Consider the following 56,764-nt stretch of genomic DNA (forward strand, 5'->3'; position numbering starts at 1 on the left):
TCAGGCGAAAGCATCAGAAGCGTGGTCGTCTACTGATGAGCGGCATCGCATATGAGGTCGACGTAAGTTCGCTCGACGAGCTGTCGCCGCGCGACCTCTATGCGATGCTGAAAATGCGGCTCGACGTCTTTGTCGTCGAGCAGAAATGCGCCTTCCCCGAAATGGACGGCAAGGATCCCGAGGCGCTGCACCTCAGGCTGCTTGCCGGCAAGGAATTGCTGGCAAGCACGCGCATCATTGCCCCGTCAGGCGAAGACGATCCGGCCTATATCGGCCGGGTCGTGGTCTCGCCGGATCATCGCGGCAAGCGGCTCGGCGACAAGCTGATGGCGGAGTCGATCGCCGCTTGCGAGCGGCTGTTCCCGGGCCGGCCGATCGCGCTGTCGGCGCAGAGCCATCTCGAGAAATTCTATGCGGCATTCGGCTTCGACACGGTGTCGGAGGAATATCTGGAAGACGATATCCCGCATATCGACATGCTCAGGCCTGTCTCACGCGTTAGCGCCTGACGGCGGGGCTCACTCCAACCAGGTCGTTTCGAAGGCGCCGGCGACATGCAGGTCGGTCGTCTCCAGCCGTCCCGGCCCGAGATTGGCGAATTTGTGCGGCGTGTTCGCCGGCGCGACCAGGATCTGCCCGGCCTCCGCTTCGATCGTCTCGTCCCCAACGGTGAACAGCGCCCGGCCGACACGAACGATGAAGACTTCCGGATAGGGATGGGTGTGGAGCTTGGGGCCGCCGCCGACCTTGTCACTGCTGAAGAACACGACAGAGACGTCCGCTCCGTAGGCAGCGCCCTGGAATTCACCGTGCCAGACGTCGGGCTTTTCGGCCCATTGTTCGCGATTGATCAGATGTGCCATGGTCTGCCTCCGTTCGACGTGCCAGACCATAGCCAAAGATATGCTTCCCGGAACAGTGCCTGAAATGACCGAAAACGCCCCCATCATCTATGTCGATGCCGATGCCTGCCCGGTGAAAGACGAGGTGGTGAAGGTCGCCGAACGGCTGGACCTCGTCGTCACCTTCGTATCCAATGGCGGCCTACGCCCATCACGCGATCCGATGATCCGCAACATCGTCGTATCAAAGGGCGCAGATGCCGCCGACGACTGGATCGTCGAGAATGCGCGCGCCAACGACATCGTCATCACCGCAGACATTCCACTCGCCGCGCGCACCGTGGCCCTCGGCGCTCATGTGCTCGGCCCGACAGGCAAGCCGTTCACGCCGGAGACCATTGGCATGGCGGTCGCCATGCGCGATCTCAAGCAGCATTTGCGCGAGACCGGAGAGAGCAAGGGCTACAATGCGTCCTTTGCACCGCAAGATCGCTCGCGCTTCCTCGGCGCGCTCGACCAGATGGCGCGGCGAGCCCTGAGGGCGGTGCAGCCGTCATGAAGCCGTTCGGGCGCCATTTCATCTTCCTGGCAAGCGCCGGTATCGGAGTGGTGGCGCTCGCCGTGGCAATGCTGCTCCAGCACCCGCTCAGCTACAGCATCGCCGCCAATGCATTCTTCGCCACCTACATCCTGCTGGTTCTGCGCGAGATGCCGAGATTGACGGCGGACTTCCTCAGCCGGCGTGCCCAGCAGGCCGACGAGCCGATCTGGATCATCTTCCTGGTGACCATCGGCATCGTCGTGGTGGCCGTCGGCTCGCTGTTCGTCCTGATGAACGCCAAGCAGGTGCCGCATCCCTCCTGGCTGGCGTTTTCGCTGCTGTCGCTGCCGCTCGGCTGGCTGACCATTCACGCCATGGCGGCCCTGCACTATGCCCGTCTCTACTGGAAAGGCGACAGCAAGGCCGATGCCACTTCGACGCGCAGCCGCAAGCCCGTCGGCGGCCTGATCTTTCCCGGCACGGAGCGTCCCTGCGGTTGGGATTTTCTCTACTTCGCCGTGGTCATCGGCATGACGGCGCAGACGGCCGACACCAACATTTCGTCGACGCACATGCGCCAGGCAGCATTGGTCCATTCGATCCTGTCGTTCTTCTTCAACACCATCATCGTCGCCGCCGCCGTCAACCTGGTGGTCTCGCTCGCGAGCTGAAGCGGCTCACGCGAATATCATCGCGGCAGCGAAACAATTCCCGGCGCCCAAGCGTAATCCTCTGCAAAGGGGCGTAGAATGGCGCGCCCCGCGATGGCGGAGATCACGCGTTATGGAAAGCCACGCACGCATGCTGCAGCAGGCCAATGACGGGCCCGCGCCGAGCACTCATGGCGAGTTCGTCTACCGCCAAACACGCTGGACGCGCCTCACCCATTGGGTCTGGGCGCTGTCGCTGTTCTTCCTGCTGTTGAGCGGCCTGCAGATCTTCAACGCCCACCCAGCGCTCTACATTGGCAAACAGTCCGGCTTCGGCTTCAGCAACGACGTCCTGGTCATTGGTGCCGAAAATAGCGCAACGGGACCAGTCGGTTACACGACAGTCCTCGGGAACAGATTCAACACGACGGGCGTGCTCGGGCTGTCGGGTTCGGCCGCTAATCCAAGTGCGCGTGCGTTCCCGGCATGGGCAACGATCCCCTCCGGCCAGGATCTCGCCACCGGCCGCGTCGTGCATTTCTTCTTTGCCTGGGTGCTGTCAGGAACGCTGCTCGTCTGGGTCGTCGCCAGCCTGTTCAACGGTCATCTGCGCCGCGACCTGGCACCCCGTATGGAAGATCTGCGCCGGCTGCCGAAGGACGTCGCCGACCACGCCAGGCTGAGGTTCCACCACAGCCGCGACTACAACACGCTGCAGAAACTGGCCTATGGCGGGGTGCTGTTCGTGCTTCTGCCACTGATGATCATCACCGGCCTTGCCATGTCGCCAAGCATGAATGCCGCCGTGCCATTCCTCGCCGACCTGCTTGGCGGACGCCAGACCGCGCGCACCATCCATTTCGTCACCATGGCGCTGCTCGTCGGCTTCTTCGTCATCCACATGCTGATGATCCTTGCGGCAGGCCCCATCAACGAACTGCGCTCGATCGTCACCGGCTGGTATCGCATCGATCCGCCGCAGCGCGACCGTCGCGAAGGGAGCGCCTGAGATGCCAAAATTCCAGCTCAACCGTCGCCGCTTCCTCACCGCTGCCACTCTCGGGGCGTCGACAGTCGCGCTCTCCGGCTGCGACGCATTCGACTTCCTCGCCGATCGCGACAACGGCGTGCGCAACGTCCTGGAAGGCTCCAATGGCCTCACCTATCGCGTCCAGCGGATGCTCGCCGGCCGCGACTCGCTCGCCCAGGAGTTCACCGAGGCCGACATTCGCCAGCCGCAACGCCCCAACGGCATCACCGCGCCCGATGACAGCGTCTATAAATCCCTTCATTCGGGCGACTTCGCCGATTGGCGGCTGGAGGTGACGGGCCTTGTCGAAAAGCCATTGTCGCTTACGCGCCAGCAGCTGATGAACATGCCCTCGCGCACCCAGATCACTAGGCATGACTGTGTCGAGGGCTGGAGCTGCATTGCCAAATGGACCGGCGTGCCGATGGCGCTGGTGCTCGACGCCGCCGTGGTCAAGCCCAATGCCGGCTACGTCGTCTTCCACTGCCTCGACACCATCGAGCGAAGTCTCTCAGGCGAAGTCAAATATTACGGCTCGATCGACCTGGTCGACGCGCGCCACCCGCAGACGATCCTCGCCTATGGCATGAACGGCATGCCGCTGCCGGTCGAGAACGGCGCGCCTCTCAGGGTGCGCGTCGAGCGCCAGCTCGGCTACAAGATGCCGAAATACATCCACAAGATCGAACTCGTCGACGGCTTCGGCGCCATGGGCCTTGGCAAGGGCGGTTATTGGGAAGACCGCGGCTACGACTGGTATGGCGGCATCTGACCGAAAGCCGTCAGTGCCATTTATGTCTACGTATTTTCAATAACTTGGCCGATTTTCCGGATCTAGCGGTTGCGCATTCGGGCTCGCTGGCCGATGCTCGCATCCCTGCCGCCAAACAGTTCGCGGCCCAAATCCAATACACGACAGGAGGCCCTTCTGGTGTCCGACACCACGAATATCTATGAACAGACCCCCGACCTCGACACCATTGGCGGACGCCTGTCGCGGGCCCGCGAAGCGAGCGGCTTGAGCGCTTCCGAACTTGCCTGGCGCCTTGGGGTCAAGACCGCCACAATCAATGCCTGGGAGCGCGACCGTTCCGAGCCCGGCGCACATCGCATAGCGAAGCTGGCAGGCCTGCTCGCTACCAGCATTTCCTGGATCCTGCACGGCGTCGGTCCCGCTCCGCGCGAAGACGACCTGTCCGCAGCCTCGGTCTCGCTGCAGATGGAACGGCTTAGACGGCTGCATCGCCAGACTGGCAACCTGATTGGCCAGCTCGAGCGCGACCTGCGCAAGCTGGAAAGTGCCGGTACCTGAGACGGACCACCCGGAAGTATTGGTTGGGACTATCCATCCGGTGAATAAGAACTGCGCTTCTAGGTGACAAAGCGTCGTCGGTGGGATATTGACGACTCGTCTGGGGCCTTTGCGGGCTCCACCTGTTTGCGGGAGAGAGCAGCGAAAGCTGACGCCGAAGGGGAAATCGCCCGAAATCTCTCAGGCAAAAGAACCGTAAACGGGAAGGACACTCTGGAAAGTCGGGACTTTGATCCCGCGCCGAAGGTGTAAGCGCTGCCGACAGAGTTCCGGAGCGCGAGTCTCTCAGGCTTCAGACAGAGGGGCACGGAATGGCCGCCACAGCGGCTGGACACGTGCGACTCTGGAGAAGACATGACGGGCGACCATACAAACCAACTACCCCTTGCAGACCTGCATACAACAGCTGGTGCGCGCTTTGGCGCATTCGCCGGCTGGAACATGCCGCTGACCTATCCCGCCGGCGTGATGAAGGAGCACCTTCACACCCGCGAGCATGTCGGCCTGTTCGACATTTCCCACATGAAGCTGTTCCTGGTCACCGGCCCCGGTGCAGCGGACCTCATCAACCGCGCCTGCCCGCTCGATGCGCGCGCGCTCGATACCAGGCAGTCGAAATACACCTTCTTCCTGACCGAGACCGCCGGCATCATCGATGACCTGATCATCACCCGCCTCGGCGACGAGCGCTTCATGGTGGTGGCCAACGCCGGCAACGCCGCGACCGACGAAGCGCATCTGCGCGCGCTCGCCAAGGATTTCGATGCGACGATCGAGCCGCTCGACCGCGTCTTCATCGCGATCCAGGGTCCTGAAGCTCCTGCTGTGCTGGCAAAGGCCGGCATCGCCACCGACGAGCTGTTCTTCATGCAGGGTTTTGAGCCCCGCGCCAACTGGTTCATGAGCCGCTCGGGCTATACCGGCGAGGACGGTTTCGAGATCGGCCTGCCGGAAGCCGATGCCCGCGAACTGCTGGGCAAGATTCTGGCCGACGAGCGCGCCATGTGGATCGGCCTTGCCGCCCGCGACAGCCTGCGCCTCGAGGCCGGCCTGTGCCTGCATGGCAACGACATCACGCCTGCCAACGACCCGGCAAGTGCCGGCCTGATGTGGGCGATCCCCAAGGACTTGCGCGCTGACGGCGCCTTCATCGGTCGCGCGGCGCTTGCAACGATCCTCGCCGACGGCGCCACCGAAAAGCGCGTCGGGCTCAAGCCGGAAGGCCGCCAGCCGGTGCGCTCCGGCGCCGAGCTGTTCGACGCCGACGGCAATCTGATTGGCCGCGTCACCTCTGGCGGCTTCGGCCCGTCGGCCGGTTTCCCCGTTGCCATGGGCTACGTCTCCGCTTCGCTGGCCAAAGCCGGCACCCGCGTCTTCGCCGACGTCCGCGGCACCAAGGTGCCTGTCGACGTCCATTCCCTTCCCTTCACGCAGCATCGCTACCGCAAAGGATAATTTCCATGACCAAGACCTATTTCACCGAAGACCACGAATGGATCCGCGTTGAAGGCGACATCGCAACCGTCGGCATTACCGACTACGCCCAGGAACAGCTCGGCGACCTGGTCTTCGTCGACCTGCCGGAAGCCGGCCGCAAGCTCGCCAAGGGCGACGTCGCCGTTGTCGTCGAGTCGGTCAAAGCCGCTTCGGACGTTTACGCGCCGATCGACGGCGACATCACCGAAAGCAACGCAACGCTCTCTTCCGACCCGGCGCTCGTCAATTCGGCTGCCACCGGCGACGGCTGGCTGTGGAAGATGAAGATCGCCAATGCGGGCCAGCTCGACGGCCTGATGGATGAAGCGGGCTACAAAGCCCATATCGGTTGACAGGATCGCCTGAGATGACCACCGCACCCTATCCCTTTTCGGCCCGCCACATCGGGCCCGGTCCCAAACAAACCCGCGCCATGCTGGCCGCCATCGGCGTAACCTCCGTGGAAACGCTGATTTCGCAGGCGGTACCGAGGTCGATCCGGCTCGACCGCGCGCTCAACCTGCCGGCACCTGCCAGCGAACATGAAGCGCTTGCCGAGCTCGGCGAGAAGATGGGCCGCAACAAGGTGCTGAAGAGCTTCATTGGCGCCGGCTATCACGGCGTCAACGTGCCTCCGGTCATCCAGCGCAACCTGTTCGAGAACCCGGCCTGGTACACCGCTTACACGCCTTACCAGGCCGAAATCAGCCAGGGCCGGCTCGAGCTGCTGTTCCACTTCCAGACGCTGGTCGCCGAACTGACCGGCCTGCCCGTCGCCTCCGCCTCGCTGCTCGACGAAGCAACCGCAGTCGCTGAAGCTGTCGGCATCGCGCTGCGCCATCACCGCGACAAGCGCAGCCGCGTCGCTCTTGCCGGTGCAGCGCATCCGCAGGTTCTCGATGTCGTGCGCACCCGCGCTGAGCCTCTTGGCACCGAGATCGACGGCGAGACCATCGACGACAACACCGCAGCGCTGATCGTTTCCTGGCCCGACACCAACGGCGTCTATGGCGACCACAAGGCAGCGATCGAGAAGGCCAAGGCCGTCGGCGCCATCGTCATCTTCGTCTCGGATCCGCTCAGCCTGACCGTCACCGACACGCCTGCCAGCCTTGGCGCCGACATCGCCACCGGGTCGATGCAGCGCTTTGGCGTGCCGATGGGCTTTGGCGGCCCGCACGCTGCTTATTGTGCCGTCTCCGACAAGCTGACCCGCCTGATGCCGGGCCGCCTCGTCGGCCAGTCGGTCGACAGCAAGGGCCGTCCCGGCTATCGCCTGGCGCTCCAGACTCGCGAGCAGCACATTCGCCGCGACAAGGCGACGTCGAACATCTGCACCGCGCAGGCCCTGCTCGCCAACATGGCTGCGTCCTACGCCATCTGGCACGGCTCGGTCGGCCTGCAGGCGATCGCCGAGCGTGTCCATGCGCTGGCGAGCCGTCTTGCCGAGAGCCTGAAGGCCGCCGGCCTGTCGGTGCTTGGCGACAAGCGTTTCGACACCGTCACCATCGAGGCCAAGGGCAAGGCCGAGGCCTTTGCCGCCGAGGCCGAGAAGACCGGCCGCCTGCTGCGTGTCATCGACGCCGACCATGTCTCGGTCGCCTTCGACGAGACCTCGACCGCTGCCGATCTCGAAGCGATCGCAACCCTCTTTGGCGCCAAGGTCATAGCCGAGGCCAAGCGCTCGCTGCCGGGCCAGCCGCGTGGCAAGGAGTTCCTGACCCAGCCGGTGTTCCACCAGAACCGTTCGGAAACCGACATGATGCGCTTCCTGCGCAGGCTGGCTGACAAGGACCTGGCACTCGACCGCGCCATGATCCCGCTCGGCTCCTGCACCATGAAGCTCAATGCGGCCGCCGAAATGATGCCGGTCAGCTGGCCTTCGGTCGCCAACCTGCATCCGTTCGCGCCGACCAGCCATTCGCTCGGCTATCGCGCGATGACCGATGACCTCGAAGCATGGCTGTGTGAAATCACCGGCTTCGACGCAGTCAGCCTGCAGCCGAACGCCGGCAGCCAAGGTGAATATGCCGGCCTGCTGGCCATCCGCCGCTATCACCATTCGCGTGGCGAGACGCAGCGCAACATCTGCCTCATCCCGTCCTCGGCGCATGGCACCAACCCGGCAAGTGCTGCGATGGCCGGCATGGACGTGGTTGTCGTGCACTGCCTCGAAGATGGCGACATCGACGTCACCGACCTCAAGGTGAAGGCCGAGCAGCACGCCGACAAGCTCGCGGCGCTGATGTTCACCTACCCCTCGACGCATGGCGTGTTCGAGGAAGGTGCGCGCGACATCTGCGAGATCGTCCATGCCCATGGTGGCCAGGTCTATTTCGACGGTGCCAACCTGAACGCGATGGTCGCACTTTCGCGGCCCGCCGACATCGGTGCCGACGTGTGCCATATGAACCTGCACAAGACGTTCTGCATTCCGCATGGCGGCGGCGGCCCCGGCATCGGCCCGATCGGCGTCAAGTCGCACCTGGCACCGTTCCTGCCAGGCCATGTCGAAATCGGCAGCGCGCATGCGGTCTCGGCGGCTCCCTTCGGCAGCGCCTCGATCCTGCCGATCACCTGGATGTACATCCGGATGATGGGCGCTTCGGGCCTTAAGCACGCGACGGAAACGGCGATCCTCAACGCCAACTACATCGTCAGCAAGCTCGAGGCGCACTATCCCGTGCTGTTCAAGGGCCGCAACGGCCGTGTGGCGCATGAGTGCATCCTCGACACCCGCGTGCTCAAGGAGCGCGCTGGCATCTCGGTCGAGGACATCGCCAAGCGCCTGATCGACTACGGCTTCCATGCGCCCACCATGTCGTGGCCGGTTGCCGGAACGCTGATGGTCGAGCCGACCGAGTCCGAGCCGAAGCACGAGATCGACCGTTTCTGCGAAGCGATGATCGCCATCGCCAACGAAGCGGCAAAGGTCGAAAAGGGCGAGTGGCCGAAGGATGACAATCCGCTGGTCAACGCGCCGCACACAGCGACCGAGACGCTGGCAGGCGAGTGGAAGCACCCCTACTCGCGCCTCGAAGCGGCCTATCCCGGCGGCGATCCCGACACTGTCGCCAAGTACTGGCCGCCGGTGTCGCGCATCGACAACGTCGCCGGCGACCGCAACCTGGTCTGCGCCTGCCCGCCGCTGAGCGAGTATCTCGGCGCCGCCGAGTAAGCTGACCCGGCGAACACATCAATCGGCGGCGCACCTCACGGGCGCCGCCGATTTGACTCATAGCCTGTCGGCTTAGGCTGCAGCGTACGCCGAAATAGCCCTTCGTCAGAGATCGGACGGGTGGCCCAACGGGGTCGGGCTACGCAACTTTGATGCAGTGTTCAGTTCGGGAAACTCGTTCAGTATCGGTACGACAGTCTCGACAAAAATGTTTCCCATGGCAATTCCCACCGCCGTCCTCAACTCAACAAAGTCTTTGTCGGAGATCTTGCCTTGGCATTCCAAAAGAAGGTCGTTGAGCAGAACTCTACTTTCTACCGCTATATCAAGAAGGCGTTCGAATGCCTCTCGCCTCTCCATCGCACTCTCCGACTCTTGGCTTTACCTTGTAAATCAAGCTCTCGCATCGCGACATCAAAGGCAACCATCTCCCGTGTGCCTGTGCAGCCCCGGAGTGAGCCCTGCATCTGAAAGTCAGAATGTCGTCGGGTTCGCCGATGCTATCAGGCAAACAGCAGTTCCGGCTCGCGATAAGCCCCGCTGCCCGCGCCTTCGGCAGTAGCAACCCGGTTGCGGCCGGCGCGCTTGGCGGCGTAGAGCGCCGCATCGGCGCCAAGCAGCATCTGTTCGACCGTGCGCGGTTCATCGTCGCCGAAGCACACGCCGACACTGACCGTGCTCCTGAGCGGGCCGAGTTTCGTGCCGACGACTTCGGAGCCGAAGGATGCACCGATCTTGCGCAAGACGTCATAGACCTCCAGCGTGCTCATTCCCGAAATGACGATGGCAAATTCCTCGCCGCCGAGCCGGAACACCTCGACGCCGTCGCGCGCTTGTCTTCTGACGACATCGGCGAAACGCTGGAGCACCCGGTCGCCCACGGCATGGCCGAAGACATCGTTGGTCCGCTTGAAGTGGTCGAGATCGGCCATGGCGAGCGCCCGGCGCTCACCGAACTGCGTGTCGCCATGCAGCGAGGTGAGCGCCCGGCGGTTCATCAGCCCCGTCAGCGGATCGGTCAGCGTTTCCTCGGTCAGCCGGCTCTGGGTGCGCAGATGGTGGAACGAGATGGTGAGCGCGCCAAGTGCGGTCATGCAGGCAACGACCACGACAGTATTGACGTCCTCGGCCCAGTTCCTGGGCACGCTGCCGAGCACCCACTGCTTCTGCTGCACGATGACGAAGGCGCATAGCGCGAAGGATATGGCGCTGCTGCCGGTGAGCAACGAGACCGGGGCCAGCACGCGGCGGTCGACTTCCTTGCTCGTCCAGAACGCGGTCGCGGTCATGACGAGGATGGCTGTCACCGCCGAATAGGCGATGACGAAGCCGATGCCGTCGAAGCCGGCGGCAGTGACCACGACCGTCAACGCGATGATAGCTGCGATCGGCATGGCGGCCGGTTTCGACCAGCCACGTTCGATGTACTGGTCGGCGGAGGTGAAGACCACGAAGAAGCCGGCGACCAGAAGCGCCAGCATGCCCTGCCCCAGCCACGGCGAGGCATGGCGGCCATATAGCCAAAAGGCGATGACATGGGTGACGAGAAGTAGTATCCCCACCGCCATCGTGAGCACGAAACGGGACTGACGCGCCGTCAGCCAGATCGCGACGAGCGTTCCGCTCAGACACGCACCGGACAGGGCTGTGGCGAGCAACAAGGAACCGAAGTCAAGCACGGGGGCGCGGCCTTCCTGATGTCCGAATGTTCGGGCAGCAGTTATTGGACATTCCGGGTTAGCCGCAACCTTACACAGCCGCCGCCATCACCAGTTGAGTGCTGCGATTTCGGTTAGCGTTTACGAAAGGTTGCGCCGACCCTGCCAATTCGGGCATATCGAACAGGCCGTGTACGAACAGATCAGGAACTGTTGCGGGCTCGGCAAAACTGGCAAACTCGACAAGTGATTCGCAGCTCGGAAAAACCGTATTGAGCATGGACGACAGCAACGACCTTTTCGGCAACCTCGGCAATCAGCCCGCGCGTCCCGTATCCCGTCCGGTCGATCCGCTGGTCGCGGCGGCGGCTGCGGCAGCGGCCACGAAGCGCCCTGCTCCGGCTAAGGACGCCAGCGACAGCTACAACGCGTCCGACATCGAGGTTCTCGAGGGCCTGGAGCCCGTCCGTCGTCGTCCCGGCATGTATATCGGCGGCACCGACGAAAAGGCGCTGCACCATCTCTTCGCCGAAGTCATCGACAACTCGATGGACGAGGCGGTGGCTGGCCATGCGACCTTCATCGAGGTCGAGCTCGACGCCGAAGGCTTCTTGACCGTCACCGACAACGGCCGCGGCATTCCTGTCGATCCGCATCCCAAGTTCAAGAACAAGTCGGCGCTCGAGGTCATCATGACCACGCTGCATGCCGGCGGCAAGTTCGACTCCAAGGTCTACGAGACCTCGGGCGGCTTGCACGGCGTCGGCGTCTCCGTCGTCAACGCACTGTCCGACCAGCTCGAAGTCGAGGTGGCGCGCAACCGCAAACTGTTCCGCCAGCGTTTTTCGCGCGGCGTCCCGCAGGGCGGGCTGGAAAGTCTCGGCGACGTCCAAAACAGGCGCGGCACCAAGGTGCGCTTCCACCCCGACCCCGACATCTTCGGCAAGGGCGCGCATTTCCTGCCGGCCCGCATCTACAAGATGGCGCGCTCCAAGGCCTATCTCTTCGGCGGCGTCGAAATCCGCTGGAGCTGCGATCCGGCCCTTATCAAGGAAAAGGACGAGACGCCTGCAAAGGCCGTGTTCCATTTCCCCGGCGGTCTCGGCGACTATCTCAAGGCCTCGCTCGGCAACGAGATGCAGGTCACCCGCGAAATCTTCTCGGGCAAGAGCGAGAAGCAGAGCGGCCACGGCTCGGTCGAATGGGCCGTCACCTGGTTCGGCGGCGACGGCTTCATCAATTCCTACTGCAACACCATCCCGACCGGCGACGGCGGCACCCACGAGATGGGCTTCCGCAACATCCTGACGCGCGGCCTGCGCGCCTATGCCGATCTCGTCGGCAACAAGCGCGCCTCGATCGTCACCAGCGAAGACGTGATGATCTCGGCTGCCGGCATGCTGTCGGTGTTCATCCGCGAGCCCGAATTCGTCGGCCAGACCAAGGACAAGCTGGCGACCGTCGAGGCGATGCGCATCGTCGAGACCGCGATCCGCGATCCGTTCGACCATTGGCTCGCCGACAATCCGCAGGAAGCCTCGAAGCTGCTCGACTGGGTGATCGCGCGCGCCGACGAGCGTGTGCGCCGCCGCCAGGAAAAGGAAGTGTCGCGCAAGAGCGCGGTGCGCAAGCTGCGCCTGCCGGGCAAGCTGGCCGACTGCACGCAGAACGCGGCAGCAGGTGCCGAACTGTTCATCGTCGAGGGTGACTCGGCCGGCGGCTCGGCCAAGCAGGCGCGCGACCGCTCGATGCAGGCGATCCTGCCGCTGCGCGGCAAGATCCTCAACGTCGCCAGCGCCGGCAACGACAAGCTGGCGTCGAACCAGCTGATCGGCGACCTGATCCAGGCGCTCGGCTGCGGTACGCGCTCGAAGTACCGCGAAGAAGACCTTCGCTACGACCGCGTCATCATCATGACCGACGCCGACGTCGACGGCGCCCACATCGCCTCGCTGCTGATCACCTTCTTCTACCAGGAGATGCCCGAGCTCGTCCGTGGCGGGCACCTCTATATGGCGGTGCCGCCGCTCTATTCGATCCGCCAGGGCGGCAAGGTGGCTTACGCCCGCGATGACGCCCACAAGGACGAGCTTATGCGCACCGAGTTCACCGGGCGCGGCAAGATCGAGATCGGCCGCTTCAAGGGCCTTGGCGAGATGATGGCCTCGCAGCTCAAGGAAACGACGATGGACCCGAAGAAGCGCACGCTGCTGCGCGTCGAGGTCAATGAGAGCGAAGACGACACCAAGAGTGCCGTCGACGCGCTGATGGGCACCAAGCCGGAGCTGCGTTTCCGCTTCATCCAGGAGCGCGCCGAGTTCGCCACCGCGGACGCGCTCGACATCTGATCCGAGTTCTTGATTGAGAGCGGCCCGCCGTCAGGCGGCCGCTATCGCCAGGGCATGGCCACGGGCGTTTTCACGCAGGGCCTCGAGATGGATCGACTTCACCAAGGAGGCCATCTCGCCTTCGGCAGCCTGGCCGCCCAGTTCCTTGAGCATCAGCCAGCTGACTTCCTGGGCGCCGGCGACACGGCGGCCATTTGCCACCTCGCGCCAGATCTTCAGCGCCCGCAGGATGATCGCGTGCGTCGCGTCGGCAAGGCCGGCGGAGCGGAACAGCGCGGTCAGCGCGACATCCTGGCCGGCAGACAGCAGCGCCCTCACCCGTGGCTCATCGCGACCGGTCAGAACGACCAGGGCCGCGCCGAAGAAATCGACCTTGCCATGAGCAAGGATGCGGATGATGAAGCTCGCGGTCAGGTCGCCGCGCAGCCTGAGATGCTCGACCAGCGCCATATGTTCGTTGGCGCGCGTGCCTTCGATCAGCGTCAGCGAAGACTTGACGCAGGCGTCGCGCGTCACCTTTTCGGCGCGCGCGGCACCCATCAGTGCCAGGACGAAGGGTGAGGCCTTCAAGGCTTCGCCGAGCTTGACCAGCAGCAGGTGCCGGCAATCGGACGGCAGGCGCGGATCGGCGACCAGCGCCTCGCGCACACGCGCATCATGACCAAAACGCTCGGCCATGCGGCGGAAGCTCAACGAGGCGATGTTTGCCCCGTAGTTCTGTAGCAGGACGACGCAGGCCTGGGCTTCGCCGACTTCGGCGATCGCGGCCGAAAGCGACATCGAGACGACAGGCCGGTCGGCAACAAGTTTCTGGATGGCGATCGACCCCGATGCGACGCGGTCGATGAGATCGGCATCGGTCAGCAAGGGCGAGCGCGCGAGCACCACGCCAGCGACGTCGGGCTGGTCGGCGGCAAGTGCGGCGATGATCTGGAGCGGCGCATGGATGCTCATCGAAAGCGCCTCGGCCAGCGCCTGGCGCACCTTCGACGACGGGTCGTCGAGCAGCAGAGTCAATGCCGCTTCGGCGGCACAACGATCCTCGAACGGCATCTCGCGATTGACATAGGCGCCCGCCAGAGCAGCAGCCGCGGCGGCCCGTTCGCCGACCTTGGCTGTGTCCATCCATTTCAGAAAATGCGAAACGACCATCCGCTCTTCTTCGCCCCTGGCAGCAAGCGCCCAAACCCAATGACGACCGTAGGAAGAAAAGGTTTACGAACGGTTCACCATATCCGTTAACCCGCTTGCCGGGCAGCGAGGCAGCGCCTATCAAATCCGCACAACAGGAGGAGTTGCCGATGGCTGGACTGTATCTTGAGGAATTCGTCGTCGGCCAGGTGATCCGGCATCAGCTTACCAAGACCGTCACCGAGAGCGACAACATGTTCTTCTCGACGATGACGCTCAACCCGCAGCCGCTGCACATCGACTTCGACTTCGCCGCCAAGAGCGAATGGGGCAAGCCTTTGGTCAATTCGCTGTTCACGCTTGGCCTGATGATCGGCATTTCGGTGCACGACACGACGCTCGGCACCACCATCGGCAATCTCGGCATGACCGAGACCACCTTCCCGCACCCGGTCTTCCACGGCGATACGATTCGCGTCGAGACGGAGGTGCTGTCGGTGCGCGAATCGAAATCGAAAACCGATCGCGGCATCGTCGAGTTCCTGCATTGCGCCTATAATCAGGACGGCGCGCTCGTTGCCAAATGCCAGCGCCAGGCGATGATGAAGAAAAAGGCGGCCTGATGCGCTCGCTGCTGTTCGTTCCAGGCGATTCCGAAAAGAAGCTCGAACGCGGGTTTTCCTCCGGCGCCGACGTGGTCATCGTCGATCTCGAGGATTCGGTTTCACCCGACAACAAGGCGCATGCGCGCGGCGTCGCCGCCAATTTCATCGCCAGCAAGCGCAACGAGACCCGCGCGTCGATCTATGTTCGGGTCAATGACCTTTCGACCGGGCTCACCGACGACGACCTCAGGGCGATCGTGCCGATCGCGCCCGACGGCATCATGCTGCCGAAGTCGAACTCCGGCGCCGACGTCCAGCATCTCTCAACCAAGCTGCGAGTGCACGAGGCGGAAAACGGCCTGCCGGACGGCGCCATCAGGATCATCCCGATCATCACGGAGACCGCAGCCGGCGTGCTGGCGACCGCAAGCTACGTCGGCGCAAGCGCCCGCGTTGCCGGGCTGACCTGGGGCGCGGAAGACCTTTCGGCGGCTATCGCTGCACGTGCGGCGCGCGACAGCGGCGGCCGCTACACCGACGTGTTCCGGCTTGCCCGGACGATGACTGTCCTGGGAGCGGCAGCAGCCGACGTTGCCGCAATCGACACCGTCTTCGTCAACTTCAGGGATAGCGAAGGCCTGCGCGCCGAGTGCCTCGAGGCCGAACGCGACGGCTTCACCGCCAAGATGGCGATCCACCCGGACCAGGTCGCCATCATCAACGAAGCGTTCACGCCGACCGCCGAGGCGGTGGCCCACGCGGCTTCCGTCATTGCCGCCTTCGAAGAGGCGGGCAATCCGGGCGTCGTCGGCATAAACGGCAAGATGTACGACCGGCCGCATCTGAGGCTCGCACAGCGCCTGCTGGCTCGGGCACGCGCCGCCGGTGTCGTTGGCTGAGGTTCAGTCTTCCCAGCGCGGCCGGCGCATCGAGAATATGGCGTCGATTGAAGAGTAATCCATGTAGCCGAGGCGCGAGACATTGCCGGCCTTGACGACATCGAACAGCCCGTCGGTCAGATAGGCCTCGTCGATGTGGATACCGACAACTTCGCCGATGACGACGATGGCGCCGGTCTCCTTGCCGTCCAGGCCCTTGGGCCGGAAGATCTCGGTGACCTTGCATTCCAGCGCCGCGGGCGCTTCGGCAACGCGCGGCGGCCCGACAAGCCGCGATGGCACCGGCGTCAGGCCGGCATAGTCGAACTCGTTGACACCGCGCGGCGCGTTGACCGAGCTCTTGTTCATCTTCTCGGCAAGGTTGCGCCCGACGAGATTGGCGACGAACTCCCTTGTTTCGCCTGCAAAGGTAGCACTGTCCTTCTGGCCCTCGGAGGAAAACCACACCATTGGTGGCTTGCCGGACAGCGCGTTGAAGAATGAATAGGGCGCGAGATTGACCGCCCCATTCTCGCCTATCGTCGAGATCCAGCCGATCGGCCGCGGCGACACCAACGCCTTGAACGGATCATGCGGCAGGCCGTGGCCATTCGACGGCTCGTAGAACACGTACCTAGCCCTCCCATGGCCCGGCGTAGTCGGAATAAAGTTTTGCCACGTCAGGGCGTGGGCGCTCCTGTCCAGCACCATCATAGGAGCCGATGTGAACGAAGCCAACGACACGCTCATGCGGTGCCAAGCCCAGCAGCGCCCGGCCCTCTTCGCAATCCGAATACCAGTTGGTGATCATGTTGGTACCATAGCCCAAAGCGTTGGCTGCGGTGATCAGGTTCATCGCCGCCATGCCGCCCGACAGGAACATTTCCCATTCGGGAATCTTGGGGTGCTCCTTGGGGCTCGACACCACGCCGATGACCAGCGGCGCGCGCGAAAAACGGGCGAGCTCCTGGTTGCGTCGGCCTTCCGGCAGCGGCCCTTCCCGGCGCTCGGCAAGCTCCGCCAGCTTCTGGCCGATCCCGATGCGCGCATCGCCACGGTAGAGGATGAAGCGCCAGGGCTCCAGCCGGCCGTGATCGGGCACGCGGCTTGCCGCCGCCAGAATGGTCGCGATCTCAGCGTCGGACGGTGCCGGCGCGCGCAGTTCGGGGATCGGCGCGGAATTGCGGGTAAGCAGGAAGTCGATGATCGGCGATGTCACGGCGCGGGCACTCCTTGGATGTTGGGCTGAAGCGCCTGTCCGTAAATGGTGGCTGCTCTGGCATCGGCGCAGTGCGGTTGAGAATCCATCGCGCCGGAATAGCCTTGAAATTGCCACCGCCTTGCGCTTCAAACAAGGGATGCTGAGGGGATCCTTCCGACTTTTCGCGCCGATTCTGGCTGTTGCGCTGCTCGCTGTGCAGCCTGCGGCCGTTTTCGCGCAGGATGGTGCTGCGGCCATCGATGGCCTCAGCCTTCCCGGCATATCGAGTTTTGCCTCGCCGCGCGGCGACGAGCCGCTGGCAACGGGCGCGCTTGGCGAAATCACGCTGACCGCGCAGCTGACCGACAAGGGCAGCGACATCGGCCGTGGCCTAGTCTGGCGTGTGTTCAGCCCCGAGGCCGGCCCGGACGGCAAGCTGCCTTTGGTGGCCTCGGCGCAGGGCGGTACGAGCATGTTCCAGCTGCCGCCCGGCAGCTATCTCGTCCATGCCTCCTATGGCCGCGCCGGCGCCACCAAACGCATCACTGTCGGCAAGCAGGGCAAGCGCGAGAGCCTCGTACTCGACGCCGGTGGCCTCAAGCTCGATGCCGTCCTTTCCGGCGGCGTCCGCATCCCGCCGGCCAAGCTCAAATTCTCGATCTTCGAGGCCGACGCCGGCAGCGACGGCGAACGCGCGCTGGTCATCCCCAACGTCGCGCCCAATTCGGTGGTGCGGCTCAATTCCGGCACCTATCACGTCGTCTCAACCTATGGCAGCGTCAACGCCGTCATCCGCTCAGACATCCGCGTCGAAGCCGGCAAGCTGACCGAAGCGACTGTCGAGCACCGCGCCGCCGACGTGACCTTCAAGCTTGTGCGCGAAGCCGGCGGCGAGGCCATCGCCGACACCTCCTGGTCGGTGCTGACGGAGTCAGGCGACCCGCTGCGCGAAGCTGTCGGCGCCTTTGCCTCGATGGTGCTGTCGGAAGGCGACTACACCATCATCGCCAAGAACCGCGACCGCATTTACCAGCGCGACTTCACCGTCGTTGCCGGCCGCAACCAGGACGTCGAAGTCGTCGCCTCCGAAGACGCGGCGATCGACCCCAACGAAGGCGCCGACTAAGCACCTTCTCGGGCGACCACACCATCACCGCCAAGAACTACGACCGCATCTACCAGCGCGACTTCACCGTCGTTGCCGGCCGCAACTGGGAACTCGAAGTCGTCGCCTCCGAAGACGCCGCGATCGGCCCGCCAACTGAGCTCCTTCTCAAGCGACTACGAACTCTCGGTTGCATTCGGCGCGCCACCAGCACTCTCGCCGGCTCGGCGATCTTCGTCACCCGTTGAGTAGCCTTCAAACAATCGTTGCAGATTTACTACAGCCATTCAGCAAACATGCGAACGTAGAAGCTTTGCGGCGAAGCAAATGAGAATCCACAACTTTGACGATTGATTCCCCACCTCAAATAAATCATGCCCTAAATTAGAAAAATCAGCATGGGTTCTGACGCCTTCTGCCTGAAGGAGTTAGAGGGGGCAATGACTGGATTTGCGAAGGCAACTGCTGCGTGCGGTCGCGCGCTTTGTGCATTTTCGACCACATTCTTTCTGACATTATTGACAATCGCCGTGCTGCTGATTGCTTCGCCAAACGAAGCAAGGGCAGATACGGCCTGCGCCTTCAGCATTGGGCCGGTGCCCTACGGGGCCGTCAACTTCACCTATATTCAGAGCGCGACAGTAAATTCGGCGGACCTCTACGCCTGCGATACAAACTATCCAGGTGTCGACAGCGGCCTGACTCCGAAGCCGCAACCCCTGGTCGGGCTTGGAGCAACTACGCAGGGCGGTACATTCAAGGCCGTAGAGAATGCCCTCGACAACACCGTCACCTACAGTGCCCCACCGGGATTCGCCGGCACCGACACCTTCACCTTGCGCTACTGCGATCTGCCTGGCTGCAGCGGCCTGCGCATCGCGACCGTCACCGTCACCGTGCTGTCGAATGCACCGACCGTCACGTCTATCAGCCCCACCTCCGGGCCGACGGCGGGCGGCACGCCAGTCGTCATCACCGGCACCAACTTTACCGGCGCCACCGCCGTAACCTTCGGCGCCTCCGTAGCGACCGGCTTTACGGTCGACAGCGCAACCCAGATCACCGCCACCAGCCCGGCAGGAACGGGAACCGTGGACGTCACGGTCACGACACCAGAAGGCACCAGCGCCACATCGGCGGCCGATCAGTTCACTTATGTCGCTGCACCGACGGTGACGTCGATCACCCCAACCGCCGGGCCAACGTCTGGCGGCACGACGGTCATCATCACGGGAACCAACTTTTCCGCTGCCAGCGCCGTAAATTTCGGCGGCACGGCAGCGACAGGCTTTGCAATCAACAGCGCAACCCAGATCACCGCCACCAGCCCGGCGGGGACCGGGACCGTCGACGTCACTGTCACGTCCCCTGGCGGCACCAGCGCCACCACGGCAGCCGATCAGTTCACCTATGTTGCCGCGCCGACCGTCACATCGATCAGCCCGACTGCCGGTCCAGCGGGCGGCGGCACGTCAGTCACGATCACCGGCACGAATTTGTCTGGCGCAACCGCCGTAACCTTCGGCGGCGCAGCAGCGGCAGGCTATTCCGTCAACAGCACAACCCAGATCACCGCAACCAGCCCGGCCGGAAGCGGGACCGTCGATGTCAGGGTCACGACGGCTGGCGGCACAAGCGCCATTTCGGCGGCCGATCAATTCACCTATGTCGCCACACCGATCGTCACGTACGTCAGTCCCTGGTTCGGACCAACGGCGGGGGGCACAACAGTCGCCATCTCAGGCACGAACTTGTCCGGCGCCACATCGGTAACCTTCGGTGCCGTATCAGCGAGCTTTACCGTCATCAGCGCAACCCAGATCGCCGCGACCAGCCCGGCGGGCGCGGCGGGAACCGTCGACATCACGGTCACGACGCCTGGTGGCACCAGCGCTACCTCGGCGTCGGATCAGTTCACCTATGTCGCGCCACCGACAGTCACGGCTCTGTCTGCCAACCGGGGCAGCACAGCAGGCGGCGGTTCGGTGACCCTCACCGGCACCGGCTTTACGCACGCCACCGATGTCACCTTTGGTGGCGCTACGGCGGGCTTCATCGCCATCGACGACACCAACATCGTCGTCTTTTCGCTTCCGGCGCATAGCGCAGGCCTCGTCAATGTCGTCGTCACGTCGCCTGGAGGCGCGAGCGCAGCTGCCGCGGCCAATGAATTCACCTATATCGCACCGCCTACCGTAACAGCAGTCAGCCCAACGTCAGGGCCAACAGCAGGTGGCACGAGCGTCATCCTGACCGGCACCGGTTTTACGGGTGCAACCGACGTAAACTTGGGCGCAGCCGCCGCCACTTTTGACGTGAACAGCGACACCCAGATCACCGCCACCAGCCCTGCGGGTAGCGCTGGCACGGTCGACATCACCGTCCGGACCGTTGGCGGCACGAGCGCCACCTCGGCGGCCGATCAGTTCACCTATGTCGCGCCGCCGACAGTCACCTCGATCACTCCGACATCGGGACCGGCCTCCGGCGGCACATTCATCACGATCACAGGCACCGGTTTTACCGGGGCAACCGCCGTAAGCTTCGGCGGCACGGCAGCCACCAGTTTTACTTTCATCAGCCCCACCCAGATCACCGCGACCAGCCCGGCGGGATCTGGGACGGTGGATGTCCGCGTCACCGCAGTTGGCGGCACAAGTGCCGTCTCTGCAGCCGATCAGTTCACCTACATCCCAGCGCCCACCGTCACGTCGATCAGCCCCACCTCCGGGCCGACAGCAGGCGGAACGACCGTGGTCATCACAGGCACCGGTTTTTCCGGTGCCAGTGCCGTGACCTTCGGCGCCACGGCAGCGACCGGCTATACGGTCAACAGCGCAACCCAGATCACCGCCACCAGCCCGGCGGGAACAGGTACCATCGATGTCAGGGTCACGACAGGTGGCGGCACCAGCGCCACCTCGGCAGCTGATCAGTTCACCTATATCGGCGCACCTGTTGTCACCTCGGTCAGCCCCACCTCCGGACCGACATCAGGCGGCACGACAGTCACAATCACAGGCACTGGTTTTACCACCGCATCCGCAGTGACCTTCGGTGCCACGCCAGCAGCTGGCTACACCATCAACAGCGCCACCCAGATCACCGCGACCAGCCCGGCGGCATCAGCTGGAACCGTCGACGTCACCGTCGCCACGGTCGGCGGTACAAGTGCCACCTCCGCAGCCGACCAGTTCACCTATGTCGCGCCGCCGACCGCCGGCAATGTCAGCGCCACCGTGGCTCATAGGTCGACCAACAATCCGATCACGCTGGCGCTGGGCGGCACCCCGGCGACCAGCGTTGCTGTTGCAACACAGGCGACCAACGGCACCGCAACCGCTACGGGAACAACCATCACCTACACGCCGACGGCGGGCTATGCCGGCCCGGACAGTTTTACCTACACAGCAACCAATGTCGGGGGCACGTCGAGCCCGGCCACGGTGACGATCACGGTGAGCCCGCCGACGATCATGGTCGGGCCGCTGACCGTGACCCTGCCCGTCTATGCCACCGCCTATAGCCAACTGATAACCGCCAGCGGCGGCCAGGCGCCTTATGGCTTCGCGGTCACATCAGGCGCCCTCCCCGCCGGATTGACGCTCGCTGCCGACGGGACGTTGTCAGGCACGCCGACTGTTATCGGCAACTTCAACTTCAAGGTGACCGCGACCGACCAGTCGACGGGGCCGGCAGCACCCTTTACCGACAGCCGCACCTACAACGTCACGATCGCAGCGCCGACGCTCACGCTGAGCCCGGCGGCGGGCGCGCTTCCCGGCGCCACCGCCGGCAGCGCCTATTCGCAGACGTTCAGCGCAAACGGCGGCGTTGGGCCCTTCAGCTACGCCATTACCGCAGGCAGCTTGCCCAACGGGGTGACGCTCGACCCGTCGACCGGCGTCCTGGCGGGCACGCCGACTGCGGCGGGCACGTTCAACGTCACCGTGACCGCGACCGACGCCGGCAGCTTTACAGTCGCGAACCCCTATTCGCTCACGGTGGCGGTACCGACGCTGACGATCGGCGGCACGCTGTCCGATGGTGTGGTCGGGCAGACCTACAGCCAGACGCTGACCGCGAGCGGCGGCGTCGCGCCCTATTCCATCACGCTCCAGTCGGGGACGTTGCCCGCCGGGCTCACCCTGTCCGCTGGCGGCACGCTGTCGGGCACACCGACACAGGGCGGCAGCTTCAACCTTGTGATCCGCGCCACAGACAGCAGCACCGGTTCCGGCCCCGCCATTGTCGATCGCAACTTCACCCTGGTGATCAACGCACCGACAATCACGGTCACGCCAACGACGCTGCCCAACCCCACCGTCGGCATAGCGTACACTCAAAGCCTCTCTGCCAGCGGGGGCACTGCTCCGCACAGCTTCACGGTCACTTCTGGCGCGATGCCGGCAGGCATGACCCTGTCCACAGGCGGTGTGCTCGCGGGCACGCCGACAGCGAACGGAAGCTTCAGCTTCACGGTGACCGCGACTGACGCCTCGACGGGGACTGGCCCCTTCACCGGCAGCCAGGCCTACACAATCGAGGTCGAGATCCCCCGCGTGACCTTCGTGATCCAGAGCCCGGCGAACGGCAGTTTCACGTTCTCGTCGCCCGAGCCGTCGCTCAACTTCACCATCAATGCCAGCGGCGGGGGTGGCACGTCGGGACCGCTCAACGTGCCGGCTGGCAGCCATGCTATCACCTTCACCATACCTGCCGGCTTTGCGCTTGCCTCCGCCAGCTGCAGCGATCCGCAGTCCTCGCTCAACCCTGCCACCCTGTCCGGCACCATCGCCCTCCAGTCCGGCAGTGACATGACCTGCACCATCGTTGCCGGCGACACACAGCCGACGACGGAGCTGATCGGCGCCTTCCTCGAAGCGCGGTCCGAACTTATCATCGCCAACCAGCCGGATTCCGGTCGCCGCCTGGCGCGCCTGACCGGGGCGTCTCCCGGCGTCGGAGGCGTGTCCGGTTTTGGCCTCGGCTTCACCGATCCGCGCATGCCGTTGGCTCTGCGCTTCGGTAGCGACGAAGCGTCCTTCGCCTACAGCCTGGAACGCTCACGCAGCACGTCCGACGGCGCACCGACAATGACGCTGCCGGCCTCGGCACCTGGCGACGATCTCCAGCGGGATGACCTCTCGGTGGGGCCGGCGCCGGACAGCTTGCCGATGATGCATCTCGGCGACCCTGATACCGGCAAACGCGCCAAGCCCACGCCGTTCGAGACGCTTGGCGTGGCGCCGGAGGCCGAAGGCGACGCCGATCCCCAGGCGACGCCGTTCGACTTCTGGGTCGAGGGCAAGCTCGCGCGCTTCAATGCCTATGGCGCGGACGGCCGCTTCGGCATCCTGCATGCCGGCGCCGACTATCTGGTGACGCCACGCATCCTTGTCGGCCTCGGCCTGCAGCTCGACTGGACCGACATGGAGGCCGATGACGGCGCCACCATCGAAGGCACCGGCTATCTTGTCGGGCCCTATGTCACGGCGCGCCTCACCGAGAACCTGTTCCTCGACGCCAGGGCCGCCTGGGGCCAGTCGTCGAACACCGCCTCGCCGTTTGGAACCTATGAGGACGACCTCGACGGCACGCGCTGGCTGGTCTCGGCGGCACTGATTGGCCAGTACGACATCGACCGCTGGCGCGTCGCGCCAACGGCACGACTGACCTATTTCGAGGAAGGCACGGATGCCTATACCGACGGCCTCGGACTGCCGATCCCCGAAATCGAGATCGCGACCGGCACTTTCGAGTTCGGGCCGAAGGTCAGCTACCGGATGGAGCTGGACAGCGGCATGAGCTTCGAGCCGTTCATGTCGCTCGAAGGCATCTGGACCTTCGAGCAGAAGAACACCGGCACATCGGCGACGTCGTCGCCCGGGCTCGCCGATACCGGCCTGCGCGGCCGTGGCGAGGTCGGCTTCTCGCTGTCGGGCGGCCCTGTCGGCTCATGGTCGGCCTCGGCCTTCTACGACGGCGTCGGCGACGATGATTTCGAATCCTGGGGGGGGAGGCTGAGGTTCAACAAGTCGTTCTGACTTCTGAACCTCTGGGACGAAAAGGGCGGCATCGAGCCGCCCTTTTTGTTTGTCTCAGGCTGTGGGCCTGTTTGTGTCAGACGGTCAGCGCGCGGCGCCTGTCCGGCGTCATCGCCTCGTCAACAAGTGCCGCGACGGCTTCGTCGAGCCCCATCGACACCTGGTCGCGCGAGCCAAGGCGGCGGACATTGACGGTTGCCTCTTCCGCCTCGCGCTTGCCGCAAACGAGAATGACCGGAACCTTGGCCAGCGAGTGCTCGCGGACCTTGTAGTTGATCTTCTCGTTGCGCAGGTCGACGTCGGCCGACAGGCCGGCAGCCTTGAGCTTGGCCGCGACCGAGCGCGCGTAGTCGTCGGCATCCGACGTGATTGTCGTCACCACCACCTGCTGCGGCGCGAACCACAGCGGGAAATGGCCCGAATAGTTCTCGATCAGGATGCCGAGGAAACGCTCCATCGACCCGCAGATGGCGCGATGGATCATGACCGGCTGCTTCTTCTCGGAGTCCGAGCCGATGTAGAAGGCGCCGAACCGTTCCGGCAGGTTGAAGTCGACCTGGGTCGTACCGCACTGCCATTCGCGGCCGATGGCGTCCTTCAGCACATATTCGAACTTGGGGCCGTAGAAAGCGCCCTCGCCCGGATTGATCGACGTCTTGATCTTGCCGCCCGACTGCGCCTCGATGGTCTTGAGCACGTTGCTCATGATCTCCTCGGCATGGTCCCACGCCTCGTCGGAGCCGACGCGCTTGTCCGGCCGCGTCGACAGCTTGACGCTGATCTCGGCAAAACCGAAGTCGCCATAGGTCGACAGGATCAGGTCGTTGATGCGCAGGCATTCGGCAGAGAGCTGCTCTTCGGTGCAGAAGATGTGCGCGTCGTCCTGGGTAAAGCCGCGCACGCGCATCAGCCCGTGGAGCGCGCCCGACGGCTCGTAGCGATGAACGTTGCCGAATTCGGCGAGCTTGACCGGCAGGTCGCGATAGGACTTCAGGCCGTGCTTGAAGATCTGCACGTGGCCCGGGCAGTTCATCGGCTTCAGCGCAAAGACGCGATCGTCATCGGTGTCGTCGCCGGCAACGGTCACCTTGAACATCGCGTCGCGATACCAGCCCCAGTGACCAGAAGTCTCCCACAGGCTCTTGTCGAGCACCTGCGGCGCGTTGACTTCCTGGTAGCCCTGCTGATCGAGGCGACGGCGCATGTAGCTGACGAGGTTCTGGAACATCTTCCAGCCCTTGGCATGCCAGAACACGACACCCGGTCCCTCTTCCTGGAAATGGAACAGGTCCATCTCGCGGCCGAGACGGCGGTGGTCGCGCTTCTCCGCTTCTTCCAGCATATGGAGATACTGGTCGAGCTGCGCCTGGTCAGCCCAGGCCGTGCCGTAGATACGCGTCAGCATCGGGTTGTTGGAATCGCCACGCCAATAGGCACCGGCGACCTTCATCAGCTTGAAGGCGCTGCCGATCTGGCCGGTCGAAGCCATGTGCGGGCCACGGCACAAGTCAAACCAGTCGCCTTGGGCGTAGATGTTGAGGTTCTGGTCCTCGGGGATCGCGTCGATCAGCTCGAGCTTGTAAGCCTCGCCCTTATCGCGGAACACCTGCTTGGCCTTGTCGCGCGACCAGACCTGCTTGGTGAACGGCTTGTTGCGGCCGATGATCTCGCGCATCTTCTTTTCGATCGCCGGGAAATCCTCGGGCGTGAAAGGCTCGTTGCGCGCGAAGTCGTAATAAAAGCCGTTGTCGATGACAGGACCGATGGTCACCTGGGTACCCGGCCACAATTCCTGCACGGCCTCCGCCAGCACGTGGGCGGTGTCGTGGCGGATCAGCTCGAGCGCGCGCGGGTCGTCGCGGGTGACGATCTCGACCTTGCCGGACTTGCCGAGCGGGTCGGAGAGGTCGCGCACGGTGCCGTCGACGGCATAGGCGACCGCCTTCTTGGCCAGCGACTTCGAGATCGACTCGGCCAAACCAGCACCGGTCAGCGCCGCGTCATATTCGCGGACGGAACCATCGGGAAATGTCAGGGAAACGGAATTCGACAAAGCTCTTCTCCTATCCAGTCCCGCAAACGAGCGCGGGTGGTTAAAAACCGAATGCGTCCGGCAGCGAGGGTCTTTTAGGGGTAGTTTTCGGGCTCGTAAAGCCAAACAGCGGCGCTTCGAGCGCCGCTGTTGTCATTTTCAGAGGAGTGTCGAGTCTAGTTGGTCGGCTTCATCAGCCCCGGCAGATCGGCGAGGAAGTTGGTGCGCACCTCTGGCCCCAGCAGCACCGGGCTCTTGCCCTCATTGACGAACAGACGGGCGAAAACGATCTTTCGGCCGTCCTTTTCGGCCCAGCCGACGAACCAGCCGAACGGCCTGTTGCGATTTTGGGCGCCAGCCTTGTTGGTCAGCCAACCGGTGCCGGTCTTGCCCTGGACCTTCCAGTCGCCGGCGTCGAATGCCGGCAGGATCGCGCCGGTCATCTCATATGCCTTGGCGGAAAGCGGCAGCTTGTGGTCGAGAATGCGCTTGATGAATGCGGCCTGCTCATCGGGTGAGATCTGCAGCGACGAGCTCAGCCAGGAATGGGTCAAGCCGTCCTTCTTGCCCGGATTGCCTGTTATGTCGCCGTTGCCGTAGGTGAAGTTTTCGACATAGCCGGCAAAACGCTCGTTGCCGAGCTTGCGGGTGATCTGCTGCGAATACCACACGACCGAATCCTTCTCCCAGATCGTCGGGTCGACGGGCCTGTGGTCGCGCTTGATCGCGTTGAACTCGGGCTTGTAGTCCCAGCGCGGCGTATGTGCGTCAGCGAGGATGCCGGCATCATAGCCCATCAGGGCAAGCGGCACCTTGAACGTCGACGCCGGGCTGACGCGCCGGTCGCAGGTGCCGTCGCGGCGCAGCGTGGCGCCGCTCTGGGCATCGACGATCAGCATGCATTCAAACACCGGCTTGAGCGCCGGATCATTGGCAGCCGCTTGCGCCTGGGCAAAGGGCGCTGCGGCGAGGAAAGAAAAGACGGCGAAACTCGAAGATCGACGAAATGAAGCAAGCACTGTCGTGACATCCTCTGTCGGTTGGCGCCAAAGGACTATGGACGGCAATTGTCTCGAATATGGCTCAACTTGGACAGAGCTCACTTAGCCTGATCAAACGGTAAACCGGAAAATATGGGCGTTAACTGATATGCGCCGCGTCCGCCCTATTGCCCCGATGCCCGGCGTCCGATCAGCCAATAGCGCCACGGCACAAACCAGGCATAGGGCGCGCCAAGGCTCTCCGGCACGCGGTCTATGCCATGGGTGCCCCACGGGCCGCAGCGCAGGACGCGAAACAGTCCCATCCAGCCACCGGCCCACAAGCCATGGCGCGCGATCGCCTCATGGGCATATTCCGAACAGGTCGGCATGTGCCGGCACGAATTGCCGATGAAGCCCGAAAGCGTCAGCTGGTAGAGCCGGACCAGCGACGTGCCAAGCAGCCGGCCCGGCGTCTTGCGCCATGGCCCGGCCCAGTTGCGGCCGCGCGCGGCTATGCCGTGTGGATGGTCGTGTCCGTGGTCCATCATCTCCGCCGGATCGGAATCTATTCGCTATAGATGTCCATTCCGCCATGCAGACGCAATGTTCGGCATCTACCACCTCGCCGCTGCGGCGCCGTGTCACGCATGCCAGCCAAGCTTCGCCCTGCGGTGGGGGCACCGCCGTTGCGGAGCGTCGAGTTGAAGCCGGTCGGCGTCGCAGCACTTTGTTCTCTGGGTGGCATAGTCGCCCTGGAAGGTCGCGATGCGGAACATCTCTGCGTAAGCGTTGAACAGCGTTGGCATGGTCTTGCCTCCTTGGATGCGAGGATTAGACCGCCTCTAGCCGTGCTGTTCAAACGAGTATAACGTCCAGCTTGGATAACTTGAGATTATGCGAATGAACCGCGGGCGGCTTCCGCTGACGGCATTGAGAAGTTTCGAGGCGGCCGGGCGGCACCTGAGTTTCAGCCGCGCGGCCGACGAGCTGTTTGTCACCCAGGCCGCCATCAGCCGTCAGATACGCGAGCTGGAAAGCTTCCTGCGCCAGCCGCTGTTCGTGCGCTATCACCGTCGTGTCGAGTTGACCGAGCCGGGCCAGAAGCTGCTGCAGCAACTGGTCAAGAGCTTCGACGACATCGACCGCCGACTTTCGGAGCTGGCGACAAGGCCCTCCCTTTCAGTGGTCAGTGTCAGCGCCGAACCCGCGCTCGCCGCCAGCTGGCTTCTGCCGAGGCTCAACAAGTTTCGCGAGATGCGCCCCGACATCGAGATCGCGCTCGATGTCGACCCGCGCCTGATCGACTTCCGCAGCGACCAGGCCGAGCTCGCCTTGCGATTCAGCGCCCACAACAGTTCGTGGCCACGCAGCGAGTCGGAACTTTTGGGGATGGTTGTCGATTCGCCGATCCTGTCGCCGGCGCTGCTGGCCTCCGGCCCACCCCTGAAATCCCCCGCCGATTTGCGCCGCTACACGCTGCTGCACGAAGAAAACCGCCAGGGCTGGGCACGCTGGTTCGAGGCTGCGGGTGCCGACGAAGCTCCGGTTCCGGAGCGCGGGCCATTGTTGGCGGATGCTGCGTTGTCGAAGCAGGCGGCGATGCTCGGCCATGGTGTCGCCCTTGGCGACCTGCTGCTGGTCTATGAGGAACTTCAGGCAGGTACGCTGGTCAAGCCGTTCGAGACCAACGTCGTGTGCGGCGGCTACTGGCTGGTGGCAAAGAGCCTGGCCAAGCTGTCCGAGCCGGCACAGTGCTTCGCCGAGTGGATCAAGGCCGAATTCGCCGAGAGCCTTGATATTCTGGACAACTGCCTGGCTGCAGCCTACCTGCGCTCGATCTGACCAATGGCGTCGACCACAGCATCGAAGGTCAGCATCGTTGAGGCATGCCGCGCCTTGTAGTCGCGCACCGGCTCCAGATACTTCAGGTCGCCGAATCGGCCCTCGGGCGGCGTTCCACCTTCCTTGAGCATGCGCAGCATGGTTTCACGCACCTGGCGCAACTCATCGGCGCTGGCGCCAACGACATGCTCGGCCATGATCGACGAAGACGCCTGGCCCAGCGCGCAGGCTTTCACCTCATGGGCGAAGTCGGTGACGATGCCGTCCTTCATTGCCAGGTCGATGGTGACAGTCGATCCGCACAGCTTTGAATGCGCCGTCGCCGTCGCATCGGGGTGATCAAGCCGGCCGAGCCGGCCGATATTGCCGGCGAAACCGAGAATTTTCGTGTTGTAGATGTCGTCGATCAACTTTTTTCACTCTGAGTGCGTGCGATGAGCAACTCTTGTCGCTGACGCATCTTCCAATCGTCGTCTTCACCCATATATAATGGTGGCGCTCGCCTCCCGACAAGGAGCTGAAAAGGCATCGGGATTAGAGCACGATAAGCAGCTTTGGGTACGGCACTCGTTCCGGTGGTCCCTAAAGTGGCTGTGTCCGTTCAACTCGTCCCTGCTCTGACAGGGACTACTGGAGACGCCTGATATGGATGCCGTTGCGAAGAAGCTGATGCCGCAATCAGCCTATATGGATAAGCCTGCAACCGACCGCCCGACCGAGGCGGAGGTTGAAGCCGCTGTGAAGGTGCTCCTGCGCTGGACCGGCGACGACCCGCAGCGCGAAGGCCTGATTGACACGCCCAAGCGCGTGACCAAGGCTTTCCGCGAGATGTTCAATGGCTACGACATGTGCCCGGCCGACGAGCTTGGCCGCACGTTCGAGGAAGTCGCCGGCTACGACGACCTGGTCATCGTTCGCGACATCAAGTTCCATTCGCATTGCGAGCACCATATGGTGCCGATCATCGGCAAGGCTCATGTCGGCTATCTGCCGGATGGCAAGGTTGTCGGACTTTCCAAGATCGCCCGCGTCGTCGACATCTTCGCCCACCGCCTGCAGACGCAGGAAGCGATGACTGCGCAGATTGCCGGTGTCATCCAGGACGTGCTAAATCCGCGCGGCGTCGCCGTGATGATCGAGGCCGAGCACATGTGCATGGCCATGCGCGGCATTCGCAAGCAGGGTTCGACGACCCTGACCTCCACCTTCACCGGCGTTTTCCGGGACACTCCCGAAGAACAAGTCCGGTTCGTTACCATGGTGCGAGCCGGCGGCGGCGGGATCTGATCCCGCTTCGCCGGAGCCCCGATTTAGGACCCCGGCGATGACCTTGCAGTTTCCCAAAGCTTCCAACGACAAGCGCGCACTCGAAGAGGGCGCGCTGTTCTCGCCGCGTTTCGACGTCAACGGCCTTGTCACCGCCGTGGTGACCGACGCCGCCGACGGCATGCTGCTGATGGTCGCGCACATGAATGCCGAAGCCTTGGCCCTGACCATCGAGACCGGCATTGCCCACTACTGGTCACGCTCGCGCAACGCGCTTTGGAAGAAGGGCGAGACCTCGGGCAATCTCCAGCACGTCCAGGAGATCCGCACCGATTGCGACCAGGATGCTGTGTGGCTGCGTGTAAAAGTTACCGGCCACGACGCAACCTGTCACACCGGCAGGCGTTCCTGTTTCTATCGGACGGTGGGGCAAAAAGACGGTGTCGCGACGCTCAGTGCAGACGGCAGCGCTCCCCTGTTCGATGCCGACGAGACCTACCGCAAGAAAACGTGAACCGGCTACCTGTTCCAGAACACAGAGATTCACGATTTTAATACGGGTCGGGAGTAGTCTGTAGTTGGGAACAGGGAGTGTGTGATGCTTGAATGGGCGTCATTCTATGCGCGCCAGAACGTCCGGGAAGCCAACGGCTTTTCTTCCGGCACGAGTTCGAACGTTCCCGAAACAGCAAAACAGAACGGAATTTCACTGGCGCTGGGTGGCGGCGCTGCGCGCGGCTGGGCCCATATCGGCGTGCTGCGCGCGCTCGACGAAGCTGGAATCCGCATCAACATGATCGCCGGTACGTCGATCGGTGCCCTCGTCGGTGGCTGCTATCTCGCCGGGAAGCTCGACCAGCTCGAGGAATTCGCCCGCAGCCTCACCAAGCGCCGCATCTTCGGCCTGTTCGACTTCAAGCTCGGCGGCAGCGGCCTGTTCGGCGGCATGAAGCTCGATTCGCGCATGCAGCAGCACATGGGCAGCGTCACCTTCGAGGATTTGCCGAAACCCTTCGTCTGCGTGGCGACCGAGATCCGCACCGGCCACGAAATCTGGCTGTCGAGCGGTTCGCTGATCAAGGCGATGCGGGCATCCTACGCCCTGCCCGGTGTTTTCGAGCCGGTCACTTGCAACGGCCGCGTGCTCGTCGACGGCGCGCTCGTCAATCCAGTGCCGGTTTCGGTCTGCCGCGCCAACGAGCAGCCGCTGGTGGTGGCGGTCAACCTGCATTACGACCTGTTCGGCCGCGCGGCAGTCATCAAGCACAGCGCGGGCGAACTGGTGGTCGAGCGTCCGGCGGCACCCGGAGAGAACTCCGCCCAAAGCGAGCGCGAGGCGCGGCTCGGCATCACCGGCGTGATGGTCGAGGCGTTCAACATCATCCAGGACCGCATTTCCCGCGCACGCCTCGCCGGCGATCCGCCCGATCTGTCGATCCAGCCCAAGCTCGGGCTCATCGGCCTGTCCGAGTTCCACCGCGCCGACGAGGCTATCCGCCTCGGCTATGAAGCGACCAAGGCGCAGATGGAAGAAATCCTGAGGCTTCAGGCGGTTCTCGGTTAAGGCCAGTTCGCGATCAGGGACCGGCAAGCGACGCGTCGACGATCCTGAACTGGGCCGTGCGGCTGCCATTCCAGTGATTGACCGAAATCGAGCCGGCGACGTGGATCGCACGGTCGCGGTTCCTGAACAGGAAGTCGCCGAGCGGTGTCTCCGCGGCCCTGAACGCCATCGCCTGCACCTTGCCGCCGCTTTCCGAACGCAGGTCGATGCGGATATGCGCCGTACCGACCAGCCGTGCATCGGCGATGCGGTGCCTTGGCAAAACGAAAACGGGCGGGACATGCCCTGCCCCGAACGGTCCGGCTTTTTCGAGCGCGTCGACGAGGTTCAGCGTCGCGCCTTCCGCGGCCAGCGCGCCGTCGATCTTCAGGCTTTCCTCGTCCTGCAGCCGGAACACATCGGCAGCCGCGCGCTGCTCGAAGAAGGCGCGCAATTCGCCCAACTTGGCACGCTCGACCGTGATGCCGGCTGCCATGGCGTGGCCACCGCCCTTGACCAGCAGCCCGGCGTCGACCGCTTCACGCACCAGACGGCCAAGGTCGAACCCTGAAACCGAGCGGCCCGAGCCTGTGCCAACGCCATTCGGGTTGAAGGCAATCGCGAAGGCCGGGCGGCGGGCATGATCCTTGAGCCGCGAGGCCAGCAGGCCGACGATGCCGGGATGCCAGGTGGTGCTCGCGGTGACCAGCACGGCCGGCCCCGGCCCGGCGCCGATCTCGGCATCGGCCTCGGCGCGCGCCTCAGCCAGCATCTCCGTTTCCATCGCCTGCCGCTCCTGGTTCAGGCGATCAAGCGTCTCGGCGATCGTTCCGGCTTCAACCGGATCGTCGGTGGCGAGCAGCTTGCTGCCCAAGGCGGCATCGCCGATACGCCCGCCGGCATTGATGCGCGGCCCGAGCAGGAACGACAGATGGAAGGTGTTGAGCGGCTCGCCGATGCGGGCGACGCGGGCAAGTGCCGTCAGCCCGACATTGTTCTGCTGGCGCATGGCCTGCAGCCCCTTGACGACGAAGGCCCTGTTCACGCCGGTCAGCGGTACGACGTCGGCGACTGTCGCGAGCGCTGTGAGGTCGAGCAGCTTCAGCAGATCGGGGCGCGGTGCATCTGGCAGCCGCTCGCGCAGCACCTTGGCCGTCTGCACCAGCGCCAGGAAGGTCACGCCGGCAGCGCAGAGATGGCCCTGGCCGGAGAGATCGTCGTCCCGGTTCGGATTGACCACGGCAATGGCATTGGGCAGCGGTCCGCCGACCTGGTGATGGTCGAGCACCACGACGTCGGCGCCAGCCTCGTTGGCGGCGTCGATGGAGGCAGCGCTGTTGGTACCGCAGTCGACGGTGACGATCAGGCTGGCGCCGCGCCCGATCAACTCACGCATCGCGTCGGGGTTCGGGCCGTAACCTTCGAAGATGCGGTCGGGGATGTAGATTTCCGACTCGACGCCGAAATGGGTGAGAAAGCGCGCCATCAGCGCCGATGAGCAGGCGCCGTCGACGTCATAGTCGCCGAAGATCGCAACCCTTTCCCTGCGCAACACGGCATCGGCAAGGCGCGAGGCCGCCTTGTCCATGTCGGTCAGCGAAGCCGGATCGGGCAGCAGGTCGCGGATGGTGGGGTCGAGGAAACGCTCGGTGTCCTCGGGCAGAACGCCGCGCCCGGCAAGCACACGGGCGACGATGTCCGGCACGCCATGCCCCTGGGCAATGGCGAGCGCCAGCATGTCCTGGCGTTCGGTCAGGCGATGTTCCCAGGAAACACCGGTGGCCGAACGCCTTACGCCGAGAAAATTACGCTTTTCAGTCGCCATTCAGTTGAGGTCCACCCGCTGCGGATCGACCATAGGCGACCGGAACAGGCGCGTAATCAGAATTTTTCCAGATCCTGGTGACGCGCCTTGATCTCGCGCACCGTCTTGGACGACGAGCGCAGCACGATCGTGTGGGTGGTGATCGAGTCACGGCCGAACTTGACGCCGGCGAGCATGTTGCCGTCGGTGACGCCGGTGGCAGCGAACAGCACGTCGCCGCGCGCCATTTCCTCGACGCGGTAGACCTTCTTGGGATCGGTGATGCCCATGGTGGCGGCGCGCGCGACCTTCTCTGGGGTGTCGAGCATCAGGCGGCCCAGCATCTGGCCACCGGTGCAGCGCAGCGCTGCGGCAGCCAGCACGCCCTCGGGCGCACCGCCGGTGCCGAGATAGATGTCGATGCCGGTTTCCTCGGGATCGGTGGTGTGGATCACACCGGCAACGTCGCCGTCGCCGATCAGGCGGATGGCAGCACCGGTCTCGCGCACGGCTTCGATCAGCTTGGAGTGGCGCGGACGGTCAAGGATGCAGGCGGTGATTTCTTCAACCGGCACGCCCTTGGCCTTTGCGACACTGGCGATGTTGTCGGCCGGCGATGCGTCGATGTCGATGACACCCTCGGGATAGCCCGGGCCGACGGCGATCTTGTCCATGTAGACGTCGGGCGCAAACAGCAGGCTGCCCTTTTCGGCGATGGCGATGACCGCGAGCGCGTTGGGCAGGTTCTTGGCGCAGATGGTGGTGCCTTCGAGCGGGTCGAGCGCGATGTCGACGTCAGGGCCGCCGGAGCCGACTTCCTCGCCGATATAGAGCATCGGGGCTTCGTCGCGTTCGCCTTCGCCGATGACGACGGTGCCGTTGATGGCGAGGCGGTTCAGTTCCTGGCGCATCGCGTCGACCGCGACCTGGTCAGCGGCCTTCTCGTCGCCGCGTCCGCGCAGCCTGGCTGCAGCCACGGCCGCCCGTTCGGTGACGCGCACGAGTTCCATGGTGAGAATCCGGTCGAGGCCGGCTACAACGCTTTTCGCCATAATACTGGGTCCTGAAGTCGATGAGTTCGGAGCGCCCAAACCGGGCCGGCTCTTATTGTCAAACCCGCATGACAACGGCAAGACCTGTTGCCCGCTTTATCGAAAGCGAAACAATATCAATCGATTGAAAGGTAATGGCGCTTGACTGCCTGGTTGGGGGCACATTTGCGCCCCCTTGCCACGACGCCTGCTTAGCCGGCGCGCTCGATGCGGATGACCTGCGGCTTGTCGGTCAGGTGACCGTCCTTGGTCACGCCGTCGACGGCCTTGCGCACGGCAGCTTCCGTCGTCTCGTGGGTCACCAGGATGACGGTCTTCTGGGCGATGCCGCCTTCGGTGCCATTGGCGTGCTGGACGATCGATTCCAGCGAAATGTCGTTGTCGGCCATGCGCTTGGCGATCGCCGCAAAGACGCCGATACGATCATGCACGGTCAGGCGGATGAAGTAGCCGCCGGCGTGGCTGCGCATCTGCGCTTTCTTGTAGGGCTTCAGTTCCTTGGCCGGGCGGCCGAACACCGGGCCATGCTGGAAGCCGGGGCGGCTCTTGGCGATGTCGGCGATGTCGCCGACGACGGCCGAGGCAGTGGCGTTGCCGCCGGCGCCTGGGCCGGACAGCAGCAGCTCGCCCAAGATGTCGGTCTCGATCGCCACCGCATTGGTGACGCCGTGAACCTGGGCGATGACCGAAGCCGTCGGCACCATCGTCGGGTGCACGCGCTGCTCGATGCCGCTTTCGGTGCGCTGGGCAACGCCAAGCAGCTTGATGCGATAGCCGAGCTCAGCCGCGGCGCGAATGTCTGCCTGGGTGATGTTGGAGATGCCTTCGAGATAGATGTCGTCGGCAGCGATCTTCGAGCCAAATGCCAGGCTGGTCAGGATGGCGAGCTTGTGGGCCGTATCGTTGCCCTCGATGTCGAAGGTCGGGTCGGCTTCCGCGTACCCCAGGCGCTGGGCGTCGGCGAGGCAGGCCTCGAAGGTCAGGCCTTCGGCTTCCATGCGCGTCAGGATGTAGTTGCAGGTGCCGTTGAGGATGCCGAACACGCGGGTAACGCTGTTGCCGGCCATCGCCTCGCGCATTGTCTTGATGACCGGGATGCCGCCGGCAACTGCCGCTTCGTAGTTGAGCAGCACGCCCTTCTTCTCGGCAACCTCGGCCAGCGCCACGCCATGCTTGGCGAGCAGTGCCTTGTTGGCGGTCACGACATGGCGGCCGGCGTCGAGAGCGGCACGCACGCAGGCGCGGGCTGCACCCTCGTCACCACCGATCAGCTCGATGAAGACGTCAATATCGGCTTTCTCGGCCAGTTCGATCGGATCGTCGAACCACTGGGCGCCGCTCAGATCGACGCCGCGGTCACGCGTGCGGTCGCGGGCGGAAACGGCTGTGACGACGATCTCGCGGCCGCACTGCCGGGTGAGCTCGGCGCCCTTGTCGCGCAGCACGCGCGCCACCGAAGCACCGACCGTGCCGAGACCGGCAATTCCAACACGCAATGCTTCAGCCATGGTCGACGGCGCCTCTTACTTCAGTCGTTCTGGGAATGTGGCCGTGGCGCCGCTCAGCGATGGGCTGCGAGCGGAACCACGTTGTTGGGATGTTTGGCGGTGGTTTGCAGGAAGCGCTTGATGCTTCGTGCAGCCTGGCGGATGCGGTGCTCGTTTTCGACCAGCGCGAGACGCACATAGTCGTCGCCGTGCTCGCCGAAACCGACGCCCGGTGCGACAGCCACGTCGGCATGCTCGATCAGCAGCTTGGAGAATTCGAGCGAACCAAGATGCTTGAACGGCTCCGGGATCGGCGCCCAGGCAAACATCGTCGCGGCCGGCGCCGGAATTTCCCAACCCGCACGGGTGAACGAGTCGACCATCACGTCGCGGCGCTTGTGGTAGACCTCGCGCACTTCGGCGATATCGGTGCCGTCGCCATTGAGCGCGGCGGTCGCGGCCACCTGGATCGGCGTGAACGCGCCGTAATCGAGGTACGACTTCACGCGCGTCAAGGCGGCGATCAGGCGCTCGTTGCCGACGGCAAAACCCATGCGCCAGCCCGGCATCGAGAACGTCTTCGACATCGAGGTGAATTCGACGGTGACGTCGATCGCGCCCGGCACCTGCAGCACCGAAGGCGGCGGGTTGCCGTCGAAATAGATCTCCGAATAGGCAAGGTCCGACAGGATGATGATGTCGTGCTTCTTCGCGAAGGCGACGACGTCCTTGTAGAAGTCGAGCGAAGCGACGAAGGCCGTCGGATTCGACGGATAGTTGAGGATCAGCGCCAGCGGCTTGGGGATCGAGTGGCGAACGCCACGCTCGAGCGCCGGGATAAAGCCGTCATCCGGTTTGGCCTGCAGCGAGCGAATGACGCCGCCCGACATGATGAAGCCGAAGGCGTGGATCGGATAGGTCGGATCCGGGCACAGCACCACGTCGCCAGGCGCGGTGATCGCCTGCGCCATGTTGGCGAAGCCTTCCTTCGAGCCCAGGGTGGCTACGACCTGGGTATCGGGATTGAGCTTCACGCCAAAGCGGCGGGCATAATAATTGGCCTGGGCGCGGCGCAGGCCGGGGATGCCGCGCGAAGACGAGTAGCGATGGGTGCGCGGATCACGCACCACTTCGCACAGCTTGTCGACGATGGCGGTCGGCGTCGGCAGGTCCGGATTGCCCATGCCAAGATCGATGATGTCGGCGCCGCGCGAACGGGCGGAGGCCTTCAGCCGGTTGACCTGCTCGAAGACATAGGGCGGAAGGCGGCGGACCTTGTGAAATTCTTCCATGTCAGTTCCAGGTAAACGGGGGCTCGGCGATGCGTGCGCGATATACACTCAATTGCAGGCGGGGTCGATAGTCTCGCACTTGCCTTCGATGGCCTTGAGCGTGTCGTCGCCGTGCTTTCTGGCAAGCGTCGTCATCGCCGCCGAATTGCCGCCGCCAGCACCGGCCTTGGCGCCCTGGCGCTGTCTGGCTGCCTGGAGCTGGGCCAGCTTCGCGGCCTTCTGGTCCTCGGTGAACTGGGCGGCCGCCACCTCAGGCGCGATGTTGAGATTGGGATAGGTGCCGGTGTCCTGCGCGCCGCGTCCGGTTACCAAGGCAGCGCTGCTGTCGGCGCTGGTCGTGCTGGTGCAGCCGCTGGCGGCAATTGCCAATGCCAGCACGCCCGCGGACAACATCACGCGGGAGCAGAAAAAAACATTCCGACCAACACTATATGTCATAAAGTTTCCCCGACAGGCGCGGTAGAGCGCGTTGGACCCGGTAAGACGTCACATGATACTATGTCAACAATGGGCGCTTTGGGAGGACCAGCAAGAACCATGGCGAAGGTAGACGATTCGGACAAGCCGAGTGGCGATTCCCCCTCCTCCGTCGAGCAATACCTCGTCAAAGATCCGGAACGTTTTGCGCTCAACATGGCCCGCATGATCGAGCAGGCCGGCAAGGCAGCCTCCGCCTGGGCCGAACCGCGCGAGAAGGGCGAGTTGCGCGACACCGTCGCCGAGCCGATGGCCGACATGGTCAAGACCTTCTCCAAGCTCAGCGAATACTGGCTGTCCGACCCGCAACGCGCGCTGGAAGCACAGACGCGATTGTTCTCCGGCTATCTCGATGTGTGGAGCAAGTCGATCCAGCGCATGGGCGGCGACGAGGTCGACGACGCCGTCAAGCCGGAACGCGGCGACAAACGCTTCCTCGACCCGGAATGGGGCCGCAACGCCTTCTTCGATTTCCTCAAGCAGGCCTATCTGGTGACCGCACGCTGGGCCGGCGATCTCGTCGATCATGCCGACGGCCTCGACGAGCACACCCGCCACAAAGCCGGCTTCTACGTCAAGCAGGTCGCCAACGCGATCTCGCCGTCCAATTTCATCCTGACCAACCCGGAACTGTTTCGCGAAACTGTCGCCAGCAACGGCGAAAACCTCGTGCGCGGCATGAAGATGTTCGCCGAGGACATTTCAGCCGGCAAGGGCGACCTCAAGCTCCGGCAGGCCGACTACAGCGGCTTCGAGATTGGCAAGAACATCGCCACCACGCCCGGCAAGGTCGTCGGCCGCAGCGACGTCGCCGAAATCATCCAGTACACGCCGACCACCGACAAGGTGCTGAAAAGGCCGCTGCTGATCTGTCCGCCTTGGATCAACAAGTTCTACATCCTCGACCTGAACCCTCAAAAGTCCTTCATCCGCTGGGCGGTCGAGCAGGGTCATACTGTCTTTGTCATCTCCTGGATCAATCCCGACCAGCGCCACGGCCTGAAGGATTGGGAAGCCTATATCCGCGAGGGCCTGCAATACGGGCTCGACACCGTCGAGCAGGCAACGGGCGAACGCGAGGTCAACGCGATCGGCTATTGCGTCGGCGGCACGCTGTTGGCAGCAGCACTGGCGCTGCTGGCGCAGGAGAGTGACCACCGCATCCAGTCGGTCACCTTCTTCACCACGCAGGTCGATTTCACCTATGCCGGCGACCTCAAGGTGTTCGTCGACGAGGATCAGATCCGGGCACTTGAAGGGGCGATGAAGGACAAGGGCTACCTCGACGGCACCAAGATGGCGACGGCTTTCAACATGCTGCGCTCGGGCGACCTGATCTGGCCCTATGTCATCAACAACTACATGCGCGGCAAGGAGCCGACGCCGTTCGACCTGCTCTACTGGAATGCCGATTCGACGCGCATGGCAGCGGCTAATCACTCCTTCTACCTGCGCAACTGCTACCTCGAGAACAATCTGTCGCAAGGCAGGATGGACCTCGCTGGCCGGACCATCTCGCTCGCCGACGTCACCATCCCGGTCTACAACCTCGCGGCGCGCGAAGACCACATCGCCCCTGCCCGCTCCGTCTTCCTCGGCTGCCAATATTTCGGTGGTGATGTCGACTATGTCGTCGGCGGCTCCGGACACATCGCCGGCGTGGTCAATCCGCCCGCCGCCGGCAAGTACCAGTTCTGGTCAGGGGGCAAGCCATCAGGCGATTTTGACGAATGGCTCAAGGGCGCCGTCGAGACGCCAGGCTCGTGGTGGCCGCACTGGCAGCGCTGGATCGAGGCCAAGGACGATACCCGCGTTGCGGCACGCAAGCCTGGCATAAGCGGACGGGTGATAGAGGATGCACCCGGCAGCTATGTGAAGGTACGCGTGTAACCAGCTGTCACAGGCAGTGAATTGACGCCCTTTACCAAGAGGGCGAAAACATGGCGCCTATCATGATCTCGCCTTAATTGGCGCCTAGCCCGCTAGCCGGGGGATCATTGCCGCAAGTTTGAGTGCCGCTTCTTGTTCAGAAGCGTGGTTGCGTACACGTTTTCAATCGCCAAGCGTAATCGTTGGCCTGCAGTGCATGAGAGGGGATCCGGTTTGACGTCAGGACGACTGCGATTCGCAGACCGGCGCTGCGGCGTTGCGCTGACCGTGCTGGTTTCGCTGTTGAGCGTGTCCTGCTCCTCGACGGGTGAGCCCAATTTCGACCTGACAACCCCCGCGGCCAACGCCGCAACGACCACCGAAACCGCCACTGCCCAATCCGCGACCGCCGCCGGCGCCCCCGCAGTTGCCCAGGCAACGATGAGCCCGGCAGGCGACACCGCCCTTCCCGACCAGGTCGGTTATGTTCCTCTGGTCAAGCCAGGCAGCGAAAACGCGGCGGAAGTTGCCATCGCCAGTGCCGAACAGGCGCAGCAGCCCGCAACGGCAGCCGCAACCGAGCAGCCGAAGGCCGAAGCCACCCAGACCGCGGACGCGCAGACAACCAAACAGCCTGCGCAGCAGGACACCGGCTTCATATTGACCAACGGTCCGGCAGCCGAACCCGAAGCGCCTAAGAAGAAGGGGCTGTTCGCCTCGCTGTTCGGCTCCTCATCCGCCAAGGCGGCACCCGCGCCCGCGGAACAGAAGGCAAAGCCGCTGATTGCGATGGGCGACGACGCCTCCGACGCCAAGCCGAAAGCCCCCGAGGAAAAAGCCAAGCCGATCATCACGCTGGCCTCGGCGAAAGCCGAAGCGAAACCAGTGGAACTTGCGTCGCTGGGCGGCTCGTCAGGCGGAGATTCGAACTGGGCGCTGCCTGGCGTGCGCACCACCGACCTGTTCGAGATCAAGCGCAAGTCGGGCCTCAACGACGACAGCGACGTCGACCTGCACGAGGACGAGGATCCCGGCCTGGAGCTGGCTTCCGCTGCCGGCATGGCGCGACTCGCCCCCAACGGCCTGCTCAAGCAGACCGAAAGCGTCGATGTCGCCTGCCTGAAGCCGTCGCTGGTGCGCATCCTCAAGGCGGCCGAGCAGCACTACGGCAAGAAGATGGTCGTCACCTCGGGTTACCGCAACCCGGAACGCAACCGTCGCGCCCGCGGCGCCAAGAATTCGCAGCACATGTATTGCGCGGCAGCCGACATCCAGATTCCCGGCGTCGGCAAGTGGGAACTGGCGACTTATCTGCGCGCCATGCCGGGCCGCGGCGGCGTCGGCACCTACTGCCACACCAACTCCGTCCACATCGATGTCGGCCCGGAACGCGACTGGAACTGGCGTTGCGGCCGTCGCCGTGGATAAGTCGAAAAAATTTCGCGACGCAGCAAAAAGACGGGTTGCCTGTCGCGAACAAGCCAACTATACACCGCCTCACCTGAGCGCGCCCATCGTCTAGCGGTTAGGACACCGCCCTTTCACGGCGGTAACAGGGGTTCGATTCCCCTTGGGCGTACCAGGTTTTCCAATCAATTTGCGACAAACCAAAGCCATCACATGGCCCGTCTGAGACGGACCTTTGCCTAGGTCATTTGGCAATCGACTGAAATCAGACGCCACCTCAAGTGTCAGCGTATTACCTCGCCGCTTTCTCCAATTATCGAAGCGCCGTAGCGCATATCGAGCACATATTTGAATGCATCTCGGCCAGATGCCGTTTTCGTGCCCGTCATTAGCGCCACTGACTTCGCAGACCTGTGCACTGCAGGTTGCGGAGGCACGCTGCCACTATATCCGGCGACGAGGTGACTGGCGATTGATTGAGGTCGACGGATCTGCCGGAGCAGGGAATGGCGACGTCAGAGCCAAGCAATTGAAAGATCAGAGAACAATTTCATCGCGTGGCGCGCACCCACAGAACTGTAATATTTCGGCAACTCTACTAAGCGAATTCTAGGAAACGGAAATATGACGTATGGACTTCTCGTTCACATGCTACTTTCTGTTCGGCGATGGAATCGGAGAACTGTCGTGAAGAATTTTTTGCTAACAAGCGTGTTCTTGGTCGGCCTGTCAGGCATTGCTTCGGCGGCCGATGCGGTCGTGCTTGAGCCGAGCCCCGAAATCTTGCCGGCAGGGTTTGTCTGGACTGGCGGATATGTCGGCCTTCAGGCGGGTTATGGCTGGGGTGATGGCGAGCTGCTGGCTGACGTGGCTGCAGCGCCTGCAGATATCGATGGCTGGTTGGGTGGTGTCTATGCCGGATACAATCACCAGCTGGCCAACAATATCGTCGTGGGCATCGACGCCGATATTGCATGGTCAGGCGTCGATGGGATCGGCCAGGTAATACTCCTTGGCTTTCCGGTTCCAGGTGGCGGGATCGACTACGAGCTGAACTGGACTGGCGCTGTGCGTGCTAAGCTCGGATATGCCGTGGATCGATTCCTGCCCTACATCGCCGGCGGCGTGGCCTTTGCCGGAGCCGACGCAACGCTTCTCGGCAATGGGACGCCATTTCAGGAATTCAGCGACACCCTCGTTGGATGGACGGTTGGTGTCGGCGTGGAATATGCCATCACCGACAAGCTTCTTGCCCGGGCCGAGTACAGATACACGGACTATGGTGATCTCGACTTCAGCGGCCTTGGCAGCACCACCGGCAGCTTTGGGTTCAAGACCAACGATGTCAGGGTCGGTCTGGCATACAAATTCTAATTGACTCGCTTTGCGGTCTTCATGCGCCCCGGCTTAGGCCGGGGTTTTTGTTTGCACCTGACAACAACCGCTAATCTCGCCCGGAGAGTTGCAGTTGGGAAATTTGGCGGCGATCCGCCCCGTTTCGCCCCCCCCCGGGGGCCTCCAACCAGTAGGCTGGCGCTGGTCCCTGAGCTACGCCCCGTCACCTTTGCCGAGCGGCCATACTAGCCAAGAAAGTGCTGCGGTGCTTGCCACGACAATTCCGGTGCGGCTCTGCCCAAGACGCCGACGATAGACAATGCGACACCGCAGCTCGACAACGTCGCGTCGCCTGCCGGGCATTAGCGGCACCTTTGAGGGTACAGCATCAATGAAACCGATTCTTCTGGTAGCGACTGTACTCGTCGCGATCTCTACCGCAGCGACTGCCGCGGACACCGTGGTGATCGATGAGGGCGCGGCAGCATACAACTGGTCGGGCGTTTATGTCGGCGCTGCCGCCGGCTTCAACAAGCTGTCGCTTCAGGACCTGAACTTCGACGATGAACGGTACTCTGACGGCGGTTTCGCGGGCGCGATTTATGCTGGCTACAACCATCAAATGGGTAATCTCGTTCTTGGTGTCGAAGCAGACCTGAAATACTCGTCTGCCGAAGTGCCTGAGGATCCGGCCGTCATTACCTATGATTCGAAGTGGGGAGCTTCGCTTCGTGCTCGCGCCGGTTACTCCGTTGGCAACATCATGCCTTACTTGACTGGCGGACTTGCTGTCGCCAGCTTTGAAGGTGACCACAGCGACGACGGCACGAATCTCGCCAAAAAAACTGTCACCGGCTATGCGGTCGGTGGTGGCATCGAATGGGCCGCCACGCAAAATCTCCTCGTCCGCGCCGAGTACATCTATTCAGACTTTGGCACCAACGGGTTCGCATTCGCGCCCGGCGAAGTCGCAGCTGACATGCATCACGTGGATCTTCGCACGCATGATTTGCGCGTAGGTGTCGCCTACAAGTTCTGATGCCCACTGCCAAACGGCATGCGCCGGTTTGCCAGGCATGTCCGGCGAACCGCCAGACATAGGACGACGAAAACCGACTAGGGCTGCCCGCAGAGACGTCTCGACGGCAGCCCAGCCGGTGGTGCTCGGCACCGTCAGCGCGCCAGATGCTCGAACAGCCGCGCCACGGCTTCGGCGCCGGGGTCGATGTGGCCTTCGAGCTGCTTGGCATTGATGTAGGCGGCGCGGCCGGCTTTGGCGCGGGTGAGAGTCGCGGTGAAATTGGCGCCCTTGCGGGCCGCATTGGCGGCGGCGGCGAGGCTTTCGTCGAGCGCCACGAGCGCGGGGGAAAGGGCGTCGACCATCGTTCGGTCGCCGATCTTGGCGCCGCCGATTTCCTGCATGCGCGCGAGCCCTGCCCGCAGCGCCTCACGCATCGGCAGGCCGCTCGCAGCACCATCACCAGCGGCGGCGAAGAAGATGGCGAGCAGGACGCCGGACGAGCCGCCCATCGTCTGGCTCAGCTCCTGGCCGATGGCGCGCAAAAGCTGCGTGTGATCGGACAGCGGCAGGCGGTCGATGGCGCTTATCAACGCACGGGCGGCACCCGCCAACGTCGAGCCGGTGTCGCCATCGCCCGACTTGGCGTCGAGCGCATTGAGGTCCTGCTCGGCTGCGATCAGCACGTTGCAGCAGTTGATGAGGAAGGCGCGCGTCGCCGCATGGTTCGACGGCATCGGCGTGATCGGCGTCAGGCCGTCGGGCATGGGCGCAACCGTAATCGGCCGAACCCGCGAGACGCCCGGCCAGGCCGGGATCGCGACAGGCGTCTTGAGAAGCTCCAGTTCGGCCGTATCGGCCGGAAAGACCGAGATGGAAAAACCCTGCATGTCGAGCGAGGTCATCAGCGGCGAAGGCCCGATGGCATGGCTGATCCTTTCGCCGATGGCCGACTGCAGGAGATCACGGGCGAGAACGGACATTTCGAGCACCGAAGTGCCGCCGAGATTGTTGACGAGAGCGACATGCTGCCCCTCGCCCATCACGGCAGCCAGCCGCTCGACCATGGTGGCAACGGAGGCGCGTGCGCCGGCAAAGTCGATCTGCTCGACGCCGGCTTCGCCGTGGATGCCCAAGCCGAGCTCGGCCTTGCCGAGGGGAATGCGGTCCTCCTTGGGCGAGCCCGGCACGCTGCAGGTGTCGAGCGACATGCCGATCGAGCGAGTGCCCGCGATGACGTGTTTTGCCGCCGCCGTCACCGCGTCCAGGTCGGCACCCCGTTCGGCGAGCGCGCCCGCGATCTTGTGCACGAACAGCGTGCCGGCGACGCCACGTGCCTGCGGCAAATCGGGCAAGGCAATGTCGTCACCGACGATCACCATCGAGACGTTGAGCCCGAAGGCACGCGCCCGTTCGGCGGCAAGGCCGAAATTCAAGCGGTCGCCGGTGTAGTTCTTGACGACCAGCAGGCAGCCGGCCGGCCCTGTGACCGCCAGGATGCCTGCGAGCACAGCGTCAACGCTGGGCGAGGCAAAGACGTCGCCGCAGACCGCCGCCGTCAGCATGCCCTTGCCGACAAAGCCGACATGCGCCGGTTCGTGGCCGGAGCCGCCGCCCGAGACGATCGCCACTTTCGACTTGTCCCAGTCACTGCGCAGCACGACGCGGATATGCGGATAGCCGTCGAGGCGGGTCAGCGCGCCGCCCGACAGCGCCAGCACACCGTCGATGGCCTCGGTGACGACGTCTTCGCGCCGGTTGATGAATTGCGCCATGGATTCTGCTCCCTAAGCTAAACGCATGCCTGCCGCATCGAAATAGAGCGGCCGCGACGGTTGGATCCGGATGGTTTCGCCGCCCCTGAGCGACGTGTGGGCGTCGGTGACGGTGACGAGGTCGTGCCGCTTCAGGGTGAGGTGCAGGCGCGTCTGGTCGCCGAGATGCTCGACACGCTTGACCAGCGCCTCCTGCCCCTCGCCCTGCACGATGTGCTCGGGCCGCAGGCCGATGCTCTTGGCGCCTGAAGGTGCGCCGGCGAAGAGATCGGCCGGCAGCACGTTGATGCGTGGCTGGCCGAGCCGGGTCGCGGCATAAACGCTGACGGGCTGTTCATAGACTTCACGCGGCGCACCGAACTGCACGAGCCTGCCTTCGTTCAACACGCCGACATGGGTTGCCATCGTCATCGCCTCGATCTGGTCGTGGGTGACATAGAGCAGCGTCGCCCCCAGTTTCGCCTGGATACGCTTCAACTCGATGCGCAGGTCGGCGCGAAGCTTGGCGTCGAGCGAGCTCAGCGGCTCGTCCATGAGGAATATCTGCGGGTTGCGCACCAGCGCGCGGCCGATGGAGACGCGCTGCATCTCGCCGCCCGACAGTGCGGTTGCCTTGTTGTCGAGCTTGTGGGCGATCTGCAGGACCTCGGCGACCTCCTTCACAGTCCGGTCGATCAGGTCGCGCGGCGTCCTGAGCAGCGGTGATTTCAGCGGAAACTCGAGGTTTTGCCGCACCGTCAGGTGCGGGTAGAGCGAATACTGCTGGAACACCATCGCCACATTGCGCTCGGCCGGCGACAGCCCCTTCATCGGCCGGCCGCCGATATAGACCTCGCCGCTGTCGGGCTTGTCCAGGCCCGAGACCATGCGCAACGTCGTCGTCTTGCCAGCACCCGTCGGGCCAAGCAGAACGACGAAGGAACCGTCGGGTATCGTCAGCGACACATTGTCGAGCGCGGCCACACCACCAAAGGTCTTCGTCACGTTTTCGAGGACAATCTCAGCCATGTCCCAGCACTCCGTCATTGGCATCCGACCGCAGGGCCTTGCCGGTTTCGGCGTCGAACACCGACAGCGTCCTCGGGTCGAATTCGAGACCGACAAGCTCGTCCTCGCGAACCAGTTGGTCCGATGGAATACGCGCCTTGAGGTCGCCGTGGCTCGAGCGCAGCGTCACGATCTGGGTGGTGCCGAGATATTCGACCGCGCTGACCCGCCCCCGGTAGGCCGACTCGGTGACGAACCTGACATGTTCGGGCCGCACGCCCAGCGTCAGCTTTCCGGCCCGGCCCTCGCGCGCCGCCGGCACTTCGATCTTCGCCTCGCCGAGATCGACCGACTTGCCACCGATGCCGATCATGCCTTCGAAGTCGAGGAAGTTCATCGATGGCGAGCCAATGAACTGGGCGACGAACTTGGTCGCCGGCCAGTCGTAGATCTGCTGCGGCTTGCCGAACTGCTCGACGACGCCATGGTTCATGACAACGATCTTGTCGCCCATCTGCATGGCCTCCAACTGGTCATGCGTGACATAGACTGTGGTTGCGCCCATGCGGTCGTGCAGCGCGCGCAGCTCCTCGGCCATGTGCTCGCGGAACTCGGCATCGAGTGCGCCGAGCGGCTCGTCCATGAAGAAGGCCTTGGGACGACGCACGATGGCCCGGCCTAGTGCTACGCGCTGGCGGTCGCCGCCCGACAACCCGCCCACCGGCCTGTCCAAGATGTTCTCGATCTTGAGGATGCGGGCAACCTCCTGGACACGCGTCTTCACCTCGTCGCGCTTCATGCCCTGGCTGACCAGCGGATAGGAGATGTTCTTGCGCACGTTCATATGGGGGTAGAGCGCAAACATCTGGAACACGAAGGCGATGTCGCGCTTGCTGGCCGGCTTCATGCCGACCTCCTCGCCATCGATGAAGATCTCGCCCGAGGTCGGCAGCTCGAGCCCTGCCATCATCCTGAGCGTCGTTGTCTTGCCGCAGCCGGAAGGTCCGAGCAGCATGAAGAACTCGCCGTCTTCGATGGTGAAGGTCGAGGAGCGGACGGCGGTGAAGGCGCCGAACTCCTTGCGCACATTCTGGATTCTGATCTGCGCCACGGGCCTACTCCGGGAAATGGCTGACGATGATGAACATCACCGTGCCCAGCAGGGTTACGAGGAAGGACCAGGAATAGAGGACCAAAGCGAAGGGCTGCATGAGCATGAAGACACCGGCGGCAATCAGCACCGAGGCCAGCATTTCCCAGGCGCCGCGCCGGAAATGAAGCAATCCGTCGAAGAACCTGGTCATTTGCGTACCGCCCCGAAAGTGATGCCGCGCAACAGATGCTTCCGCAGGAGGATGGTGAAGACCATGACCGGCACGAGGAACAGGGTCGCGCCTGCGGCAACAGCCGGCCAGTCCTGGCCGCTGACGCCGATGATGGTCGGGATGAAGGGCGGTGCTGTCTGGGCGTTGCCCGACGTCAGCAGCACGGCGAAGGCGTATTCGTTCCAGGCAAAGATCAGGCAGAAGATCGCAGTTGATGCGATGCCCGTCGCCGCCTGCGGCAGCACGACCTTGTAGAAGGCCTGGAAGCGCGTATAGCCGTCGATCAGCGCCGCCTCCTCATATTCGATCGGGATCTCGTCGATGAAGCCCTTGAGCAGCCAGACCGAGAGCGACAGGTTGACCGCGGTATAGAGCAGGATCATGCCGGCATGGGTGTCGCTGAGGCCGAGCGAGCGGAACATCAGGAAGATCGGGATGGCGACGGCGATCGGCGGCATCATGCGCGTCGACAGGATGAAGAACAGCAGATCGTCCTTCAGCGGCACCTTGAAGCGCGAGAAGGCATAGGCCGCCGCTGTGCCAAGCACGATGCAGAGCACCGTCGAGCCGAAGCCGATGATGACCGAATTGGTGAAACGCTCGGCAAAACGCGACGGCCCCGAGATGACCAGGCCGTCCTTGCGCACCAGCCTGTCGTACCAGGTCTGGGGCTCGCCAACCGCCTGCAACTGCTCTTCGGTGAGGCGGGTGCGAGTCGTGAAGACGTTGACGTAGCCTTCGACAGTCGGCGTGAAGAACGTCTTCGGCGGATAGGCGATGGCGTCGGACGGCGTCTTGAAGCTGGTGCCGATGATCCAGACCAACGGCAGGATGGTGATCATCGCGTAGAGGACGACGAGGACCCCGGCGAACCATTTCTGCCGGCGCGACGGCTCGGTGACGGAATAGCTGCTCATCGCTGCTTCACCTTGTTCAGGGCTTTGACGTAGATCGAGGCCAGACCGAAGACGGTCACGAAAAGGATGACGGCGTAGGCCGAGGCATAGCCGGTGCGCCACTTCTCGAAGGCCTCACGCTTGAGGTTGATCGAGGTCAGCTCGGTGATCGAGCCCGGGCCGCCGCCGGTGAGCTGGACGACGAGGTCGAACATCTTGAAGTTCTCGATGCCGCGGAACAGCACGGCGAGCATCAGAAACGGCAACACCAGCGGAATGGTGATGGTCCAGAACTGCCGCCATTTACTGGCGCGGTCGCATTCGGCCGCCTCATAGATGCTGTCGGGAATGGAGCGAAGGCCGGCCAGGCAGATCAGCATGACGAAGGGCGTCCACATCCAGGTGTCGACGATGACGATCGCCCAGGGCGCCAGCGAAACATCGCCGATCATCGAGAAGCTGGAGGGATCGGCACCGGTCAGGAAGCCGATGGCATAATTGAACAGGCCGATCTGCGGCTGGTAGAGGAAGGTCCAGAAATTGCCGACCACCGCCGGGCTCAGCATCATTGGCAACACGATGATCGTCGTCCAGAGATCGTTGCCGCGGAACTTCTTGTTGATCAGATAAGCGAGCGAGAAGCCGATCAGCACCTGCAGCACCAGCGTCCAGATCAGGAAATGAGCTGTCGCCTGCATCGTCAGCCAGATGTCCTTGTCGGACAGGATGCTGATGTAGTTCTTCAGCCCGACGAACTCGACTTCGGCATTGGGGCGATTGACGCGGAAATTGGTGAAGCTCAGCCGGATCGTCCAGATCAGCGGAAAGATGTTGATCGCGAGCAAGAGCACGATCGAGGGAGCGACGAAGAGCCAGGCGAGCGACCGGTCAGACAGACCCCTGAACCGCTTGGCAATGGCATGCGGCGTCGCTTCCGCGACCCGATCCACCGGTGAATGCAGCATTGATATTCCCCTGATTATCAACTGTGCGGCGACGGAGCCGGCAAGCGCCGGCTCCGTACCGTAGCATGGCCCGCTGGGAGGATGCGGGACAGGGCTTTGCAGCGATCAGTACTTGCCTTCGTCGTCGAAGACCTGCGTCCAGTCCTTGGCGAGGCCATCGAGCGCATCCTGGGCAGAGCCCTGGCCGGCGACGACATAGTCGTGGAAGCGCTTCTGCGCCGCCTGCAGTAACGAGGCGTAGGACGGCTCGGCCCAGAAGTCCTTCACGATTGCCATGGAGTCGAGGAAGGTCTGGGCATAGGGCTGGCTGGTGGCGAAGCCCGGGTCTTCGACCACCTTGCGCAGCGCCGAATAGCCGCCCATCTGCCACCATTTCTGCTGGATCTCGGGCTGGGCGAACCACTTGATATAGGCGAGCGCGTCGTCCTTCTTCTCCGAGGCCGAGACCACCGAGATGCCTTGCCCGCCGAGCTGGGCGAAGGCCTTGCCGTCAGGGCCAGCCGGATTGGGGAAGTAGCCCGACTTGTCGCCACCAACATTGGCATCGGCATTGATGCCCGGCCAGGTGAAGGCGAAGTTCATGTGCAGCGCGACCTGGCCCGACTTGTAGGCGTCGATGTCCTCGGACATGTAGGCGTCGGAGTGGCCGGGCGGCGTGCAGCAATCGTAGAGCTGCTTGTAGAATTCCAGCCCCTGCACTGCCTTGGCCGAATTGACGAAACCATCGAGTTCGTAGGGCTTGTCAGGGTTCTCGTACTGGAAGCCGAAGCTGTAGAGCACGTCCATCACCCCCATGGTGATGCCTTCTGAACCACGCTCGGTGTAGATCGCGGCGCCATAGACCGTCTTGCCGTCGATCTCGCGCTTCTGGAAGAATTCGGCGATGTCCTTGAGCTCGGCAAAGGTCTTGGGCACCGCGAGGTCGCGGCCGTATTTCTGCTTGAACTCGGCCTGCAGCTCGGGCCGCGCGAACCAGTCCTTGCGGTAGCTCCAGCCGACGACGTCGCCAAAGGCCGGCAGCGCCCAGTAGTTCGGCGAGTTCTTCGGCCATTCGGCATAACCGACGACTGTCGCCGGGATGAAGTCGTCCATCTTGATTCCTTCCTTGTCGAAGAAATCGTTGAGCTTCACATACTGGCCGTTCTCGGCGGCGCCGCCGATCCACTGGCTGTCGCCGATCATCAGGTCGCACAGCTTGCCGCCGGAATTCAGCTCGTTGAGCATGCGATCGGCGAAGTTCGGCCACGGCACGAACTCGAACTTCATCTTGACGCCGCTCTTGGCCTCGAAATCCTTGCTGAGCTCGACGAGCGCGTTTGCCGGATCCCAGGCGGCCCAGCACAGAGTCAGGTCCTTTGCGCTGGCCTGGCTCGTGCCTGCCACGCCGGCAGCCAAAACGGCGCCGAATGCGGCCAATGATCTTACATGGCGAAATGTCATGGCTGGGACCTCCCTCCCATCCTTCCGACCTCCGTCGGAAGGTGAAAACGCCCTTTGCGGGCACCTGACGCGGAACGATCTTCCCGGCGGGCCAGTCTCCTCCGCGCCGCCTGCGTGGCTCGCTCAATCCTCCGGGCGACCACGATGAGAGTCATAATTGAGGTGCGCACCTCAACGCAAGTGATTTTTGAGGTGCGCACCTCAAAACTTGCTTTTCATCTGGTTTTGTTGGAGAAATCCGGTTCAGAGCTGAAAACGGGATCAAAGCGTGCGGCCAACCACAAAAGACCTGGCAGAAGCCGCGGGCGTCAGCCTGGCAACCGTCGACCGCGTGCTGAACGAGCGCCCGAACGTCAGCAACAAGGTGGCGACAAAGGTCGCGGAAGCAATCGAACGCATCGGTTTCGTGCGCAATCCGGCCGCCGTGGCCCTCGCCCGCAACAAGACCTACCGCTTCCGCTTCGTCCTACCGAAGTCGGGTGACCAGTATCTCGCCGAGCTTATCGCCCGCGTCACCGAGGCAAAGGATGCGCTGCGCGCCGATTCAACCGAGGTCGAGGTAGCGCAGATTGCGATGGGCGACCCGCACCAGGTCGCGAAATACCTCACCGGCATCGATCACGACGCGATGGATGGCGTCGCCGTCATGGCCCCGGAATCGCCGCAGGTGCGCGACGCGCTGGTGCGGCTCGTCGAGCGCGGCGTCAAGGCCGTGCAGTTCCTGTCGGGCCAGGAGCGGCTGGAGAGTGCTGACTATGTCGGCGTCGACAATTTTGCCGCGGGCGCGACCGCCGGCAAGATCGCCGGCCGCTTCATCGGCGGGCGGCCAGGCAAGATCATGGTCGTCGCGGACACGATGATGGCGCTCGACAGCATCCAGCGCCGGCTGGGCTTCGACAGCATCATCAACGCCCAGTTCCCGCATCTCGAGACGCTGCCGTCACTGGAAACCTACGGCGACGAAAAGCGTGCCGACCTCATCATCCAGCGCACTCTGCAGCACAACCCGGATACAGTCGCCGTCTATGTGCTGAGCTCGGAAGCGCGCGTGCCACTGACGGCGGTCTGGAACACGCAAGGCGCCCGCGCACTCACCGTCATCGCCCACGAACGCACCCCATTCAGCGAACAGGCGCTGATGGACGAGCGCATAGACGCCGTCATTGCCCAGGACCCCGGCCACGCCGTCCGCAGCGCGCTGCGCATCATGCGCGCCCGCTCCGACCACCGCGAGCCCCTCGCCTCGCAGGAACGAATCCGCATAGAGGTTCTGCTCAAGGAGAATTTGCAGTTCGAGTGATCAGGAGGTCGGAGGGCGCCGTCCAACTGCAGTAAGCAAAAACAGCTCGACACCGGAAAGTGACGCGCGGCTCCCGTTGGTGGCCCGGATCTTCCAATCACTTACTGTTCAACTGCACCACGTGGCGGCGGCATGGGCTTTGCCATACCTTGCCAGCGGTCACCAGCGACTTGCGATTCGCTGGACCGCCCAACCGGATGAAGCGTGATGCACGCCACGAGAGTAACGATCGCCCTTCTTGCCTGCCTGGCGGTGTCGGCCTGCGGCATGGCGAAAGCCGCGAGAACCGGCGGACAGACCTTCGACAAATACGGTTGCATGGCGCGCGACTTCAAAGGCCAGCCGCCTTGCGACCCCGCTGAAACTGCAGCGCCTACGCTGTAAAGGGCACCGGACCCTTTACGTCGCCGCTTTGACGACCTACTGCGACCGGACACAGCGACGCGGAAGGAAGAAACATGTCCGACATCATCGTCAAAGACAGCAACGGCGCTCAGCTCAATGAGGGCGACTCCGTCACGCTGATCAAGGACCTGAAGGTCAAGGGAACGTCCGAGACGATCAAGCGCGGCACGCTGGTCAAGAACATCCGCTTGAACGGCAATCCCGGCGAGATCGAATGCAACACCAAGCAGGTCAAGGGGCTGGTGCTGAAGACCGAGTTTGTAAAGAAGGCCTGAGCCGCCAAAACCACGCCGAGCCCCGTCAACGCGGTTTTAAGCTCTGAAGTCCAGACTCAGGTCATGTCTGGATTCGCCCTTCCCAAATTGAGATGGCTGGTGCTCGGCGCACTTGCTGCCGGCGGCTGGGCGATGACGCAAGACTTGCCGAGCAAGATGCGCTTCGACGATCGCTCGGCAAGAGCAACCAACAAGTCCAAGACGGAAACCGCCGAGCGCAAGGACGTCGCCGTCACCCGGCCCAAGGTCAATGTCGCGCCACGGCCGCAAGCCGACGTGGCGCGCCCCAAGGTGGATGTCGAACCGCGCAAGCTGGCTGCCGCGCCGAAGCCCAAGGCCGAGGTTCCGACCAAGAAGGTTGCGGCCACAGCTCCAGCGGCCAGAGAACGGGCGCCGCGCAAGCCGGCCGGCGAAATCGAGACCGCCTCGATCACACGCCCGCCCACGCCGTTACCGCGGCCGAAATCGACGGCCAAGGAAGTGGTGCCGAAATCGGCGGGCACCGGCGCTGCTGCCCTCAACGTGCTTTACACCAGCACCTCGGTCTATCTGCGCAAGCGCCCGAGCGTTTCCGCCCCCGTGACCTCGAGCCTCAAGCAGGGCGAGAGCGTCCGGGTGTTTGCCCGCGACGGCAAATGGACACTTGTGTCGGCTTCTGGGCGCAAGGGTTGGGTACATGGCGACCTGCTGCGGCCGGCAGACCCTGCCGCCCCTCGTCCCAAACAGACGCTCGGCCACACTGCCAACAGCGCCACACCCGGCTGACCCCACCCAAATTCGCCACCTAAACAGCCGATATCGCGCCTGACAGGGCTTTGCGGGTTGAAACCGGACGCATCCGGTGCCAAATCTGCGGCTCGCCTCGCAGGTGTTGCGAGCACACATAGGTTACCCGGTAGAGGTCAATGGTCAGCTATCTCGACGCCGCCACGGCGCCCCTCAGGAACACCGGCCAGATCCGTCTTTACGGCGCCGAGGCCTTCGAAGGCATGCGCAAGGCATGCCAGCTCACCGCCAGCTGCCTCGACGAACTGGTCGAGCGCGTCGCTCCAGGGGTTACGACCGACACCATCGACCGCTTCGTCTTCGAATACGGCATGGACCACGGCGCGCTGCCGGCGACGCTGAACTATCGCGGCTACACCAAATCGTCCTGCACCTCGATCAATCACGTCGTCTGCCACGGCATTCCCGACAACAAGCCGCTCAAGGACGGTGACGTCGTCAACATCGACGTCACTTACATCCTCGACGGCTGGCACGGCGATTCGAGCCGGATGTATCCGGTCGGCACCATCAAGCGCGCCGCCGAGCGACTGCTCGAAGTCACCCATGAATGCCTGATGCGCGGCATTGCCGCCGTCCGCCCGGGTGTTCGCACCGGCGCCATCGGCGCCGCCATCCAGACCTTTGCCGAAGCCGAGCGCTGCTCGGTGGTGCGCGACTTCTGCGGCCATGGCGTCGGCGCGCTGTTCCACGACGCGCCGAACATCCTGCATTATGGCAACGCCAACGAAGGCGTCGAGATGCGCCAGGGCATGATCTTCACCATCGAGCCGATGATCAATCTCGGCCGCCCGCATGTGAAGGTGCTGTCGGACGGCTGGACGGCGGTCACCCGCGACCGCTCGCTGTCGGCCCAATACGAGCACACTGTCGGTGTCACGGCGACCGGCTGCGAGATCTTCACGCTGTCGCCCAAGGGGCTCGACCGGCCGGGCCTGCCCGCTTAGTATCGCTTCGCCGGCTCACACATCGGCCCGAAAATCGGCAACGATTTTCGGCAAGCACGATGTGACGATCCTGGGAGCCAGAGCGTCCTTTGTGCGTTCGTTCGAACGCACGGCGCTCTGATGCCGGCGGGGGCGACATACTGGGCATGGCGAGCGACGAGCACGACGAGCGCGGTTTCTTTGGCGAGCGGTCATTGCCGCAGCTCAAGCGCGACACCACGCAGGAAAAACCCCATTATCTTGGCCATCGCGAGCGGCTGCGCGAGCGTTTCTCGGTTACCGGCGGCGACACCCTCGCCGACTACGAACTGCTCGAACTTCTGCTGTTCAGGCTGATCCCGCGTGCCGACACCAAGCCCGCCGCCAAGGCCCTGCTCGCCCGCTTCGGCACACTCGCCGAAGTGCTGGGCGCACCTGTCAACCTGCTGCAGGAGGTCAAGGGCGTCGGGCCAGCGGTCGCCCTCAATCTCAAGATCGTCGCCGCTTCGGCCAGGCGCATGGCGCGTGGCGAGATCAGCGGCCGCGAGGTGCTGTCGTCGTGGAACCAGGTGCTAGATTATTGCCGGGCGGCCATGGCGTTTGAGGAGCGCGAACACTTCCGCATCCTGTTCCTAGACAAGAAGAACGTGCTGATCGCCGACGAGGTGCAGCAGACGGGCACCGTCGACCACACGCCGGTCTATCCCCGCGAGGTCATCAAGCGCGCGCTGGAGCTGTCTGCCACCGCCATCATCCTCGTGCACAACCATCCATCCGGCGACCCCGCGCCGTCACGCGCCGACATCGACATGACAAAAACCATCATCGACATCGCCAAGCCGCTCGGAATCTCAGTGCACGACCACATCATCATCGGCAAGAAGGGTTTTGCCAGCATGAAGGGCCTGCTGCTGATCTAGGCGGCCGCCCCGACAGGCGTTGGCCGGAGCAGCCGGCCCAAGCACCCAGAATCAAAAAGGCCGCCGGATTGCCCAGCGGCCTTTTCGTTTTCATTCCAGAAGCGTCGCCTTACTCGGCGTCGCCTTCCTTGGCGGCTTTCTTCTTCGGAGCGGCCTTCTTCTTGGGCTCTTCGCCCTCGGCCTTCTCAGCCTTGTCGGCCTTCTTGGCCGAAGCCTTCTTGGCCGGCTTTTCCGAAGCCTCGTCCTCGTCGTCGGCGAGCAGCTCTTCCTTGGTCACCTTCTTGTCGGTGACGGAGATCTGCGACAGCAGGTGATCGACGACCTTCTCCTCGAACAGCGGCGCGCGCAGGTTGACCAGCGCCGACGGGTTGTTGCGGTAGAAGTCGAACACTTCCTGCTGCTGGTTGGCCGGGTAGCGGCGAACCGTGTCGAACAGGCCGCGCTGCAGCTCTTCGTCGGAAACCGTCACGCCGGACTTCTCACCGATCTCGGCGAGGACCAGGCCGAGGCGCACGCGGCGCTCGGCCAGGCGCTGGTATTCAGCGCGGGCCTCTTCTTCCGTCGTCTCTTCGTCGGCGAAGGTGCGGCCAGCGATTTCGAGATCGCGGGTCACCTGGCTCCAGATGTTGCCGAATTCGGCTTCGACGAGCTTGGAGGGCGCCTCGAACTGGTAGGCACCGTCGAGCTGGTCGAGCAGCTGGCGCTTGACCTTCTGGCGCGTCATGGCGCCGAACTGGTTCTCGATCTGGCCGCGAACGATGTCACGCAGCTTCTCGAGCGACTCGAGGCCGAGGTTCTTGGCGGTCTCGTCGTTGACTTCCAGCTTGCCGGGGGCAGCGACTTCCTTGACGGTGACGTCGAAGGTGGCTTCCTTGCCGGCCAGATGTCCGGCCTGGTAATTCTCCGGGAAGGTCACGGTGACGAGCTTCTCGTCGCCGGCCTTGGCGCCGATCAGCTGGTCCTCGAAGCCGGGGATGAATTCCTTCGAGCCGAGCACCAGCGGCTGGTCGCCGCCCGTGCCGCCGTCGAAGGCAACGCCGTCGATCTTGCCGACATAGTCGATGGTGACGCGGTCGCCTTCAGCGGCCTTGCCGGTCTTCGGCTCGTAGGAACGCGCCGATTCGGCAACGCGGTTGACCTGCTCGTCGATCTCGCTTTCCGGAACGTCGTAGACCGGACGCGACACCTTGATGTCGGTGAAGTCCTTGATCTCGATCGCCGGGATGACTTCGTAGCTCAGCGAGAACTCGAAATCGACGCCGCCAGCCAGGATCTTCTCGGCCTCCTTCTCGTCCTCGGTCATCACGACGTCAGGCTGCATTGCAGCCTTTTCACCGCGCTCGGCGATGATCGTG

General features: G+C 63.7%; 53 protein-coding genes, 1 tRNA gene and 1 riboswitch (1 of these 55 cut by a window edge). Of the genes, 29 read left to right on the top strand and 25 right to left on the bottom strand.

The window, feature by feature from the left end; all coding sequences use genetic code 11:
- Nucleotides 1-35 precede the first annotated feature (35 nt).
- On the top strand, nt 36-509 hold the full coding sequence (locus tag ACSQ3E_RS12900; protein WP_436123355.1) for a GNAT family N-acetyltransferase: 474 nt from the start codon (nt 36-38) through the stop codon (nt 507-509).
- A gap of 9 nt (nt 510-518) precedes the next feature.
- On the opposite strand, the gene ACSQ3E_RS12905 is transcribed toward ACSQ3E_RS12900, so the two are convergent.
- Nucleotides 519-863: a cupin domain-containing protein gene (locus ACSQ3E_RS12905; protein WP_436122982.1), complete on the bottom strand. Its 345-nt coding sequence runs from the start codon at nt 861-863 to the stop codon at nt 519-521.
- A 64-nt stretch (nt 864-927) separates the two neighbouring features.
- On the opposite strand from ACSQ3E_RS12905, the gene ACSQ3E_RS12910 reads away from it, so the two are divergent.
- From ACSQ3E_RS12910 to gcvP, 8 genes are all read left to right on the top strand, one after another.
- A complete protein-coding gene (locus ACSQ3E_RS12910; protein WP_436122983.1) occupies nt 928-1,401 on the top strand; it encodes a YaiI/YqxD family protein in 474 nt (157 codons plus the stop codon).
- Complete coding sequence (locus ACSQ3E_RS12915; protein ID WP_436122984.1) at nt 1,398-2,054, top strand: DUF1345 domain-containing protein; 657 nt, start codon at nt 1,398-1,400, stop codon at nt 2,052-2,054. The genes ACSQ3E_RS12910 and ACSQ3E_RS12915 overlap by 4 nt, the downstream gene beginning before the upstream one ends.
- Before the next feature lie 112 nt (nt 2,055-2,166).
- Nucleotides 2,167-3,042: a cytochrome b/b6 domain-containing protein gene (locus ACSQ3E_RS12920; protein WP_436122985.1), complete on the top strand. Its 876-nt coding sequence runs from the start codon at nt 2,167-2,169 to the stop codon at nt 3,040-3,042.
- 1 nt (nt 3,043) lies between these two features.
- Nucleotides 3,044-3,835: a molybdopterin-binding protein gene (locus ACSQ3E_RS12925; RefSeq protein WP_436122986.1), complete on the top strand. Its 792-nt coding sequence runs from the start codon at nt 3,044-3,046 to the stop codon at nt 3,833-3,835.
- 159 nt (nt 3,836-3,994) lie between these two features.
- Entirely contained in the window at nt 3,995-4,375 is a 381-nt protein-coding gene (locus tag ACSQ3E_RS12930; protein WP_436122987.1) for a helix-turn-helix domain-containing protein, read from the top strand.
- A 119-nt stretch (nt 4,376-4,494) separates the two neighbouring features.
- Nucleotides 4,495-4,581: riboswitch (glycine riboswitch) on the top strand.
- 148 nt (nt 4,582-4,729) lie between these two features.
- Nucleotides 4,730-5,830: a glycine cleavage system aminomethyltransferase GcvT gene (gene gcvT / locus ACSQ3E_RS12935; RefSeq protein ID WP_436122988.1), complete on the top strand. Its 1,101-nt coding sequence runs from the start codon at nt 4,730-4,732 to the stop codon at nt 5,828-5,830.
- 5 nt (nt 5,831-5,835) lie between these two features.
- On the top strand, nt 5,836-6,204 hold the full coding sequence (gene gcvH, locus ACSQ3E_RS12940) for a glycine cleavage system protein GcvH (protein WP_154384164.1): 369 nt from the start codon (nt 5,836-5,838) through the stop codon (nt 6,202-6,204).
- A gap of 14 nt (nt 6,205-6,218) precedes the next feature.
- Nucleotides 6,219-9,029, top strand: coding sequence for an aminomethyl-transferring glycine dehydrogenase (gene gcvP / locus ACSQ3E_RS12945; RefSeq protein WP_436122989.1), 2,811 nt, complete (start codon nt 6,219-6,221; stop codon nt 9,027-9,029).
- A gap of 503 nt (nt 9,030-9,532) precedes the next feature.
- Here gcvP and ACSQ3E_RS12950 read toward each other — a convergent pair.
- Both ACSQ3E_RS12950 and ACSQ3E_RS12955 read right to left on the bottom strand, forming a co-directional pair.
- Nucleotides 9,533-10,708, bottom strand: a complete 1,176-nt coding sequence (locus ACSQ3E_RS12950; RefSeq protein ID WP_436122990.1) for a diguanylate cyclase — start codon at nt 10,706-10,708, stop codon at nt 9,533-9,535.
- A 70-nt stretch (nt 10,709-10,778) separates the two neighbouring features.
- Nucleotides 10,779-10,967, bottom strand: a complete 189-nt coding sequence (locus ACSQ3E_RS12955) for a hypothetical protein (RefSeq protein ID WP_436122991.1) — start codon at nt 10,965-10,967, stop codon at nt 10,779-10,781.
- Between ACSQ3E_RS12955 and parE the strand changes: the two genes are divergently transcribed.
- Nucleotides 10,966-13,035 carry a DNA topoisomerase IV subunit B gene (gene parE / locus ACSQ3E_RS12960; RefSeq protein ID WP_436122992.1) on the top strand — a complete coding sequence of 690 codons (2,070 nt, stop codon included), beginning with the start codon at nt 10,966-10,968 and terminating at the stop codon, nt 13,033-13,035. The genes ACSQ3E_RS12955 and parE overlap by 2 nt on opposite strands.
- 30 nt (nt 13,036-13,065) lie before the next feature.
- On the opposite strand, the gene ACSQ3E_RS12965 is transcribed toward parE, so the two are convergent.
- The gene (locus ACSQ3E_RS12965) at nt 13,066-14,187 is read right to left on the bottom strand and encodes a DUF2336 domain-containing protein (protein ID WP_436122993.1); all 1,122 of its coding nucleotides are present in this window, start codon (nt 14,185-14,187) and stop codon (nt 13,066-13,068) included.
- Nucleotides 14,188-14,336: 149 nt separating this feature from the next.
- Here ACSQ3E_RS12965 and ACSQ3E_RS12970 point away from each other — a divergent pair, with 149 nt between their 5' ends.
- Both ACSQ3E_RS12970 and ACSQ3E_RS12975 read left to right on the top strand, forming a co-directional pair.
- Entirely contained in the window at nt 14,337-14,789 is a 453-nt protein-coding gene (locus tag ACSQ3E_RS12970; protein ID WP_280223169.1) for a MaoC family dehydratase, read from the top strand.
- Nucleotides 14,789-15,670 (top strand): HpcH/HpaI aldolase/citrate lyase family protein, encoded by an 882-nt coding sequence (locus tag ACSQ3E_RS12975; RefSeq protein WP_436122994.1) that lies wholly within the window; start codon nt 14,789-14,791, stop codon nt 15,668-15,670. Before ACSQ3E_RS12970 ends, ACSQ3E_RS12975 begins: the two co-directional genes overlap by 1 nt.
- A 3-nt stretch (nt 15,671-15,673) precedes the next feature.
- Here the strand turns inward: ACSQ3E_RS12975 and ACSQ3E_RS12980 are convergent, their stop codons facing one another.
- Both ACSQ3E_RS12980 and ACSQ3E_RS12985 read right to left on the bottom strand, forming a co-directional pair.
- On the bottom strand, nt 15,674-16,279 hold the full coding sequence (locus ACSQ3E_RS12980) for a flavin reductase family protein (protein WP_436122995.1): 606 nt from the start codon (nt 16,277-16,279) through the stop codon (nt 15,674-15,676).
- A 4-nt stretch (nt 16,280-16,283) separates the two neighbouring features.
- The gene (locus ACSQ3E_RS12985) at nt 16,284-16,868 is read right to left on the bottom strand and encodes a nitroreductase family protein (RefSeq protein WP_436122996.1); all 585 of its coding nucleotides are present in this window, start codon (nt 16,866-16,868) and stop codon (nt 16,284-16,286) included.
- Nucleotides 16,869-17,007: 139 nt separating this feature from the next.
- Here ACSQ3E_RS12985 and ACSQ3E_RS12990 point away from each other — a divergent pair, with 139 nt between their 5' ends.
- Nucleotides 17,008-17,976: a hypothetical protein gene (locus ACSQ3E_RS12990; RefSeq protein ID WP_310328983.1), complete on the top strand. Its 969-nt coding sequence runs from the start codon at nt 17,008-17,010 to the stop codon at nt 17,974-17,976.
- A gap of 358 nt (nt 17,977-18,334) precedes the next feature.
- Here ACSQ3E_RS12990 and ACSQ3E_RS12995 read toward each other — a convergent pair whose 3' ends face one another.
- Nucleotides 18,335-18,544 (bottom strand): hypothetical protein, encoded by a 210-nt coding sequence (locus ACSQ3E_RS12995; protein ID WP_436122997.1) that lies wholly within the window; start codon nt 18,542-18,544, stop codon nt 18,335-18,337.
- 7 nt (nt 18,545-18,551) lie between these two features.
- Between ACSQ3E_RS12995 and ACSQ3E_RS13000 the strand changes: the two genes are divergently transcribed.
- Nucleotides 18,552-24,002, top strand: a complete 5,451-nt coding sequence (locus tag ACSQ3E_RS13000) for an IPT/TIG domain-containing protein (RefSeq protein WP_436122998.1) — start codon at nt 18,552-18,554, stop codon at nt 24,000-24,002.
- 76 nt (nt 24,003-24,078) lie between these two features.
- Here the strand turns inward: ACSQ3E_RS13000 and thrS are convergent, their stop codons facing one another.
- From thrS to ACSQ3E_RS13020, 4 genes are all read right to left on the bottom strand, one after another.
- Nucleotides 24,079-26,055, bottom strand: a complete 1,977-nt coding sequence (gene thrS / locus ACSQ3E_RS13005) for a threonine--tRNA ligase (RefSeq protein ID WP_436122999.1) — start codon at nt 26,053-26,055, stop codon at nt 24,079-24,081.
- A 155-nt stretch (nt 26,056-26,210) separates the two neighbouring features.
- Nucleotides 26,211-27,053 (bottom strand): class D beta-lactamase, encoded by an 843-nt coding sequence (gene blaOXA, locus ACSQ3E_RS13010; protein ID WP_436123000.1) that lies wholly within the window; start codon nt 27,051-27,053, stop codon nt 26,211-26,213.
- Nucleotides 27,054-27,199: 146 nt separating this feature from the next.
- Nucleotides 27,200-27,562 carry a membrane protein insertion efficiency factor YidD gene (gene yidD / locus ACSQ3E_RS13015; RefSeq protein WP_436123001.1) on the bottom strand — a complete coding sequence of 121 codons (363 nt, stop codon included), beginning with the start codon at nt 27,560-27,562 and terminating at the stop codon, nt 27,200-27,202.
- 96 nt (nt 27,563-27,658) lie between these two features.
- On the bottom strand, nt 27,659-27,823 hold the full coding sequence (locus tag ACSQ3E_RS13020; protein WP_310328998.1) for a hypothetical protein: 165 nt from the start codon (nt 27,821-27,823) through the stop codon (nt 27,659-27,661).
- 94 nt (nt 27,824-27,917) lie between these two features.
- Here ACSQ3E_RS13020 and ACSQ3E_RS13025 point away from each other — a divergent pair, with 94 nt between their 5' ends.
- Entirely contained in the window at nt 27,918-28,859 is a 942-nt protein-coding gene (locus tag ACSQ3E_RS13025) for a LysR substrate-binding domain-containing protein (protein WP_436123002.1), read from the top strand.
- Here ACSQ3E_RS13025 and ACSQ3E_RS13030 read toward each other — a convergent pair.
- Nucleotides 28,841-29,269 (bottom strand): iron-sulfur cluster assembly scaffold protein, encoded by a 429-nt coding sequence (locus ACSQ3E_RS13030; RefSeq protein ID WP_310329004.1) that lies wholly within the window; start codon nt 29,267-29,269, stop codon nt 28,841-28,843. The genes ACSQ3E_RS13025 and ACSQ3E_RS13030 overlap by 19 nt on opposite strands.
- Nucleotides 29,270-29,504: 235 nt before the next feature.
- Between ACSQ3E_RS13030 and folE the strand changes: the two genes are divergently transcribed.
- From folE to ACSQ3E_RS13045, 3 genes are all read left to right on the top strand, one after another.
- A complete protein-coding gene (gene folE / locus ACSQ3E_RS13035; protein WP_067961716.1) occupies nt 29,505-30,146 on the top strand; it encodes a GTP cyclohydrolase I FolE in 642 nt (213 codons plus the stop codon).
- A 37-nt stretch (nt 30,147-30,183) separates the two neighbouring features.
- Nucleotides 30,184-30,639 (top strand): phosphoribosyl-AMP cyclohydrolase, encoded by a 456-nt coding sequence (gene hisI, locus ACSQ3E_RS13040; RefSeq protein WP_436123003.1) that lies wholly within the window; start codon nt 30,184-30,186, stop codon nt 30,637-30,639.
- Nucleotides 30,640-30,723: 84 nt separating this feature from the next.
- Nucleotides 30,724-31,689, top strand: a complete 966-nt coding sequence (locus ACSQ3E_RS13045; protein WP_436123004.1) for a patatin family protein — start codon at nt 30,724-30,726, stop codon at nt 31,687-31,689.
- 13 nt (nt 31,690-31,702) lie between these two features.
- On the opposite strand, the gene recJ is transcribed toward ACSQ3E_RS13045, so the two are convergent.
- From recJ to ACSQ3E_RS13070, 5 genes are all read right to left on the bottom strand, one after another.
- Complete coding sequence (gene recJ, locus ACSQ3E_RS13050; protein ID WP_436123005.1) at nt 31,703-33,493, bottom strand: single-stranded-DNA-specific exonuclease RecJ; 1,791 nt, start codon at nt 33,491-33,493, stop codon at nt 31,703-31,705.
- Nucleotides 33,494-33,549: 56 nt separating this feature from the next.
- Nucleotides 33,550-34,524, bottom strand: a complete 975-nt coding sequence (gene glpX / locus ACSQ3E_RS13055; protein ID WP_067961708.1) for a class II fructose-bisphosphatase — start codon at nt 34,522-34,524, stop codon at nt 33,550-33,552.
- A gap of 191 nt (nt 34,525-34,715) precedes the next feature.
- Complete coding sequence (locus ACSQ3E_RS13060; RefSeq protein WP_115732194.1) at nt 34,716-36,032, bottom strand: homoserine dehydrogenase; 1,317 nt, start codon at nt 36,030-36,032, stop codon at nt 34,716-34,718.
- A 53-nt stretch (nt 36,033-36,085) separates the two neighbouring features.
- Complete coding sequence (locus ACSQ3E_RS13065) at nt 36,086-37,303, bottom strand: LL-diaminopimelate aminotransferase (protein ID WP_436123006.1); 1,218 nt, start codon at nt 37,301-37,303, stop codon at nt 36,086-36,088.
- Nucleotides 37,304-37,351: 48 nt separating this feature from the next.
- The gene (locus ACSQ3E_RS13070; RefSeq protein WP_436123356.1) at nt 37,352-37,696 is read right to left on the bottom strand and encodes a hypothetical protein; all 345 of its coding nucleotides are present in this window, start codon (nt 37,694-37,696) and stop codon (nt 37,352-37,354) included.
- Nucleotides 37,697-37,840: 144 nt separating this feature from the next.
- Here ACSQ3E_RS13070 and ACSQ3E_RS13075 point away from each other — a divergent pair, with 144 nt between their 5' ends.
- The 5 genes from ACSQ3E_RS13075 (at nt 37,841) to ACSQ3E_RS13095 (ending at nt 43,430) form a co-directional block, all read left to right on the top strand.
- Nucleotides 37,841-39,670 (top strand): PHA/PHB synthase family protein, encoded by a 1,830-nt coding sequence (locus tag ACSQ3E_RS13075; protein WP_436123007.1) that lies wholly within the window; start codon nt 37,841-37,843, stop codon nt 39,668-39,670.
- Nucleotides 39,671-39,883: 213 nt separating this feature from the next.
- Nucleotides 39,884-41,077 carry a YcbK family protein gene (locus tag ACSQ3E_RS13080; RefSeq protein ID WP_436123008.1) on the top strand — a complete coding sequence of 398 codons (1,194 nt, stop codon included), beginning with the start codon at nt 39,884-39,886 and terminating at the stop codon, nt 41,075-41,077.
- A gap of 79 nt (nt 41,078-41,156) precedes the next feature.
- Nucleotides 41,157-41,231, top strand: a tRNA-Glu gene (locus tag ACSQ3E_RS13085).
- A gap of 512 nt (nt 41,232-41,743) precedes the next feature.
- On the top strand, nt 41,744-42,430 hold the full coding sequence (locus tag ACSQ3E_RS13090) for an outer membrane protein (protein WP_436123009.1): 687 nt from the start codon (nt 41,744-41,746) through the stop codon (nt 42,428-42,430).
- 352 nt (nt 42,431-42,782) lie between these two features.
- Nucleotides 42,783-43,430: an outer membrane protein gene (locus ACSQ3E_RS13095; protein WP_436123010.1), complete on the top strand. Its 648-nt coding sequence runs from the start codon at nt 42,783-42,785 to the stop codon at nt 43,428-43,430.
- A 134-nt stretch (nt 43,431-43,564) separates the two neighbouring features.
- Here the strand turns inward: ACSQ3E_RS13095 and ACSQ3E_RS13100 are convergent, their stop codons facing one another.
- The 7 genes from ACSQ3E_RS13100 to ACSQ3E_RS13130 all read right to left on the bottom strand — a co-directional run bounded on the left by ACSQ3E_RS13100 (nt 43,565) and on the right by ACSQ3E_RS13130 (nt 50,797).
- Nucleotides 43,565-45,184 carry a dihydroxyacetone kinase subunit DhaK gene (locus ACSQ3E_RS13100; protein ID WP_436123011.1) on the bottom strand — a complete coding sequence of 540 codons (1,620 nt, stop codon included), beginning with the start codon at nt 45,182-45,184 and terminating at the stop codon, nt 43,565-43,567.
- A 12-nt stretch (nt 45,185-45,196) separates the two neighbouring features.
- Nucleotides 45,197-46,192 carry an ABC transporter ATP-binding protein gene (locus ACSQ3E_RS13105; protein ID WP_436123012.1) on the bottom strand — a complete coding sequence of 332 codons (996 nt, stop codon included), beginning with the start codon at nt 46,190-46,192 and terminating at the stop codon, nt 45,197-45,199.
- Nucleotides 46,185-47,282, bottom strand: coding sequence for an ABC transporter ATP-binding protein (locus ACSQ3E_RS13110; protein ID WP_436123013.1), 1,098 nt, complete (start codon nt 47,280-47,282; stop codon nt 46,185-46,187). Before ACSQ3E_RS13110 ends, ACSQ3E_RS13105 begins: the two co-directional genes overlap by 8 nt.
- Before the next feature lie 4 nt (nt 47,283-47,286).
- Nucleotides 47,287-47,475, bottom strand: coding sequence for a hypothetical protein (locus ACSQ3E_RS13115; RefSeq protein WP_109573861.1), 189 nt, complete (start codon nt 47,473-47,475; stop codon nt 47,287-47,289).
- The gene (locus ACSQ3E_RS13120) at nt 47,472-48,413 is read right to left on the bottom strand and encodes a carbohydrate ABC transporter permease (RefSeq protein ID WP_436123014.1); all 942 of its coding nucleotides are present in this window, start codon (nt 48,411-48,413) and stop codon (nt 47,472-47,474) included. Before ACSQ3E_RS13120 ends, ACSQ3E_RS13115 begins: the two co-directional genes overlap by 4 nt.
- On the bottom strand, nt 48,410-49,357 hold the full coding sequence (locus ACSQ3E_RS13125) for a carbohydrate ABC transporter permease (protein ID WP_436123015.1): 948 nt from the start codon (nt 49,355-49,357) through the stop codon (nt 48,410-48,412). The genes ACSQ3E_RS13120 and ACSQ3E_RS13125 overlap by 4 nt, the downstream gene beginning before the upstream one ends.
- A 105-nt stretch (nt 49,358-49,462) precedes the next feature.
- Nucleotides 49,463-50,797: an ABC transporter substrate-binding protein gene (locus ACSQ3E_RS13130; RefSeq protein ID WP_436123016.1), complete on the bottom strand. Its 1,335-nt coding sequence runs from the start codon at nt 50,795-50,797 to the stop codon at nt 49,463-49,465.
- Nucleotides 50,798-51,065: 268 nt separating this feature from the next.
- Here ACSQ3E_RS13130 and ACSQ3E_RS13135 point away from each other — a divergent pair, with 268 nt between their 5' ends.
- The 6 genes from ACSQ3E_RS13135 to radC all read left to right on the top strand — a co-directional run bounded on the left by ACSQ3E_RS13135 (nt 51,066) and on the right by radC (nt 55,409).
- Complete coding sequence (locus ACSQ3E_RS13135; protein ID WP_436123017.1) at nt 51,066-52,097, top strand: LacI family DNA-binding transcriptional regulator; 1,032 nt, start codon at nt 51,066-51,068, stop codon at nt 52,095-52,097.
- A gap of 207 nt (nt 52,098-52,304) precedes the next feature.
- Complete coding sequence (locus ACSQ3E_RS13140; protein ID WP_436123018.1) at nt 52,305-52,481, top strand: hypothetical protein; 177 nt, start codon at nt 52,305-52,307, stop codon at nt 52,479-52,481.
- 74 nt (nt 52,482-52,555) lie between these two features.
- Entirely contained in the window at nt 52,556-52,777 is a 222-nt protein-coding gene (locus ACSQ3E_RS13145) for an alkylphosphonate utilization protein (RefSeq protein ID WP_436123019.1), read from the top strand.
- A gap of 63 nt (nt 52,778-52,840) precedes the next feature.
- Nucleotides 52,841-53,542 carry an SH3 domain-containing protein gene (locus ACSQ3E_RS13150; RefSeq protein ID WP_436123020.1) on the top strand — a complete coding sequence of 234 codons (702 nt, stop codon included), beginning with the start codon at nt 52,841-52,843 and terminating at the stop codon, nt 53,540-53,542.
- A 140-nt stretch (nt 53,543-53,682) separates the two neighbouring features.
- Nucleotides 53,683-54,510 (top strand): type I methionyl aminopeptidase, encoded by an 828-nt coding sequence (gene map, locus ACSQ3E_RS13155; RefSeq protein ID WP_310329060.1) that lies wholly within the window; start codon nt 53,683-53,685, stop codon nt 54,508-54,510.
- Between the two features lie 146 nt (nt 54,511-54,656).
- Nucleotides 54,657-55,409 carry a RadC family protein gene (gene radC / locus ACSQ3E_RS13160; RefSeq protein ID WP_436123021.1) on the top strand — a complete coding sequence of 251 codons (753 nt, stop codon included), beginning with the start codon at nt 54,657-54,659 and terminating at the stop codon, nt 55,407-55,409.
- 109 nt (nt 55,410-55,518) lie between these two features.
- Here the strand turns inward: radC and tig are convergent, their stop codons facing one another.
- Nucleotides 55,519-56,764: the 3' portion of a trigger factor gene (tig, locus tag ACSQ3E_RS13165; RefSeq protein ID WP_436123357.1), read on the bottom strand. 227 nt of this gene lie beyond the right edge of the window; only the last 1,246 of its 1,473 coding nucleotides appear in the window; its start codon lies beyond the right edge, outside the window — the gene reads right to left on this strand; the stop codon is at nt 55,519-55,521.

The sequence above is a fragment of the Aminobacter sp. LjRoot7 genome (assembly GCF_964252895.1).
Lineage (GTDB): Bacteria > Pseudomonadota > Alphaproteobacteria > Rhizobiales > Rhizobiaceae > Aminobacter > Aminobacter aminovorans_B.

Bases quoted from the DNA above. Each gene is read 5' to 3' on its own strand.
- ACSQ3E_RS12915 (WP_436122984.1), top strand. From the start codon at position 1,398: ATGAAGCCGTTCGGGCGCCATTTCATCTTCCTGGCAAGCGCCGGTATC.
- ACSQ3E_RS13105 (WP_436123012.1), bottom strand. From the start codon at position 46,192: ATGGCTGAGATTGTCCTCGAAAACGTGACGAAGACCTTTGGTGGTGTG.
- ACSQ3E_RS13020 (WP_310328998.1), bottom strand. From the start codon at position 27,823: ATGCCAACGCTGTTCAACGCTTACGCAGAGATGTTCCGCATCGCGACC.
- gcvP (WP_436122989.1), top strand. From the start codon at position 6,219: ATGACCACCGCACCCTATCCCTTTTCGGCCCGCCACATCGGGCCCGGT.
- ACSQ3E_RS12990 (WP_310328983.1), top strand. From the start codon at position 17,008: ATGCTGAGGGGATCCTTCCGACTTTTCGCGCCGATTCTGGCTGTTGCG.
- map (WP_310329060.1), top strand. From the start codon at position 53,683: ATGGTCAGCTATCTCGACGCCGCCACGGCGCCCCTCAGGAACACCGGC.
- ACSQ3E_RS13075 (WP_436123007.1), top strand. From the start codon at position 37,841: ATGGCGAAGGTAGACGATTCGGACAAGCCGAGTGGCGATTCCCCCTCC.
- gcvT (WP_436122988.1), top strand. From the start codon at position 4,730: ATGACGGGCGACCATACAAACCAACTACCCCTTGCAGACCTGCATACA.
- yidD (WP_436123001.1), bottom strand. From the start codon at position 27,562: ATGGACCACGGACACGACCATCCACACGGCATAGCCGCGCGCGGCCGC.
- ACSQ3E_RS12900 (WP_436123355.1), top strand. From the start codon at position 36: ATGAGCGGCATCGCATATGAGGTCGACGTAAGTTCGCTCGACGAGCTG.
- radC (WP_436123021.1), top strand. From the start codon at position 54,657: ATGGCGAGCGACGAGCACGACGAGCGCGGTTTCTTTGGCGAGCGGTCA.
- ACSQ3E_RS13100 (WP_436123011.1), bottom strand. From the start codon at position 45,184: ATGGCGCAATTCATCAACCGGCGCGAAGACGTCGTCACCGAGGCCATC.
- ACSQ3E_RS13145 (WP_436123019.1), top strand. From the start codon at position 52,556: ATGTCCGACATCATCGTCAAAGACAGCAACGGCGCTCAGCTCAATGAG.
- ACSQ3E_RS13060 (WP_115732194.1), bottom strand. From the start codon at position 36,032: ATGGCTGAAGCATTGCGTGTTGGAATTGCCGGTCTCGGCACGGTCGGT.
- ACSQ3E_RS12910 (WP_436122983.1), top strand. From the start codon at position 928: ATGACCGAAAACGCCCCCATCATCTATGTCGATGCCGATGCCTGCCCG.
- ACSQ3E_RS13025 (WP_436123002.1), top strand. From the start codon at position 27,918: ATGAACCGCGGGCGGCTTCCGCTGACGGCATTGAGAAGTTTCGAGGCG.
- ACSQ3E_RS12925 (WP_436122986.1), top strand. From the start codon at position 3,044: ATGCCAAAATTCCAGCTCAACCGTCGCCGCTTCCTCACCGCTGCCACT.
- ACSQ3E_RS13130 (WP_436123016.1), bottom strand. From the start codon at position 50,797: ATGACATTTCGCCATGTAAGATCATTGGCCGCATTCGGCGCCGTTTTG.
- parE (WP_436122992.1), top strand. From the start codon at position 10,966: ATGGACGACAGCAACGACCTTTTCGGCAACCTCGGCAATCAGCCCGCG.
- ACSQ3E_RS13140 (WP_436123018.1), top strand. From the start codon at position 52,305: ATGCACGCCACGAGAGTAACGATCGCCCTTCTTGCCTGCCTGGCGGTG.
- ACSQ3E_RS12955 (WP_436122991.1), bottom strand. From the start codon at position 10,967: ATGCTCAATACGGTTTTTCCGAGCTGCGAATCACTTGTCGAGTTTGCC.
- ACSQ3E_RS13115 (WP_109573861.1), bottom strand. From the start codon at position 47,475: ATGACCAGGTTCTTCGACGGATTGCTTCATTTCCGGCGCGGCGCCTGG.
- ACSQ3E_RS12905 (WP_436122982.1), bottom strand. From the start codon at position 863: ATGGCACATCTGATCAATCGCGAACAATGGGCCGAAAAGCCCGACGTC.
- hisI (WP_436123003.1), top strand. From the start codon at position 30,184: ATGACCTTGCAGTTTCCCAAAGCTTCCAACGACAAGCGCGCACTCGAA.
- ACSQ3E_RS13120 (WP_436123014.1), bottom strand. From the start codon at position 48,413: ATGAGCAGCTATTCCGTCACCGAGCCGTCGCGCCGGCAGAAATGGTTC.
- glpX (WP_067961708.1), bottom strand. From the start codon at position 34,524: ATGGCGAAAAGCGTTGTAGCCGGCCTCGACCGGATTCTCACCATGGAA.
- recJ (WP_436123005.1), bottom strand. From the start codon at position 33,493: ATGGCGACTGAAAAGCGTAATTTTCTCGGCGTAAGGCGTTCGGCCACC.
- ACSQ3E_RS12965 (WP_436122993.1), bottom strand. From the start codon at position 14,187: ATGGTCGTTTCGCATTTTCTGAAATGGATGGACACAGCCAAGGTCGGC.
- ACSQ3E_RS13070 (WP_436123356.1), bottom strand. From the start codon at position 37,696: ATGTTGTCCGCGGGCGTGCTGGCATTGGCAATTGCCGCCAGCGGCTGC.
- folE (WP_067961716.1), top strand. From the start codon at position 29,505: ATGGATGCCGTTGCGAAGAAGCTGATGCCGCAATCAGCCTATATGGAT.
- gcvH (WP_154384164.1), top strand. From the start codon at position 5,836: ATGACCAAGACCTATTTCACCGAAGACCACGAATGGATCCGCGTTGAA.
- ACSQ3E_RS13045 (WP_436123004.1), top strand. From the start codon at position 30,724: ATGCTTGAATGGGCGTCATTCTATGCGCGCCAGAACGTCCGGGAAGCC.
- ACSQ3E_RS12995 (WP_436122997.1), bottom strand. From the start codon at position 18,544: ATGCTGAAGGCGCAGGCCGTATCTGCCCTTGCTTCGTTTGGCGAAGCA.
- ACSQ3E_RS13150 (WP_436123020.1), top strand. From the start codon at position 52,841: ATGTCTGGATTCGCCCTTCCCAAATTGAGATGGCTGGTGCTCGGCGCA.
- ACSQ3E_RS12920 (WP_436122985.1), top strand. From the start codon at position 2,167: ATGGAAAGCCACGCACGCATGCTGCAGCAGGCCAATGACGGGCCCGCG.
- ACSQ3E_RS13095 (WP_436123010.1), top strand. From the start codon at position 42,783: ATGAAACCGATTCTTCTGGTAGCGACTGTACTCGTCGCGATCTCTACC.
- ACSQ3E_RS12975 (WP_436122994.1), top strand. From the start codon at position 14,789: ATGCGCTCGCTGCTGTTCGTTCCAGGCGATTCCGAAAAGAAGCTCGAA.
- ACSQ3E_RS13065 (WP_436123006.1), bottom strand. From the start codon at position 37,303: ATGGAAGAATTTCACAAGGTCCGCCGCCTTCCGCCCTATGTCTTCGAG.
- ACSQ3E_RS12970 (WP_280223169.1), top strand. From the start codon at position 14,337: ATGGCTGGACTGTATCTTGAGGAATTCGTCGTCGGCCAGGTGATCCGG.
- ACSQ3E_RS13125 (WP_436123015.1), bottom strand. From the start codon at position 49,357: ATGCTGCATTCACCGGTGGATCGGGTCGCGGAAGCGACGCCGCATGCC.